At 66.3% G+C, this 55,177-nt stretch carries 55 protein-coding genes, 1 tRNA gene and 2 riboswitches (2 of these 58 cut by a window edge); of the genes, 33 read left to right on the top strand and 23 right to left on the bottom strand.

Translation table 11 applies throughout. From position 1 onward, the window contains the following. Nucleotides 1-736, top strand: partial view of a 16S rRNA (cytidine(1402)-2'-O)-methyltransferase gene (gene rsmI / locus F7Q96_RS14990; RefSeq protein WP_053822792.1) — the 3' portion only. Its footprint begins 164 nt before the window's first position; only the last 736 of its 900 coding nucleotides appear in the window; its start codon lies off the left edge, out of view; it ends in the stop codon at nucleotides 734-736. Nucleotides 737-962: 226 nt separating this feature from the next. Here rsmI and F7Q96_RS14985 read toward each other — a convergent pair whose 3' ends face one another. After that, entirely contained in the window at nucleotides 963-1,805 is an 843-nt protein-coding gene (locus tag F7Q96_RS14985; protein ID WP_390885719.1) for a septal ring lytic transglycosylase RlpA family protein, read from the bottom strand. A gap of 300 nt (nucleotides 1,806-2,105) precedes the next feature. Here F7Q96_RS14985 and F7Q96_RS14980 point away from each other — a divergent pair, with 300 nt between their 5' ends. The 3 genes from F7Q96_RS14980 (at nucleotide 2,106) to F7Q96_RS14970 (ending at nucleotide 3,849) form a co-directional block, all read left to right on the top strand. Then, a complete protein-coding gene (locus tag F7Q96_RS14980; protein WP_053822794.1) occupies nucleotides 2,106-2,756 on the top strand; it encodes an MBL fold metallo-hydrolase in 651 nt (216 codons plus the stop codon). A gap of 15 nt (nucleotides 2,757-2,771) precedes the next feature. Continuing rightward, nucleotides 2,772-3,449, top strand: a complete 678-nt coding sequence (locus F7Q96_RS14975; protein WP_053822795.1) for an exonuclease — start codon at nucleotides 2,772-2,774, stop codon at nucleotides 3,447-3,449. Nucleotides 3,450-3,567: 118 nt separating this feature from the next. Beyond that, nucleotides 3,568-3,849: a hypothetical protein gene (locus F7Q96_RS14970; protein ID WP_226994792.1), complete on the top strand. Its 282-nt coding sequence runs from the start codon at nucleotides 3,568-3,570 to the stop codon at nucleotides 3,847-3,849. A 72-nt stretch (nucleotides 3,850-3,921) separates the two neighbouring features. Here the strand turns inward: F7Q96_RS14970 and arsC are convergent, their stop codons facing one another. Next, nucleotides 3,922-4,281, bottom strand: a complete 360-nt coding sequence (arsC, locus tag F7Q96_RS14965; protein ID WP_053822796.1) for an arsenate reductase (glutaredoxin) — start codon at nucleotides 4,279-4,281, stop codon at nucleotides 3,922-3,924. Nucleotides 4,282-4,391: 110 nt separating this feature from the next. On the opposite strand from arsC, the gene F7Q96_RS14960 reads away from it, so the two are divergent. Together F7Q96_RS14960 and F7Q96_RS14955 are read left to right on the top strand one after the other, a co-directional pair. Beyond that, on the top strand, nucleotides 4,392-4,976 hold the full coding sequence (locus F7Q96_RS14960) for a GNAT family N-acetyltransferase (RefSeq protein ID WP_151022899.1): 585 nt from the start codon (nucleotides 4,392-4,394) through the stop codon (nucleotides 4,974-4,976). A 166-nt stretch (nucleotides 4,977-5,142) separates the two neighbouring features. After that, nucleotides 5,143-5,787, top strand: coding sequence for a hypothetical protein (locus tag F7Q96_RS14955; RefSeq protein WP_144425854.1), 645 nt, complete (start codon nucleotides 5,143-5,145; stop codon nucleotides 5,785-5,787). 255 nt (nucleotides 5,788-6,042) lie between these two features. Here the strand turns inward: F7Q96_RS14955 and F7Q96_RS14950 are convergent, their stop codons facing one another. Further along, nucleotides 6,043-7,311, bottom strand: coding sequence for a M20/M25/M40 family metallo-hydrolase (locus F7Q96_RS14950; protein WP_053822798.1), 1,269 nt, complete (start codon nucleotides 7,309-7,311; stop codon nucleotides 6,043-6,045). A gap of 77 nt (nucleotides 7,312-7,388) precedes the next feature. Further along, on the bottom strand, nucleotides 7,389-8,654 hold the full coding sequence (locus F7Q96_RS14945; protein WP_053822799.1) for an allantoate amidohydrolase: 1,266 nt from the start codon (nucleotides 8,652-8,654) through the stop codon (nucleotides 7,389-7,391). A gap of 470 nt (nucleotides 8,655-9,124) precedes the next feature. Here F7Q96_RS14945 and F7Q96_RS14940 point away from each other — a divergent pair, with 470 nt between their 5' ends. Then, nucleotides 9,125-10,573, top strand: coding sequence for a C4-dicarboxylate transporter DctA (locus F7Q96_RS14940; RefSeq protein WP_053822800.1), 1,449 nt, complete (start codon nucleotides 9,125-9,127; stop codon nucleotides 10,571-10,573). Between the two features lie 42 nt (nucleotides 10,574-10,615). Continuing rightward, nucleotides 10,616-11,305 carry a GntR family transcriptional regulator gene (locus F7Q96_RS14935; RefSeq protein ID WP_053822801.1) on the top strand — a complete coding sequence of 230 codons (690 nt, stop codon included), beginning with the start codon at nucleotides 10,616-10,618 and terminating at the stop codon, nucleotides 11,303-11,305. Nucleotides 11,306-11,329: 24 nt separating this feature from the next. Here the strand turns inward: F7Q96_RS14935 and F7Q96_RS14930 are convergent, their stop codons facing one another. Next, the gene (locus tag F7Q96_RS14930) at nucleotides 11,330-11,695 is read right to left on the bottom strand and encodes a DUF2784 domain-containing protein (RefSeq protein ID WP_053822802.1); all 366 of its coding nucleotides are present in this window, start codon (nucleotides 11,693-11,695) and stop codon (nucleotides 11,330-11,332) included. 33 nt (nucleotides 11,696-11,728) lie between these two features. After that, complete coding sequence (locus F7Q96_RS14925) at nucleotides 11,729-12,649, bottom strand: LysR family transcriptional regulator (protein WP_053822803.1); 921 nt, start codon at nucleotides 12,647-12,649, stop codon at nucleotides 11,729-11,731. A 256-nt stretch (nucleotides 12,650-12,905) separates the two neighbouring features. Here F7Q96_RS14925 and gcl point away from each other — a divergent pair, with 256 nt between their 5' ends. From gcl to ypfJ, 6 genes are all read left to right on the top strand, one after another. Continuing rightward, complete coding sequence (gene gcl / locus F7Q96_RS14920) at nucleotides 12,906-14,696, top strand: glyoxylate carboligase (protein WP_151022897.1); 1,791 nt, start codon at nucleotides 12,906-12,908, stop codon at nucleotides 14,694-14,696. Nucleotides 14,697-14,789: 93 nt separating this feature from the next. Beyond that, nucleotides 14,790-15,572 (top strand): hydroxypyruvate isomerase, encoded by a 783-nt coding sequence (gene hyi / locus F7Q96_RS14915; protein ID WP_053822804.1) that lies wholly within the window; start codon nucleotides 14,790-14,792, stop codon nucleotides 15,570-15,572. An 81-nt stretch (nucleotides 15,573-15,653) separates the two neighbouring features. Then, nucleotides 15,654-16,568: a 2-hydroxy-3-oxopropionate reductase gene (gene glxR, locus F7Q96_RS14910; RefSeq protein WP_053822805.1), complete on the top strand. Its 915-nt coding sequence runs from the start codon at nucleotides 15,654-15,656 to the stop codon at nucleotides 16,566-16,568. 155 nt (nucleotides 16,569-16,723) lie between these two features. Next, nucleotides 16,724-18,034, top strand: a complete 1,311-nt coding sequence (locus tag F7Q96_RS14905; protein ID WP_053822806.1) for a glycerate kinase type-2 family protein — start codon at nucleotides 16,724-16,726, stop codon at nucleotides 18,032-18,034. A 164-nt stretch (nucleotides 18,035-18,198) separates the two neighbouring features. Continuing rightward, nucleotides 18,199-19,668, top strand: a complete 1,470-nt coding sequence (gene pyk, locus F7Q96_RS14900; protein ID WP_151022895.1) for a pyruvate kinase — start codon at nucleotides 18,199-18,201, stop codon at nucleotides 19,666-19,668. A gap of 119 nt (nucleotides 19,669-19,787) precedes the next feature. Continuing rightward, entirely contained in the window at nucleotides 19,788-20,657 is an 870-nt protein-coding gene (gene ypfJ, locus F7Q96_RS14895; RefSeq protein WP_053822807.1) for a KPN_02809 family neutral zinc metallopeptidase, read from the top strand. 192 nt (nucleotides 20,658-20,849) lie between these two features. Here the strand turns inward: ypfJ and F7Q96_RS14890 are convergent, their stop codons facing one another. The 4 genes from F7Q96_RS14890 to F7Q96_RS14875 all read right to left on the bottom strand — a co-directional run bounded on the left by F7Q96_RS14890 (nucleotide 20,850) and on the right by F7Q96_RS14875 (nucleotide 22,899). Continuing rightward, the gene (locus tag F7Q96_RS14890) at nucleotides 20,850-21,203 is read right to left on the bottom strand and encodes a hypothetical protein (protein ID WP_053822808.1); all 354 of its coding nucleotides are present in this window, start codon (nucleotides 21,201-21,203) and stop codon (nucleotides 20,850-20,852) included. A gap of 246 nt (nucleotides 21,204-21,449) precedes the next feature. Then, nucleotides 21,450-21,869 (bottom strand): nucleoside diphosphate kinase regulator, encoded by a 420-nt coding sequence (gene rnk, locus F7Q96_RS14885; protein WP_053822809.1) that lies wholly within the window; start codon nucleotides 21,867-21,869, stop codon nucleotides 21,450-21,452. A 201-nt stretch (nucleotides 21,870-22,070) separates the two neighbouring features. Further along, nucleotides 22,071-22,289: a hypothetical protein gene (locus F7Q96_RS14880; RefSeq protein WP_053822810.1), complete on the bottom strand. Its 219-nt coding sequence runs from the start codon at nucleotides 22,287-22,289 to the stop codon at nucleotides 22,071-22,073. Between the two features lie 166 nt (nucleotides 22,290-22,455). Then, complete coding sequence (locus F7Q96_RS14875) at nucleotides 22,456-22,899, bottom strand: Cd(II)/Pb(II)-responsive transcriptional regulator (RefSeq protein ID WP_053822811.1); 444 nt, start codon at nucleotides 22,897-22,899, stop codon at nucleotides 22,456-22,458. Nucleotides 22,900-23,139: 240 nt separating this feature from the next. Between F7Q96_RS14875 and F7Q96_RS14870 the strand changes: the two genes are divergently transcribed. Then, nucleotides 23,140-23,583, top strand: coding sequence for a hypothetical protein (locus tag F7Q96_RS14870; RefSeq protein ID WP_053822812.1), 444 nt, complete (start codon nucleotides 23,140-23,142; stop codon nucleotides 23,581-23,583). A gap of 101 nt (nucleotides 23,584-23,684) precedes the next feature. Further along, nucleotides 23,685-24,563: a protease HtpX gene (gene htpX, locus F7Q96_RS14865; RefSeq protein ID WP_053822813.1), complete on the top strand. Its 879-nt coding sequence runs from the start codon at nucleotides 23,685-23,687 to the stop codon at nucleotides 24,561-24,563. Nucleotides 24,564-24,593: 30 nt separating this feature from the next. Here htpX and F7Q96_RS14860 read toward each other — a convergent pair whose 3' ends face one another. The 7 genes from F7Q96_RS14860 to F7Q96_RS14830 all read right to left on the bottom strand — a co-directional run bounded on the left by F7Q96_RS14860 (nucleotide 24,594) and on the right by F7Q96_RS14830 (nucleotide 30,715). Beyond that, nucleotides 24,594-25,667 carry a GlxA family transcriptional regulator gene (locus tag F7Q96_RS14860; RefSeq protein ID WP_053822814.1) on the bottom strand — a complete coding sequence of 358 codons (1,074 nt, stop codon included), beginning with the start codon at nucleotides 25,665-25,667 and terminating at the stop codon, nucleotides 24,594-24,596. A 74-nt stretch (nucleotides 25,668-25,741) separates the two neighbouring features. Continuing rightward, complete coding sequence (locus F7Q96_RS14855; RefSeq protein WP_170265873.1) at nucleotides 25,742-26,944, bottom strand: MFS transporter; 1,203 nt, start codon at nucleotides 26,942-26,944, stop codon at nucleotides 25,742-25,744. A 274-nt stretch (nucleotides 26,945-27,218) separates the two neighbouring features. Then, nucleotides 27,219-27,617, bottom strand: coding sequence for an alternative ribosome rescue aminoacyl-tRNA hydrolase ArfB (arfB, locus tag F7Q96_RS14850; protein ID WP_053822815.1), 399 nt, complete (start codon nucleotides 27,615-27,617; stop codon nucleotides 27,219-27,221). A gap of 102 nt (nucleotides 27,618-27,719) precedes the next feature. After that, nucleotides 27,720-28,415, bottom strand: a complete 696-nt coding sequence (locus F7Q96_RS14845; protein ID WP_053822816.1) for an MOSC domain-containing protein — start codon at nucleotides 28,413-28,415, stop codon at nucleotides 27,720-27,722. A 207-nt stretch (nucleotides 28,416-28,622) separates the two neighbouring features. Beyond that, nucleotides 28,623-29,312 (bottom strand): helix-turn-helix transcriptional regulator, encoded by a 690-nt coding sequence (locus F7Q96_RS14840; protein WP_053822817.1) that lies wholly within the window; start codon nucleotides 29,310-29,312, stop codon nucleotides 28,623-28,625. A gap of 41 nt (nucleotides 29,313-29,353) precedes the next feature. Then, entirely contained in the window at nucleotides 29,354-29,728 is a 375-nt protein-coding gene (locus F7Q96_RS14835; RefSeq protein ID WP_053822818.1) for a VOC family protein, read from the bottom strand. 141 nt (nucleotides 29,729-29,869) lie between these two features. Then, on the bottom strand, nucleotides 29,870-30,715 hold the full coding sequence (locus tag F7Q96_RS14830; protein WP_151022893.1) for a shikimate dehydrogenase family protein: 846 nt from the start codon (nucleotides 30,713-30,715) through the stop codon (nucleotides 29,870-29,872). A gap of 198 nt (nucleotides 30,716-30,913) precedes the next feature. On the opposite strand from F7Q96_RS14830, the gene F7Q96_RS14825 reads away from it, so the two are divergent. From F7Q96_RS14825 to F7Q96_RS14815, 3 genes are all read left to right on the top strand, one after another. Further along, nucleotides 30,914-31,519 (top strand): nuclear transport factor 2 family protein, encoded by a 606-nt coding sequence (locus F7Q96_RS14825; protein WP_053822819.1) that lies wholly within the window; start codon nucleotides 30,914-30,916, stop codon nucleotides 31,517-31,519. Nucleotides 31,520-31,598: 79 nt separating this feature from the next. Next, nucleotides 31,599-32,435, top strand: a complete 837-nt coding sequence (locus F7Q96_RS14820; protein WP_053822820.1) for an intradiol ring-cleavage dioxygenase — start codon at nucleotides 31,599-31,601, stop codon at nucleotides 32,433-32,435. Beyond that, nucleotides 32,432-33,508, top strand: a complete 1,077-nt coding sequence (locus F7Q96_RS14815; protein WP_053822821.1) for a maleylacetate reductase — start codon at nucleotides 32,432-32,434, stop codon at nucleotides 33,506-33,508. The genes F7Q96_RS14820 and F7Q96_RS14815 overlap by 4 nt, the downstream gene beginning before the upstream one ends. Nucleotides 33,509-33,511: 3 nt before the next feature. Here F7Q96_RS14815 and F7Q96_RS14810 read toward each other — a convergent pair whose 3' ends face one another. Beyond that, complete coding sequence (locus tag F7Q96_RS14810; RefSeq protein ID WP_053822822.1) at nucleotides 33,512-34,297, bottom strand: IclR family transcriptional regulator; 786 nt, start codon at nucleotides 34,295-34,297, stop codon at nucleotides 33,512-33,514. 242 nt (nucleotides 34,298-34,539) lie between these two features. Here F7Q96_RS14810 and F7Q96_RS14805 point away from each other — a divergent pair, with 242 nt between their 5' ends. The 4 genes from F7Q96_RS14805 to F7Q96_RS14790 are packed head-to-tail and all read left to right on the top strand — an operon-like array spanning nucleotide 34,540 to nucleotide 38,525. After that, nucleotides 34,540-35,370, top strand: a complete 831-nt coding sequence (locus tag F7Q96_RS14805; RefSeq protein ID WP_053822823.1) for a sugar phosphate isomerase/epimerase family protein — start codon at nucleotides 34,540-34,542, stop codon at nucleotides 35,368-35,370. 13 nt (nucleotides 35,371-35,383) lie between these two features. Further along, nucleotides 35,384-36,247: an alpha/beta fold hydrolase gene (locus F7Q96_RS14800; RefSeq protein ID WP_082371574.1), complete on the top strand. Its 864-nt coding sequence runs from the start codon at nucleotides 35,384-35,386 to the stop codon at nucleotides 36,245-36,247. Nucleotides 36,248-36,285: 38 nt separating this feature from the next. After that, nucleotides 36,286-37,653 carry an MFS transporter gene (locus tag F7Q96_RS14795; protein WP_053822825.1) on the top strand — a complete coding sequence of 456 codons (1,368 nt, stop codon included), beginning with the start codon at nucleotides 36,286-36,288 and terminating at the stop codon, nucleotides 37,651-37,653. A 2-nt stretch (nucleotides 37,654-37,655) separates the two neighbouring features. Then, complete coding sequence (locus F7Q96_RS14790; RefSeq protein ID WP_053823241.1) at nucleotides 37,656-38,525, top strand: alpha/beta fold hydrolase; 870 nt, start codon at nucleotides 37,656-37,658, stop codon at nucleotides 38,523-38,525. Between the two features lie 235 nt (nucleotides 38,526-38,760). Here the strand turns inward: F7Q96_RS14790 and F7Q96_RS14785 are convergent, their stop codons facing one another. Then, nucleotides 38,761-39,468, bottom strand: coding sequence for an alpha/beta fold hydrolase (locus F7Q96_RS14785; RefSeq protein WP_053822826.1), 708 nt, complete (start codon nucleotides 39,466-39,468; stop codon nucleotides 38,761-38,763). After that, entirely contained in the window at nucleotides 39,468-40,376 is a 909-nt protein-coding gene (locus F7Q96_RS14780; protein ID WP_151022891.1) for a DMT family transporter, read from the bottom strand. Before F7Q96_RS14780 ends, F7Q96_RS14785 begins: the two co-directional genes overlap by 1 nt. Nucleotides 40,377-40,532: 156 nt before the next feature. Here F7Q96_RS14780 and F7Q96_RS14775 point away from each other — a divergent pair, with 156 nt between their 5' ends. Both F7Q96_RS14775 and F7Q96_RS14770 read left to right on the top strand, forming a co-directional pair. After that, nucleotides 40,533-40,790 carry a chorismate mutase family protein gene (locus F7Q96_RS14775; protein ID WP_144425855.1) on the top strand — a complete coding sequence of 86 codons (258 nt, stop codon included), beginning with the start codon at nucleotides 40,533-40,535 and terminating at the stop codon, nucleotides 40,788-40,790. A 99-nt stretch (nucleotides 40,791-40,889) separates the two neighbouring features. Then, nucleotides 40,890-41,516 carry a TetR/AcrR family transcriptional regulator gene (locus F7Q96_RS14770; RefSeq protein WP_053823242.1) on the top strand — a complete coding sequence of 209 codons (627 nt, stop codon included), beginning with the start codon at nucleotides 40,890-40,892 and terminating at the stop codon, nucleotides 41,514-41,516. 119 nt (nucleotides 41,517-41,635) lie between these two features. Here F7Q96_RS14770 and F7Q96_RS14765 read toward each other — a convergent pair. Then, nucleotides 41,636-41,711, bottom strand: a tRNA-Arg gene (locus F7Q96_RS14765). 363 nt (nucleotides 41,712-42,074) lie between these two features. On the opposite strand from F7Q96_RS14765, the gene F7Q96_RS14760 reads away from it, so the two are divergent. Continuing rightward, entirely contained in the window at nucleotides 42,075-42,986 is a 912-nt protein-coding gene (locus F7Q96_RS14760) for a c-type cytochrome (RefSeq protein WP_053822827.1), read from the top strand. 91 nt (nucleotides 42,987-43,077) lie between these two features. On the opposite strand, the gene hemN is transcribed toward F7Q96_RS14760, so the two are convergent. Next, nucleotides 43,078-44,721 carry an oxygen-independent coproporphyrinogen III oxidase gene (hemN, locus tag F7Q96_RS14755; RefSeq protein ID WP_151022890.1) on the bottom strand — a complete coding sequence of 548 codons (1,644 nt, stop codon included), beginning with the start codon at nucleotides 44,719-44,721 and terminating at the stop codon, nucleotides 43,078-43,080. Between the two features lie 113 nt (nucleotides 44,722-44,834). Continuing rightward, nucleotides 44,835-46,919: a UvrD-helicase domain-containing protein gene (locus F7Q96_RS14750; protein WP_151022888.1), complete on the bottom strand. Its 2,085-nt coding sequence runs from the start codon at nucleotides 46,917-46,919 to the stop codon at nucleotides 44,835-44,837. A gap of 237 nt (nucleotides 46,920-47,156) precedes the next feature. Next, nucleotides 47,157-47,267: riboswitch (glycine riboswitch) on the top strand. 21 nt (nucleotides 47,268-47,288) lie between these two features. Next, a riboswitch (glycine riboswitch) is annotated at nucleotides 47,289-47,433 on the top strand. Between the two features lie 98 nt (nucleotides 47,434-47,531). On the opposite strand from F7Q96_RS14750, the gene gcvT reads away from it, so the two are divergent. From gcvT to F7Q96_RS14715, 7 genes are all read left to right on the top strand, one after another. Beyond that, a complete protein-coding gene (gcvT, locus tag F7Q96_RS14745; protein WP_151022886.1) occupies nucleotides 47,532-48,659 on the top strand; it encodes a glycine cleavage system aminomethyltransferase GcvT in 1,128 nt (375 codons plus the stop codon). A gap of 107 nt (nucleotides 48,660-48,766) precedes the next feature. Then, a complete protein-coding gene (gene gcvH, locus F7Q96_RS14740) occupies nucleotides 48,767-49,147 on the top strand; it encodes a glycine cleavage system protein GcvH (RefSeq protein WP_006576219.1) in 381 nt (126 codons plus the stop codon). Between the two features lie 73 nt (nucleotides 49,148-49,220). Continuing rightward, complete coding sequence (gene gcvP, locus F7Q96_RS14735; protein WP_053822828.1) at nucleotides 49,221-52,139, top strand: aminomethyl-transferring glycine dehydrogenase; 2,919 nt, start codon at nucleotides 49,221-49,223, stop codon at nucleotides 52,137-52,139. 125 nt (nucleotides 52,140-52,264) lie between these two features. Beyond that, nucleotides 52,265-52,798, top strand: coding sequence for a DUF421 domain-containing protein (locus F7Q96_RS14730; protein ID WP_053822829.1), 534 nt, complete (start codon nucleotides 52,265-52,267; stop codon nucleotides 52,796-52,798). A gap of 78 nt (nucleotides 52,799-52,876) precedes the next feature. Beyond that, on the top strand, nucleotides 52,877-54,253 hold the full coding sequence (locus F7Q96_RS14725) for an L-serine ammonia-lyase (RefSeq protein WP_053822830.1): 1,377 nt from the start codon (nucleotides 52,877-52,879) through the stop codon (nucleotides 54,251-54,253). A 92-nt stretch (nucleotides 54,254-54,345) separates the two neighbouring features. After that, complete coding sequence (locus tag F7Q96_RS14720; RefSeq protein WP_053822831.1) at nucleotides 54,346-54,837, top strand: DUF4351 domain-containing protein; 492 nt, start codon at nucleotides 54,346-54,348, stop codon at nucleotides 54,835-54,837. Between the two features lie 32 nt (nucleotides 54,838-54,869). Then, nucleotides 54,870-55,177, top strand: the beginning of a protein-coding gene (locus F7Q96_RS14715) for an MBL fold metallo-hydrolase (protein ID WP_053822832.1). 433 nt of this gene lie beyond the right edge of the window; only the first 308 of its 741 coding nucleotides appear in the window; its start codon is at nucleotides 54,870-54,872; its stop codon lies beyond the right edge, outside the window.

Genomic DNA, 55,177 nt, shown 5'->3' with positions numbered 1-55,177 from the left:
GCTGCTGTCGCGGCTGGGTCTGCAGCGGCCGTTGCTGGCGGTGCACGAGCACAACGAGCGCGAGGCCGGCGCGCGCGTGGCCGAGCGGCTCGCGGCGGGCGAGCGCATCGCCTATGTCTCGGATGCCGGCACGCCCGGGATTTCCGACCCCGGCGCGCGGCTGGTCGAAGCGGTGCGCGCCGCCGGCCATCGCGTGGTGCCGCTGCCCGGACCGAGCGCCGCCATCGCCGCGCTGTCGGTTGCCGGCGAGATGCTCGACACCGGCGCCGGCCGCTTCACCTTTGCCGGCTTCCTGCCGAGCAAGGCCAAGGCGCGCACCGACGCGATCGCCGCGCTGGCGACGCTGGAGCATGCCTGGGTCATCTACGAAGCGCCGCACCGCATTGCCGACACGCTGGCCGCGCTCGCGCAGCAGCTGCCGCCGGCGCGCCGGCTGCTGATCGGCCGGGAACTGACCAAGCTGTTCGAGCAGGCCGAGACGATGACGGTCGCCGACGCACCGGCCTGGCTGGCCGCCGATGCGGGCAGGGGCAAGGGCGAGTTCGTGCTGGTGATCGAGGGAGCCGGCGCACCGGCCAAGGGCGAGGCCGCGCTGGACGCGAACGCGCAGCGGGTACTGGGGCTGCTGCTGGAGGAGTTGCCGGCCAAGCGCGCCGCCAAGCTGGCCGCGGCGATCACCGGGGCCGATACCCAGGCGCTCTATCGGATGGCGCTGGCGCGCCGCGAGCAGGAATAAGGTCGGAAGGATGCAGACCGGAAAGATGCGAGGCGGAGCCATGCGCGCCGGCATCGTGGTCCGCGCCGCTCAGGCGCTCCGGTGAAGGTGCCGGGTGGAACCGGCGAAGAGACCAACGTGGTGACCGAGGCAAACACCGATGCCGCGGGTCGCCGGGTCGGCGGCGACGACGCAGCCGGAGCCGCGCCGGTGCGCGAGGAAGGAGGCGAGAAAAGGGAATCCGGCCTCAGCGAGCATTCGCCTTGCTGGCCGTCTTGCGGGTCTTCAGCACCACGCGCTTGGGCTTGACCGGCCTGGCCGCGGTGTCGTCGTCCACGCCGTCGCCGCCGCCATCGGTGGCGCCATCGTCCATGCCCGGTTCGCGCAGCGGCCCGAGCGCGGCCAGTTCGGTGCGCGACAGCCGGCGGATTTCGACCTGGGTGTGCCCGCGGTCGACAAAGCCGAGCCGCTTGGCCGCGCGATACGACACGTCGAGCACGCGGTTGCCGTGATACGGGCCACGGTCATTGATGCGCAGCACCGCCACCTTGTCGTTGCGCAGGTTGCGCACCAGCACCCAGCTATCCAGCGGCAGCGACGGATGGGCCGCGGTCATCGCGCCCATGTCGAAGCGCTCGCCGTTGGCGGTCTTGCGGCCATGGAATTGCTTGCCGTACCACGAGGCCGTGCCGCGCTGCTCGAAGGTGCCGATATCCGCGCGCAGGCCTTCCAGCGACGAGCCGCGCGGTGTACCGCGCGACGCGGACTCGCTGTCGCTGCTGTCGTCGTCGCCCCAGCTGAACAGGCGCCACGACCCGGTCGGGGCCGGCGTTTCGGTATTGGCGGCGGTAGACGGCTCGTTGCCGGCGGCGGCGCGATTGTCCTGGTTCGGGGATCGGGACTTGCGCGCCTGCGCCTGCTTCGCAGCGGGCGTGGCAGCCGTCGGCGCCGCATTCTGGTCGGCGGCGGCGCCATCGGGATTGTCGTTCGGCGACACCGCGCAGGCGGCCAGCGTCAACGCGCAGACGGCGTGAAAGCCGTAGCGGAGCGCGCGGCGAGCATGGGTCAGGGGGTGGGTCGGCCAAAGCATCGCGCGAGTCTAACATCGGTCGTCCGCGCGATTTACAGTGATTTTGTTACGAATTGTCTGGCTACGGCGTGCAATTGCTCGCAATCCCCGAACTGACAACGGATTGCGGGGATTCTCCGGACTATCCCTGCCGTTGCCCTCGACGCAACGAAAAGGCACTACTCGCCACAAAGTTCTGACCCGGCGATGTCTATCAAAGGCCGACGCTACAATGCGACGACACAGGCCGTCCACTCGGCCATGACGCCAGATCCACCCCACCGGCCGCGGCCTCCGCGCGTTCGCACCACCTGCCCGACGATGAAAGTCCTGCTGATTCCCGTCACGCCTTTCCAACAGAATTGCTCGCTGCTGATCGACGAGCGCAGCGGGCGCGCCGCGGTCTGCGATCCCGGCGGCGATCTGGACCGGATCCAGGCCGCGCTGAAGGAGCAGGGCGTGACGCTGGAAAAGATCCTGCTGACGCACGGCCATCTGGACCATTGCGCCGGTGCCGCCGCGCTCTCGCGCGAGTTCGGCGTGCCGATCGAAGGACCGCATCGCGACGAGCAGTTCTGGATCGACCAGCTGCCCGAGCAGACCAAGCGCTTCGGCTTTGGCCACGCCGAGGCGTTCGAACCCGATCGCTGGCTGGATCAGGGCGATACCGTGCAGTTCGGCGAAGAAACGCTGGAGGTCTACCATTGCCCCGGCCATACGCCCGGCCATGTGGTGTTCTTCTCCCGGCCGCATCGCCTGGCCATCGTCGGCGACGTGCTGTTCGCCGGTTCGATCGGCCGCACCGACTTCCCGCGTGGCAACCACGCCGACCTGATCCGCTCGATCCGTACCAGGCTCTGGCCGCTGGGCGACGACGTGACCTTCGTGCCCGGCCATGGACCGGTCTCGACCTTCGGCGACGAACGGCGCGACAACCCCTTCGTCGCCGATCATCTGATCGACGTCGGCTAACCGCGGCATCCGACCATGGCGAAGCAACAGGCCCCCGACACCCGCCCCGAAATCTACGTCAGCACCGACGTCGAGGCCGACGGTCCGATCCCCGGCCCGCACTCGATGCTGTCGTTCGCCTCGGTGGCGATGCTGGCCGACAAGACCGTGCTCGGCACCTTCTCGGCGAATCTGGAAACGCTGCCGGGTGCCGTCGGCCACCCGGTGCAGATGAAGTGGTGGGAGTCCGAGCCCGAGGCCTGGGCCGCGTGCCGGCGCGATCTGCAACCGCCGGAGCAGGCGATGGTGCGCTATGTCGAATGGGTCGAAAGCCTGCCGGGCAAGCCGGTGTTCGTGGCCTTCCCCGCCGGCTTCGATTTCACCTGGATGTTCTGGTACATGATGCGGTTCGCCGGCCGTTCGCCATTCGGCTGGGCCGCGCTCGACATCAAGACGCTGGGTTTCTCGCTGACGGGACTGCGCTACCGCCGCACCGTCAAGGCCGCGCTGCCGGACGCCTGGAAGGACCCGCTGCCGCATACGCATGTCGCCCTGGACGACGCGCTCGAACAGGGCGCGCTGTTCTGCAACATGCTGGCCGCGTTGCGCGAGCGCGAAGCCGCCCTCGCCGCGATCGGCCCCGTGGTGCCGGCAGCGCCGGCCGAACCCATCGACGCGCCCGGACCGCCCGACGACCTCGCGCAGCAGGGTTGACCCTTAGGTCGCGCCGGCGCCACGCTGCGGCGCCCGCCATGCCGCCATCGCCTATAGTAAAAGCGTGCATGGCCGTTCCGACGCCGCGCCGTGCGCAACTGCGGCGGCCTTGCCATGCATGGCGGTCCGCCGCTTTGGTCAAGACCGCCTGACGCGCGTTCCTGTCGAGGAGGTGTCGATCATGCGTTTCCATCCCGATCTTCACTGGCGGCATCTGGCCGAACGGCTGCACCGGCCACCGCACGCGCACAGTGTCGCCCACTCCCACCCCGCCGACGATGAAGCCGACATCGCCAAGGCCACGGTCTATGTCAGCACCGTGGCGCTGGTATTGCTGCTGATCGTGCTGGCGGCCATCGCTTTCGGTCAGGAGGCCATGCACTGGCTGGGTGTCCAATAACGACCCGCCTGAAGCTACCGCGCCTCCAGCACCGGGCCGGCCTCCACACGGAGGCCGGTTTCTATTTGGAGGTCAGGAAAGCAGCGCGGCGACGTTCTCCGGCGGCCGGCCGATCGCCGCGCGCTGGCCGCGCACCACGATGGGCCGCTGCAGCAGGATCGGATGATCGGCGACGGCCTGCAGCACCTCGGTATCGCTGAGCCCGGGATCGGCCAGGTCGAGCTCGGCGTAGATGGCTTCGTTGTCGCGCACCATCTGCCGCACCGGCACGTCGAGCAGCGCCTGCAGTTGCTTGAGCGTGGCCAGCGTCGGCGGCGTCTTCAGATACTCGACCACCTCGACCGGTTCGCCCAGGCGCTCGGCGGCCTGCTGCACCAGCGCCAGCGTGTCGCGCGACTTGGAGCAGCGCGGATTGTGGTAAATCTTGATCATCGGTTCGTCACCTCGAAACGCAAACGTTGCCATCTTCGAACACGACGGACTATACAAGCAGCGCCGGCGAACCGGTTCGCCGCGCGTCCCCATCCGTACTACAGCAGCCCATGACCACGAACCAGGCCAACCTTGCCGCGCCGACCGTGCGCGATGCCACCGACGACGATCTCCCGGCAATCCACGCGATCTACACCTACCACGTGCTGCACGGCCGCGCCTCGTTCGAGGAAGTACCGCCGACGCTCGAGGAAATGCGGGAACGCCGCGCCGCCGTGCTGGCCAAGGGCCTGCCCTATCTGGTGGCCGAACTGCAGAGCGACGGCCGCCCGGTCGTCGCGGGCTACGCCTACGCGTCAGCCTATCGGACCCGCAGCGCCTACCGTCACACCATCGAGGACTCGATCTACCTGGACGAGCGCCACCGCGGCCGCGGCATCGGCGCGGTCTTGCTCGCCGCGCTGCTGGCCCGTTGCGAGAGCGGCCCCTGGCGCCAGATGGTCGCCGTGATCGCCTGCCCCGCCGGCGGCGAGGGCAATGGCTCGATCGCGCTGCACGAACGCATGGGCTTTCGCATGGCCGGCCGGCTGGAGGCGGTCGGCTTCAAGCATGGACAGTGGATCGATACGGCGCTGATGCAGAGGGCGTTGGGGGCGGGGGCGACGGCGTTGCCTCAAGAGATTCTGGCGCGGTGATCGGAGTGGGTCAAAACGGTTGGCAATGCCGCTCTAACGCCGGCCCTGTCCAGCCGTAGTGTTTTGCTCGCCAGCGTCAGTTCTCGGCAAACTGCGACAGTAATAGGCGGGGCGGTTCGGTAGGCTGGCTGCCGGCCCACCGGTCCAGCGGTCGGTGCCGCCCCTTATGCCGACCTACATCAAGATTGCAGGCACTGATTTCGACATCTCTCATCTGGCACCATATCGCACCGTTGTCGACGTCCCGCTACGGGGCGGACAAGTTAAGCGAATGCGCGTCGAGATCGCCTACACGAACCACTGCTACAGTCGTCGCCCTATCGACGCGCTGCGCGAGGAGATACCAGCCGGATATCTGATTCGTGATGGCGCCAAAGTCCGCATGTTTTGCCCGCGCCGTTACCGGCTGTCCCTGAATCTGCCGCGAATCATGAGCGCGCTGATCCGAAGCGAGACCCGTGTCTGGAGCGTAGCCGGCAACAATTTTGTGCAAGTGGAGTTGGTGGATGACGAGGCGGACGCAATACACACGACGATCAACTACTACGTCATGATGCGGATCCAGAAGCACGCCCCGCCGGAAGAGCCGAAACTCATCCGGGTGCGGGTCGAGACCGCATTTCCCGAGGACGTGCTGTACTACGACAAGCCGGTGCTGAAAAAACCCTTCAGCTTTCGCAAGCTGCTCGCATGCGTCTGGGAAGAGCGCGACCCTAACGACCTGGCCCCCAGATCGCATAGAAACGCCGGGGGCAAGAAGAGCGTCTCCAAAAGCAAACGCCCCCTTGATAAAGGGGGCGTCCGGAAATAGTTGCGGGGTCTCTCTTGGATATCCCACTCCAGGTGGGACCTCGGCAGGGCCGAGGCGGCGCTTAGCTTTTGATGCAAACACCCCGCTAGTTGCTAAGCCTTTCCAACCCAAGCTCGGGCTGGACCTTCCGCTGGCCTTTGGCTTTCACCGAAGCGGCAGAAGGCTTTTAAGACCGGTCGATGATAGCACGATACGGGCCGCCGGTTGTCCGGTCGGCCCTTGGTATGCAGCCAGTAAGCCGACACGCCGGAAAAGTTACGACATCAAATCCGACAACGCCAGCGCCACCACCTTGGTGGCCCGGTTCAGGTCGTTCAGCCGCAGGTTTTCGTCCGAGTTGTGGCCGCGGGCTTCCATCAGCGTGCGCGGGCCGGCGCCGTACAGCACGGTCGGGATGCCGCGGCTGGTGTAGTGGCGGGCGTCGGTGTACAGCGGCACGCCGTGCACCGGGATATCGACGCCGAACACTTCCTCGGCGCGGCTCTTCAGCGCGCCGATCAGCTTCTCCACGCCCGGCAGTTCGGACAGCGGCTCGGCCAGGATGATGCGCTCGACCTTGACCTCGATGCCCGGGCGGTCCTTGGCGGCCTTCTCGACCACCGCGCGGATCTCGCCTTCCGCGTCGAAGCCGATCTCTTCCGGGATCATCCGGCGGTCGATACGGAACGTCACCAGGTCGGGCACCACGTTGGTGTTGATGCCGCCCTTGATCAGGCCGACGTTCAGCGTTGCGGTGTCGATGCCCGGCACCTTGGACTTGCGCGTCGCCAGCTCGGCGCGCAGGCCGTAGACGGCCTGCAGGATATGGGTCGCGGCCTCGATTGCGTCGACGCCGGTATGCGGCATCGCGGCATGGCCCTGCTTGCCCTTGACCGTGACCTCGACGTGCAGGCAGCCGTTATGGGCCGACGTGATGCCGTACGAGAAGCCGGCCGAGATCGCGTAGTCGGGCTTGGTCAGGCCCTGGTCCAGCAGGAACTTCGGGCCGATGTCGCCGCCGGTTTCCTCGTCGTAGGTGAATTGCAGCTCGACGGTGCCGTTCAGCTTCGCGCCCTGCTTTTCCGCTTCCATCAACGCCAGCACCGCGTAGGTGTAGGTGGCGAAATCCGACTTCGACACCGCCACGCCGCGGCCGTACATCACCGGGCCGTGTTCGCTGTCGGCAATCTCGCCGCCGTACGGGTCCTTGGTCCAGCCCAGTCCCGGCGGCACCACGTCGCCGTGCGCGTTCATCGCGATGGTCGGGCCGCCATTGCCGAAGGTCTTGCGCACGATCAGGTTGGTGGCGCTGATCATGCCGGCGGCCTTGACCAGTTCGTCGGACACCTTGTGCGCCTCGACCTGGAAGCCCAGGCCTTCGAGCAGCTGCCGCGCGCGCGCGCCGTGGGCGTCGCAGTCGCCCGGCGGATTGTCCGAGGGCACCTTGACCAGCTCGGCAAGGAAGGCCTCCTGCGCGGGACGATGCGCGTCGATGAAGTTGGTCAGCGTGGTTTGCGTGGGATTCATGTTGTCTCGTGCGGTCATGGCTCTTCGCTTGTCGTTTGTGGGCGCGCTCGGCGCGGGAATGTGTTCGGAATCAGGGCGGCCGGCAAGGGCCGAAGTCAAGGACGGGCGCTGAAGTGCTCGACGAAATCGCTGAACACGCGCGCGGCGAGCGCGGCGTCCTCGACCGTCATGGTCTCGGTCGGATGGTGGCTGATGCCGCCATTGCCGCAGCGCACGAACAGCATCGCCACGTCGGCGATCGCGGCGATGGCCATCGCGTCGTGGCCGGCGCCCGACGGCAGCAGGCGGACCGGCGCGCCCTGGCGCTCGATCGCCGCCGCCCACTGCTGCTGCAGCCACGGCGCGCACGGCACGCTGGCGGCCTCGTGGGTCTTGCGGACCTGCGCGCGGACCTTGCGGCGCGCGCAGATGCGTTCGATCTCGGCCAGCACGTCCGCGACGGCGGCCTGGCGCACCGCGTCCTCGCCGGCGCGGATATCGATCGAGAACACCGCACGGCCCGGCACGACGTTGGCGGCGCCGTTGGGCACGTTGAACTGGCCGACGGTGCCGACCAGCCCGGGCGAGCCGCTGCAGCGGCGCTCGATGAACAGGCCGATCTCGGCGCCGGCCATCGCCGCGTCGCGCCGCATGTCCATCGGCACGGTGCCGGCGTGGCCGGCCAGGCCGTCGAGCTCGACGATGAAGCGGGTCGCGCCGGAAATGGCGGTCACCACGCCCACCGGCAGGTTCTCGTTCAGCAGCACCGGCCCCTGCTCGATATGCACTTCGACGAAAGCCAGCACCTTGTCAGGCGAATGGGCCGCGGCCGGCAGGCCCGCCGGATCGAAGCCGGCCGCGCGCATCACCTCGCGCATGGTCTTGCCGCTGTCGTCGACGTTCTCGAGCACGTTCTGGTCGAAGGTGCCGGCGATCGCGCGGCTGCCGAGCAGCGTGGCCTTGAAGCGCACGCCCTCTTCCTCCGCAAAGCCCACCACTTCGATCGCGAACGGAAAGCGCTTGCCCTGGCGATGCCATTCGGCGACGCAGGCGATCGGCAGGATCACGCCCAGATTGCCGTCGTAGCGGCCGGCATCGCGCACCGTGTCGAAATGCGAACCCGTCAGCAGCGCCGGCGCGTCCGGCTCGGTGCCTTCGTAGCGGCCGATCACGTTGCCGGCGGCGTCGCGCCGCACCGTCATGCCGGCCGCTTCCATCCACGCCGCGAGCTGAGCGGCGGCGCCGTGGTGCGCTTCGGTCAGATAAGTGCGAGTCAGCATGCCGGGCTGCTCGGTGTGGACGGCGAGGGCGTCGGCCCAGGCCATGATGCGCGCGCCGACTTCGGTGCCGGACACCGAGGAGGGCGTTGTGGATGCTGCCATGCGTGTCTCCTGCTGAACGGATCGTGCCGGCTGTCGGCCGGCACCCGGGCCCCCGGACGGGGATGCGATGACTGTAGCGCGCTCGCCTGCGGCTTGGCGAGCCTGTTGGGCCGGCCGCCTGGCGCGGTTGCTGTTGTGCTTGTGGGTTGCGCTGTTTCCCGGCGCAGACGCGCGCCCGGGGGCATCGATGCGAACCATGTTAGCACAGTGAATTCAAAAATTGCATACAAAAACGATATGCACTATATTCCGGTCCAGGTTCCGACAAAGCGCTGCGGACAATCCGGTCCAGACAGTCGTCGGCGTGAATTCCGCCCCAACAGGGGGGCCTTCCACGCGAGCTCACACCCCGTATCGGGAGGTGTGCCGGACCCGAGACACCGTTGCCGACAAGCGGCGCCGGTGGCAGTCCTGAATCGAACAGGGCGAGCCGTCACACCGACACGGACCCGCCCGTCTGGAGACAAGTCATGCAGCAACCCGCCCTGCCCGGCGCCGGCCGGCCGCACACGCCTACCCCCAATCCCGTCCCCCGCCATCCGGTCCACCGCTTCACGCGCTCGCTGTTCGGCCAGGTGCTGATCGCGCTGGTGCTGGGCACGGTGCTCGGCCTGGCCTTCCCCGAGTTCGCCGCCAAGCTCAAGCCGCTCGGCGACGCGTTCATCAAGCTGATCAAGATGCTGATCGCGCCGATCGTGTTCTGCGTGGTCGTCGCCGGCATCTGCGGCGCCGGCGAGCTGAAGAAGGTCGGCCGCGTCGGCGTCAAGGCGGTGGTCTACTTCGAGATCGTCACCACCATCGCGCTGGCGCTCGGCATCCTGCTGGCCTACGTGTTCCAGCCCGGCGCCGGCATGAACGTCAACCCGGCTTCGCTGGACGCCTCGGCGATGAGCGCCTATGTCGACAACGCGGCCAAGGTGGCCAGCGGCGGCACCGTCGACTTCCTGCTCAAGCTGATTCCATCGACCGTGATCGGCGCCTTCTCGTCCGGCGACGTGCTGCAGGTGCTGCTGGTCTCGGTGCTGTTCGGCTGCGCGCTGTCGCTGATCGGGGAGCCGGGCCGGCCGCTGGTCAGGCTGATCGACACCTTCTCGCAGACGCTGTTCAAGATGATGGGCTTCATCATCAAGCTGGCGCCGCTCGGCGTGCTGGGCGCGGTGGCTTTCACCGTCGGCAAGTACGGCATCGGCTCGCTCAAGCAGCTCGGCTTCCTGGTGGTGCTGTTCTACGGCGCGGTCGTCGTGTTCGTGGCTGTGGTGCTGGGCACCGTGATGCGGATGTCGGGCTTCTCGGTGTTCAAGCTGATCAAGTACCTGCGCGCCGAACTGCTGGTGGTGCTGGGTACCGCCTCGTCGGACAGCGTGCTGCCGCAGGTCATGCGCAAGCTCGAGTTCATGGGCATCCGCAAGTCGGTGGTCGGCCTGGTCATTCCGACCGGCTACTCGTTCAACCTCGACGCCTTCTCGATCTACCTGACGCTCGCCGCGGTGTTCATCGCGCAGGCGACCAATACGGCGCTGTCGATGGCCGATCTGCTCGGCATCCTGGCCGTCGCGCTGGTGACCTCCAAGGGCGCGCACGGCATCCCCGGCTCCGCCATCGTGATCCTGGCCGCGACGCTGTCCGCACATCCCGCGATCCCGGCGATCGGCCTGGTGCTGGTGCTGTCGGTCGACTGGTTCATCGGCATCGCCCGTGCGCTGGGCAACCTGATCGGCAACTGCGTCGCGACCGTGGTGGTCGCGTCCTGGGAAAAGGACATCGACCGCGAACGCGCGCATGCCGTGCTGAACGGCCAGATCCCGGCGGCCGAACTGGACGAAGGGCTCAGCGCGCCGGTGCTCGACGGCCTGGACGGCGTGGAAGGCGGCCATCCCCCCGGGTATGCGCCGGTGCCGGGTAAAGCCACGGGACGATAGAATTCGGCATTTCCCCCAAGCGCGCCGCCCGCGCTGCGCCCCATGCCCGAGCATATCGACCCTGCCATGACCGCCGAGGCGATCGCCGACGACATCGTCGCGGCGATCGTCTCGCACCGCCTGCCGCCCGGCACCAAGCTGCGCGAGGAGGCTCTGGCCGCGGTCTACCGGGTCAGCCGCACCAAGGTGCGCGCGGCGCTGCTGATGCTGTCCAAGGACAAGGTGATCCAGATCGTGCCCGACAAGGGCGCCTTCGTCGCCAAGCCCAGCGCAGAGGAGGCGCGCGAGGTCTTTGCCGTGCGGCGCATCCTCGAGGCCGCGCTGGCCCGCGAATTCGTCGCGCGCGCCACCGCCGCCGACTACAAACGGATCGACAAGCATCTGGCCGCCGAAAGGAAGGCCCTGGCCGGCAACGACGCGCAGACCCGTACCCGGCTGCTCAGCGACTTCCATATCCTGCTGGCGGAGGTGGTCGGCAACAAGGTGCTGACCGAGATGCTGCACGAGCTCTCGATGCGCAGCGCGGTGATCACGATGCTGTACCAATCGCGCCGGGATGCGGCGTGCTCGTCGGACGAACATCGCGAATTCATCGAGGCGGCCCGCGCCGGCGACGCCGAACGCGCGGTCGAACTGATGGTCGGCCACCTGAGCCATGTCGAAGGCGCGCTGCACTTCGACGAGGTACCGGCGCCGGCCGGCAAGGACCTGGTGACGGCGCTGCTGGCGTGACGGCCGCGTCGGCCGCGCGCCGCGTCAATGCCGGCGCCGCCGCGACCACCACCACAGCGCGTACATCGCGACATTGATGCCCACCACCAGCGCGCCCAGCCACAGCTGCATCTCGCGCGTCAGGGCCTGCGGGTACAGCAGCGGCAGCAGATACTGCTCGACGAAGCCGCCGGCATAGGCGTGTTCGCCCGCGGCCAGCCGAAGGCGGTTCTCCAGCGGCGTCAGCGGACAGATCCAGCCGGTCCATTCGACGGTGGCGCCCCATAGCGCGGCGGGCAGATGCAGCCACGCGACCCGGGGCCAGCGCCACAGCAGCGCGCCGCCGGCGACGACGAAGGCGACGAACAGCAGGTGCAGCACCACCACGGCGTCGGCCAGCCAGGCAGCCATCGGCCCTCCCCTTCGAAGCCGGCACTCGGATGCTTACGCGCCGCCGGCGCGCGCGGTCCAGTAGCCCGGGCGGTTGAACTCGGTCTTCAGGTGCTCGATGAAGAAGCGGATCTTCGCGGGTACGGGTCGCTGTTGCGGGTACACCGCCAGGATGTCGTAGTCGGGCAGCGCGTATTCGTCCAGCACCGTGATCAGCTCTCCGCTCTCCAGCTGCGGCAGGATCTCCCACGTCGAGCGCCAGCCCAGCCCCAGGCCTTCGCAAGTCCAGCGGTGCAGCAGCTCGCCATCGTTGCAGTCGAGATTGCCGGTCACGCGCACGCTGACGGCCTTGCCGTTGTGGCGGAAGTACCAGCCGCGCTGCTGTCCGCCCTGCAGGTTGAACGCCAGGCAGTTGTGCTGCGCCAGGTCATCCAGCGTACGCGGCACGCCGTGCTTCGCGAAGTAGGCCGGCGTGCCGCACACCACGCGCTTGTTGGTCGCCAGCTTGATCGCGACGAAGTTCGGGTCGATCGCGCCGCCGATGCGGATGCCGACATCGTAGCCCTCGCGCACCAGATCAACGACACGGTCGGTCAGGTTGAACGAGATCTGCACCTCGGGATTGCTGGCGAGGAAGGCCGGCGCGTGCGGGGCCACGTGCTTGCGGCCGAACGCCGCCGGGGCCGAGACAATCAAATGGCCGGTGGCCTTGTGGCGGCCCTCGGCGATCAGCATCTCGGCGCGGTCCAGGTCCGCCAGCGCCTTCTTGCACTGCTCCATGAAGGCGGCGCCCTGCTCGGTCACGACGATGCGGCGCGTGGAGCGGTGCAGCAATTTGACCCCGATGCGCGCCTCGAGCACGTTGATGCGCCGGCCGATCATCACCGGCGTGACGCCCTGGGTCAGCGCGGCGGCCGCCATGCTGCCCTGCTCCACCACCGAGATGAAGGCTTCGATCTGTTTGAGTTTGTCCACTCTTTGTCTCCTCCCGCGCCCGATTGTGCGCCGCGCCGCGATGCGCCGGCATCCGCCGCGCGCTATGCCGGCAATGCGCCGGAACGCATGTCCCCGGTGAATGCCAATCAACGCGGACGGTGCGCCTGCGCACGCGCCAGACGACATCATTCCAAACCTCAGGTATGGAATCAACTGATCTCTCTTCCCTTTATCGCAGCGCCAAGGCGGTAATAGGATCGACTCCAACGGAAATTCATCACCATTGGAGACAGACATGCCGAAGATGAGAGCAGTGGACGCGGCGGTGGCCGTGCTGGAAAAGGAAGGCATCACCGTGGCGTTCGGCGTACCGGGCGCCGCCATCAACCCGTTCTATTCGGCGATGCGCAAGACCGGCTCGATCGACCACTACCTGGCGCGCCACGTCGAGGGCGCCTCCCACATGGCCGAGGGCTATACGCGCGCCGAGGCCGGCAATATCGGCGTCTGCATCGGCACCTCGGGCCCGGCCGGCACCGACATGATCACCGGGCTGTATTCGGCCTGGGCCGACTCGATTCCCATCCTCTGCATCACCGGCCAGGCCCCGCGCGCCCGCCTGTACAAGGAGGACTTCCAGGCCGTCGATATCGAATCGATCGCCAAGCCGGTGACCAAGTGGGCCGTGACCGTGCGCGAGCCGGCGCTGGTGCCGCAGGTCTTCCAGCAGGCCTTCCACCTGATGCGCTCGGGCCGTCCGGGTCCGGTGCTGATCGATCTGCCGTTCGACGTGCAGGTCGCCGAGATCGAGTTCGATCCGGAAACCTACCAGCCGCTGCAACCGTACAAGCCGGCCGCGTCGCGCGCGCAGATCGAGAAGGCGATCGCGATGCTGAACGCCTCGGCCAAGCCGCTGATCGTCTGCGGCGGCGGCGTGATCAACGCCGATGCGGCGGACCTGCTGGTCGAGTTCGCCGAGCTGGTCAACGTGCCGGTGGTGCCGACGCTGATGGGCTGGGGCGTGCTGGCCGACGACCATCCGCTGCAGGCCGGCATGGTCGGGCTGCAGACCTCGCACCGCTACGGCAACGCCAACCTGCTCGCGTCGGACTTCGTGATGGGCATCGGCAACCGCTGGGCCAACCGCCATACCGGCAGCGTCGACGTCTACACCAAGGGCCGCAAGTTCGTGCACGTCGATATCGAGCCGACGCAGATCGGCCGCGTGTTCGGTCCGGACCTGGGCATCGTCTCCGATGCGAAGCTGGCGCTGCAGCAGTTCGTCGAGGTCGCCCGTGAAATGAAGCAGGCCGGCCGGCTGCCGTGCCGCAAGGCCTGGGTCGCCGAGGTGCAGAAGCGCCGCCGCACGATGCATCGCAAGAGCGATTTCGACAACGTTCCGGTCAAGCCGCAGCGCGTCTATCGCGAGATGAACCAGTACTTCCCGCGCGACGTGCGCTACGTCAGCACGATCGGCCTGTCGCAGATCGCCGCGGCGCAGTTCCTGTCGGTCAACCAGCCGCGCCACTGGATCAACTGCGGCCAGGCGGGCCCGCTGGGCTGGACCATTCCTGCCGCGATCGGCGTCAAGGTGGCCTCGCCCGAATCGGACGTGGTGGCGATCTCCGGCGACTACGACTTCCAGTTCATGATCGAGGAGCTGGCGGTGGCGGCGCAGTTCAAGGTGCCGTACATCCACGTGCTGGTCAACAACTCCTATCTCGGCCTGATCCGCCAGGCGCAGCGCAACTTCGACATGGATTACTGCGTGCAGCTGGCCTTCGACAACATCAACGCGCCGGAGCTCGAGGGCTATGGCGTCGACCACGTCAAGGTGGTCGAGGGCCTGGGCTGCAAGGCGATCCGCGTGTTCAAGCCCGAGGACATCGCGCCGGCTTTCGCCGAGGCGCGCGACCTGATGGCCGAGTTCTCGGTGCCGGTGGTGGTCGAGGTGATCCTCGAGCGCGTGACCAATATCGCGATGGGCACCGAGATCGACAACATCAACGAGTTCGAGCCGATCGACGATCGCGTCGACGAGGAAGCCGACGCAGCGATCCTGAAGGAAGAAGCGGAAACGGCCTGACGCGCGCGCCGGCGGAGGCAGGCCCTTCAGGGCCATCGCCCCCGCCGCCCCGATGGCCCCACCGACAAACCCACCCAGACTCTGGAGACATCCATGCCGAAACTGGCTGCCAACCTGACCATGCTGTTCAACGAGGTCGGTTTCCTCGACCGCTTCGAAGCCGCCGCGCGCGCGGGCTTTCGCGGCGTCGAGTTCCTGTTCCCCTATGCCTTCCACGCCGATCAGATCGCCGATCGGCTCAACCGCTTCCAGCTCGACCTGGTGCTGCACAACCTGCCGGCAGGCAAGTGGGAAGCGGGCGAGCGCGGCATCGCCTGCCATCCGGACCGCGTCGGCGAGTTCCAGGACGGCGTCGGCGACGCGATCCAGTACGCCAGGGTGCTGGGCGTGCAGCAGCTGAACTGCCTGGTCGGCATCCTGCCGCAGACCGTCAGGCGCGAGCAGGCGCAGGAGACGCTGGTCGAGAACCTGCGCTTTGCGGCCCGCAAGCTGGCCGCCGAGAAGATCGACCTGCTGATCGAGCCGATCAACACCTTCGACATTCCGGGCTTCTTCCTGTCGCGCACGCAGCAGGCGCTCGATCTGATCGAACAGGTCGGCGAGCCCAATCTGTACGTGCAGTACGACATCTATCACATGCAGCGGATGGAAGGCGAAATCGCCGCGACGCTGAAGGCCAACCTGCCGCGCATCAAGCATGTGCAGCTGGCCGACAACCCAGGCCGCAACGAGCCGGGCACCGGCGAGCTGAACTACGCCTTCCTGTTCGGCTGGCTCGATCAGATCGGCTACACCGGCTGGGTCGGCTGCGAATACAAGCCGCGCACGACCACCGAGGCCGGCCTGGGCTGGCGCGCGCAGTTCGGCGTGCAGTGATCCGGCCGGACCGCTGCAGCGGGGCACAGCACACAGAAGACAGAACCGATTTCATTGATCACCATTCCAAGGAGACTCACCATGGCAAACCAACGCAACGTCGGCTTCATCGGCCTGGGCATCATGGGCGCGCCGATGGCCGGCCACCTGCGCGCGGCCGGCCACACGCTGTTCGTCCATGACGTCAACCCCGCGCCGCAGGCCCTGGTCGACGCCGGCGTCACGGTCTGCACCAGCGCCGAGGAGGTCGCCAAGCGCGCCGACATCGTGATCATCATGGTGCCGGACACCCCGCACGTGGAAAGCGTGCTGTTCAGCGACAAGGGCGTGGCCGCCGCGCTGAAGGCCGCCGGCAAGGAAGCCTCGCACAGCAAGATCGTGGTCGACATGAGCTCGATCTCGCCGATCGCGACCAAGGACTTCGCGGCGCGCATCAACAAGCTGGGCGCGGCCTATCTCGACGCGCCGGTGTCCGGCGGCGAGGTGGGGGCGAAGGCGGCCACGCTGACCATCATGGTCGGTGGCCCGGCCGAGGCCTTCGAGGAGGTCAAGCCGCTGTTCGAGCTGATGGGCAAGAACATCACGCTGGTCGGCGGCAACGGCGATGGCCAGACCACCAAGGTCGCCAACCAGATCATCGTCGCGCTGAACATCCAGGCCGTCGCCGAGGCGCTGCTGTTCGCCTCGAAGGCCGGCGCCGATCCGGCCAAGGTGCGCCAGGCGCTGATGGGCGGCTTCGCGTCGTCGCGCGTCCTGGAAGTGCACGGCGAGCGCATGGTCAAGCGCACCTTCGACCCGGGCTTCCGCATCGAGCTGCACCAGAAGGACCTGAACCTCGCGCTGCAGGGCGCCAAGGCGCTGGGCGTGGCGCTGCCCAACACCGCGACCGCGCAGGAACTGTTCAACACTTGCGCCGCCAATGGCTTCGGCAAGCAGGATCACTCGGCGCTGTGCCGCGCGATCGAGCTGATGTCGAACCATACGATCGCGAAGTAAGCGGCCGGCGGGGGCGCGCCACCAGCGCCCTCGTCATGGCCGACCATGGCGTCGTCCCCGCGAATGCGCCGGACCCAGTGACTTCGAAAGCCGTTGGGTTCCCGCCTTCGCCGGAATGACGTGTCGATATCCGCCCAAGCTCATCCCGCACCGCCATGTATTCCGATTCCCACGCCGCCCTGCTGACGCCGCAGCGTCGCGACAGTCTTGCCGATCCGCGTGCACTGCTGCGCGAGCTGTTCGACACCGCGGTCGCCGCGGTCAGTCCGGGCCAGTGCCTGCCGCCGCAACTGCCGCCACCGCCGCAGGGCCGCACCGTGGTGATCGGCGCGGGCAAGGCCGCCGCGTCGATGGCGCAGGCGGTCGAGGCCAACTGGCAGGGCGAACTGTCGGGACTGGTGGTGACGCGCTACGGCCACGGCGCGCCGTGCTCGCGCATCGAGGTCGTCGAGGCCGCGCATCCGGTGCCCGACGCCGCTGGACAGCAGGCCGCGCAGCGCATGGTCGAGCTGGTCAAGGGACTGAGCGCCGACGACCTGGTGCTGTGCCTGATCTCGGGCGGCGGCTCGGCGCTGCTGGCGGCGCCCGCGCCGGGACTGACGCTGGCCGACAAGCAGGCCGTCAACAAGGCGCTGCTGCGCAGCGGCGCCAATATCGGCGAGATGAACTGCGTGCGCAAGCATCTGTCCGCGCTCAAGGGCGGCAGGCTCGCGCTGCAGTGCGCGCCGGCGCGCGTCGAGACACTGCTGATCTCGGACATTCCGGGCGACGATCCGACGCTGATCGCCAGCGGGCCGACGTTGCCCGACGCCACCACCTGCGCCGATGCGCTGGCGGTGATCGACAAATACGGCATCGAGGTGCCGGCGGCCGTGCGCGCGCATCTGGAGAGCGGCGCCGGCGAAACGCCCAAACCCGGCGACGCGCGCTTCGAAGGCCATCGCAGCGTGACGCTGGCCACCGCGCAGCAGGCGCTGGAAGCCGCCGCCGCGCGCGCCCGCGCGCTCGGCATCGAGGCCCACATCCTGTCCGATTGCATCGAGGGCGAGGCGCGCGAGGTCGCGCTGGTGCACGCGGCGCTGGCGCGCCAGGTCGCGCAGCGCGGCCAGCCGTGGCGCAAGCCGTGCGTGCTGCTGTCCGGCGGGGAGACCACCGTGACGGTGCGCGGCAAGGGCCGCGGCGGACGCAACGCGGAATTCCTGCTGTCGCTGGCGGTGGCGCTCGACGGCCTGCCCGGCGTGCATGCGATCGCGGCCGACACCGACGGCATCGACGGCTCCGAGGACAACGCCGGTGCGCTGCTGTCGCCGGACACGCTGGCGCGCGCCGCCGCGCGCGGCGTGTCTGCCCGTGCGCGCCTGGCCGACAACGATGGCTACGGCTTCTTCGCCGCGCTCGACGATCTGATCGTCACCGGGCCGACGCGCACCAACGTCAACGACTTCCGCGCGATGCTGATCCTCTGACGATGGCCCTGCGACGCCGCCGCGCCTGCCGGGAACGACAACCACAACAGCAACGGTATCGAATCGCCACCGGCACGCCAGCGTGCCGCCCTCCACCGCAACAACGCGAACAACGCGATCGCTGCAAACACCGCACCACTGCAATCACCGCAACAGGAGACACCATGAGACGCCAGCGCAAAGCCAAGATCGTTGCCACGCTGGGACCGGCAAGCACCGATATCGCGGTGATCCGGCAGCTGTTCGAGGCCGGCGCCGACGTGTTCCGGCTCAACTTCAGCCACGGCACGCACGAGGACCATCGCCAGCGCTATGACGCCGTGCGCCAGGTCGAGGCAGAGACCGGCCGTCCGATCGCGGTGCTGGCCGATCTGCAGGGGCCGAAGCTGCGCATCGGCACCTTCGCGGTCGGCAAGGTCGCGGTCAAGGCAGGCGATCCCTTCGTGCTCGACAGCGATCCGACCCCGGGCGATGCGACGCGCGTGCATCTGCCGCATCCGGAGCTGTTCCGCGTCGCCGCGCCGGGCCAGTCGCTGCTGATCGACGACGGCAAGGTGCAGTTGCGGATCGAGTCGGTGTCCGCCGGCAGCATCGCCACGCGCGTGGTCAATCACGGCACGCTGTCGGACCGCAAGGGCGTCAACGTGCCCGACGCGGTGATCCCGATTCCCGCGCTGACCGACAAGGACCGCCGCGATCTCGAGTTCGCGCTGTCGCTCGGCGCCGACTGGATCGCGCTGTCGTTCGTGCAGCGTCCGTCGGACATCGTCGAGGCGCGCGAGCTGATCGGCACGCGCGCCGGCGTGCTGTCGAAGATCGAGAAGCCGGCCGCGCTGCAGCAGCTCGACGAGATCGTGCGCGTGTCGGACGCGGTGATGGTCGCGCGCGGCGACCTCGGCGTGGAACTGCCGCCGGAGCGCGTGCCCGGCGTGCAGAAGCGCATCCTGCGGGTCTGCCGGCAGCTCGGCAAGCCGATCGTGATCGCCACGCAGATGCTCGAATCGATGATCGACTCGCCGGTGCCGACGCGCGCGGAGGCGTCCGATGTCGCCAGCGCGATCTACGACGGCGCCGACGCGGTGATGCTGTCGGCCGAATCGGCCAACGGCCGCCACCCGGTGCCCGCGGTCGCCATGATGAACCGCATCATCACCGAGGTCGAACGCGATCCGCTCTATCGCAATCTGCTCGATGCACAGCACGAGGCGCCGCTGTCGACCCGCCAGGACGCGATCTGCGCCGCGCTGCGCGAGGTCACGCAGATCATCGGCGCGGCGGCGACGGTGACCTACACGTCGTCGGGCGCCACCGCGCTGCGCGCCGCGCGCGAGCGGCCGTGCGCGCCGATCGTCAGCATCACGCCGCACGTCGAGATCGCAAGGCGGCTCGCGCTGGCCTGGGGCGTGCATTCGACGGTCAGCCCGGATGTGCAGAGCGTCGACGAGATGGTCGATGCCGCAGCACGCGCGGCGCTGGCCGAAGGCTATGCGCAGCCCGGCGATCAGATCACCATCGCCGCCGGCATGCCGTTCGGCCAGGGCGGCACCACCAATCTGCTGCGCGTGGCGGAGGTCGGCGGTACCAGGGTGCCGGCCAGCGTCGCGGTCGAGGCCGCCAGCGCCGTGCCCGCATAAGCCGGGGCGCTCTCCGGCAATCCCGCGCGGTGCCGCCATTGCTATACTTGGCGGCACTTCGCGGCCGGGCGCCGTTGCCCGTTCCCCCGTGGCCGCGTACATGAACCAGCGGAGCCACCATGCGCCTTGACGACGAAGCCGAAAGCCAACATGTGGAAGACCGGCGAGGCAGCAGAGGCTTCGGCGCCGGCGGCAAGACGATCGGCATCGGCACGATCCTGGTTGCCCTCGCCGCCTCCTACTTCTTCGGCATCGATCCGACCGTGATCATGCAGGGCGCCTCGGTGCTGCAGCAGTCCGATGCGCCGCAGCAGCAGGCCACCCAGGGCCCGCCCGCCACCGACCCGATGTCCGTGTTCGTCCGCAAGGTGCTCGGCAGCACCGAGCGCACCTGGTCGCGGCTGTTCGAAACCGAGCTGAACCGGCGCTACGAGCCGCCGACGCTGGTGCTGTTCACCGGCGCCACGCAGACCGCCTGCGGCATGGGCCAGTCCGCGATGGGCCCGTTCTATTGCCCGGCCGACCAGAAGGTCTATATCGACCTGGCCTTCTACGACGAACTGCGCAAGCGCTTCGGCGCGGCCGGCGACTTCGCCCAGGCCTATGTGATCGCGCACGAGGTCGGCCACCATGTGCAGCACCTGCTCGGCGTGGCCGACAAGGTCGACAGCGCGCGCCGCCGCATGGGCGAGGCGCAGGCCAACCAGTTGTCGGTGCGGATGGAGCTGCAGGCCGATTGCCTGGCCGGAGTCTGGGCCGCGGCCGCGCAGCGCGCCAATCAGCAGCTGCTCGAACCCGGAGATATCGAAGAGGGACTGCAGGCCGCCGCCGCGATCGGCGACGACCGCCTGCAGCGCCAGTCGCAAGGCTATGTCGTGCCGGAAGCCTTCACGCACGGCACCAGCGAGCAGCGCGTCCGCTGGCTGCGGCGCGGACTCGAATCGGCCGATATCGGGCGCTGCGACGCCTTCGCGGCGCGCCAGCTGTAACGGCCAGCGCGCTCGGCAGGCAACGGACTGCGGAATAAAAAACACCCACCCGGAGAGAGAGAGAAGGAGGAAAGGAGGTCAACCGGGCAGGTGGGAGATAAACCGGTGCGGCCGGCGCGCGTGCGTGGCGGTGGCGTGAGGGGTAATCCGTGGCCACCCGGCACGCGGCGCCGGTCCGGCGTCAGACGCGGGTCAGACGCGATAGCCGTACAGCGAGCCGTCGCCGCTGCGGGCGTTGTCCAGCGAGCTCGCGGCAATCTCGCCGCTCGGCGCACGGGCGCCTTCGCTGAAGCTGTCGAACTGGCCCTGCCGGGTCCCTTCGCTATAGGGATCGAACTTGCCCTGGCGGGCGCCTTCGCTGAAGGTATCGAACTTGCCCTGACGGGCGCCGTCGGTGAAGGTGTTGAACTTGCCGGCGCGCAGCGCATCGGCATAGACGTCGAACTTGCCGACCTTGCTCGAGGTGGCGGGCGCGGCCACGGCGACCGCCGAGGTCGCAGCCACGATGGCGGCCAATGCGCCGCCGATGATACGGCTGGTGATCATTTGGGACTCCTTCAACTGAGCTTTATTTGTGTGTCAGCTGCCTGCTGCCCCTGAGCGATCTATGTCGCCATGTGAGCACGGGTTGAAGGTTAGTCCCTGGTCCTGCGGCCACAAATGGGCCTGCGACGAACGGTGAGTTGTGCGCCGTGAAACGACAACGTGGCGGAATCAGCGGCGCCCCGCGCGGCGCCGCGGCACGGGCCGCCGGCCCTTTCGGCTGAACTGCAGCCCAGGCTGCAGCCCGGACTACAGCGTGAACTGGCCGTTGGCCTCGGGCTGGTAGGACAGCTCCAGCACCGTCACGCGCTGCTCGCGGCCATCGGGCAGACGGTAGCTGACCGTCTCGCCGGCACGGGCGCCCAGCAGCGCCTGGCCCACCGGCGAGAACACCGAAATCCGGCCCGCCTCGAAATCGGCGTTGTCCGGGTACACCAGCGTCCACTGGCGCGGCACGGGGTCGCCTTCCAGCGCGCAGCGCACCGACGAGTTCATCGTCACCACGTCCTGCGGGATCGCCTCGGGCGGCACGATCGCCGCGCGGGCCAGGATGTCGTCCAGCATCTCGGCGATGCCGTTGGCCGGGGCCCGGCTGGCGATGCGCTCCAGTCGGGTCACGTCGAGTTCGGTCAGGTACAGCGTGGGCTGCAGCGAAGCGGATACGGTCATGGCGGCTCCTGTATGGCTGGCGCGCCGCTCGGCGCGCTGGTCTTGCTTGTCTGTTGGATTCGGCCGGATCGGCGTCCGTGCGGCGATGGTGCCGGTGGGCGCCCGGCGTGCGGCTACTGCGAGCGGCGCGCGTGGCGGGAAAACGATCCGGAAAAGGAGGCTCGGGCCCGGTTCGGCTGGCCCGGCGCGACTGCGGTGCGGCTAGGCTGGGAACCGGGCGGGATCAAGCGGGGCGGAGATTCGGCGCGTGATCCGGCGGGAAGGGACGGCGGCCAGACCGGCCGCCATGCGCGGTGCGCGCATCAGCGGTGCGCGCATCCGGGCCGCGTTCGCGATCTGCCGCGCCACGCGCACGCCGGCCAGCCGGGCAAGGCGGCGGGCCTGGGCGAACGAGACGAAGCGGCGAGCGAACATCGGCATTGGGTTCGGTTTGGGGATGCGGCTCCGTGGCCGCGGCCCCGAAGGTCGTAGTTCGGAAACTAAAACCGGCTGCACAAAAAAAAAGCGGACGCGACGAATCGCGTGACCGGTTATCGGGATGCTAGCACAGCACCGGCAAAGCGGCGCGCCCCCGGACCGCCGCGGCTCAGTGCGGGTGGCCGGCTTCGGTGCGGTGGCACTCGCAGGGTCCACCGCCTGCCGCCTGCTGCAGGTTCTGCAGGATGCCGCATTCGCTGGCGCGGTGACCTTCCTCGCAGGTATGCCGCAGCGCCCGCAGCTGGCTCTCCAGCGCCTCCAGCGCGAGCCGCTGGGCGTGGATCTGCTCGATCTGCCGGTCCAGCAGCGAATTGATGCCGTCGCAGGCCGCGCTCGGATCGCGCGCGAAATCGCGCAGCCGGCGCACGTCGGACAGGCTCATGCCCAGCGAGCGGCAGTGCCGCACGAAGTTCAACTGCACCAGATGCGCGTCGCCGTAACGGCGATAGCCGTTGTCCTCCCGCTGGGGCGCATCGAGCAGCCCTTCGCGCTCGTAGTAGCGGATCGTCTCCACGTCGCAGCCCGACTGGCGGGCGAGTTCTCCGATTCTCATGCACCTTACCTTGTAGCAGTTACAGGGTTTTCAAGGGCCAGTGTAGTTCAGCGCGGTGCGCCTTGCGGCGAGCGGATCGGGCCGAGTCGCACGAGCCGCCGGGTCGCCGGCTTCGCGGGGTCGACACGGGATGCCGTTGGCAGGACCACGAATGACGCGTTCGCATCTCGGGTAGAATCGCTCAACCGGGTCGGCCCGAGAAGCTGGCCCGGATTGCTTTCGATACCCCACGGGAACCTCGTGCTGCGCTCCGCCACCTTCGTGCGATCGCTGCAGCGGCTGCTCCGGCTGTCGCTGTTGCCGCTGCTGCTTGCCCTGCTGCCGCTGCATGGCTGGGCAGGCGCCGGCATGCCCGCGGGCGGCGCGGCCGTGCATGCGATCGAATCGGTCGAGGCCGCCAGAGCGATCGATGTCGCCGCAACCATCGACACGGTGCTGGCCGGCGCTTCCGATTGGTCGAGCACCAGCGCCGACCCCGCATCGGACTGTGGCGCCCCCGCGCCGTCCCCGTTCGCCGATGCCGGCGAAGCCGCGCCGTCCGGCGCCGATCTGGCCGAACAACTGCTGCTTCCCTCGGCGCCCGCGATGACGGACGCCGGCGGCCGCACCGGCCCGCCCGCCTACGCCGCGCTGCGGCTGCCCGAACCCGACCTGCCACTGCTGCCGCGCCCGCCGCGCGGCTGACCCCGGCCATCCGCCGATCCCGAACCCGAAGCCCCGCGATGGCTCGCGGGCCTTCGCCATGCGGCCCTGTCCGCGCTTTTTTCCCTGTTGACTGAACCAAGATGAAACGCGTCCTGCTTTTCCTGGCGACCAACCTCGCCGTCATGATCGTGCTCAGCATCACCGCGAGCCTGCTCGGGGTGAACCGCTTCCTGACCGCCAATGGCCTGAACCTGGGCACGCTGCTCGCCTTCGCCGCGCTGATGGGCTTCGGCGGCGCCTTCATTTCGCTGCTGATGTCCAAGACCATTGCCAAATGGTCGACCGGCGCGCAGGTGATCACCCATCCGAGCACCAGCACCGAGCTGTGGCTGGTGCAGACCGTCGAGAAGCTGGCGCAGCGCGCCGGCCTGCCGATGCCCGAGGTCGCCATCTATGAGGGCGAGCCCAATGCCTTCGCCACCGGTGCGACCAAGAACAGCTCGCTGGTGGCGGTGTCGACCGGCCTGCTGCAGAGCATGTCGCGCGAAGAGGCCGAAGCCGTGCTGGCGCACGAAGTCGCGCACGTGGCCAACGGCGACATGGTGACGCTGACGCTGATCCAGGGCGTGGTGAACACCTTCGTGATCTTCCTCGCCCGCGTGGTCGGCTACTTCGTCGACTCGATGCTGCGCCGTAACGACGAGGAGTCGAGCGGCCCCGGCATCGGCTACATGGTCACGGTGATCGTCTGCGAAATCGTGTTCGGCATCCTCGCCAGCATCATCGTCGCCGCGTTCTCGCGTTATCGCGAATTCCGCGCCGACGCCGGCGCCGCGCGCCTGATGGGCACGCCGTCGCCGATGGTCGCGGCGCTGCGCCGCCTGGGCGGCATGGAAGCCGACGGCCTGCCGCAGAACATGCAGGCGATGGGCATCTCGGGCGGCAAGTCGGGGATGGCGCTGTTCTCCAGCCATCCGCCGATCGAGGCCCGCATCGCGGCGCTGCAAGGCACCCGCTAAAGCCGGTCCACGGGACCGGCCGCGGCCACATCACGCGGCCGCGTTCACCGGTTCCCGCGGCGCCCCGGTCTGCGTCTGCATCTGCAATTGCGTGGACTGCGCACGGAACGCGGCGCGATAGCGTTCCGGCGTGGTGCGCAGATGGCGCAGAAAGGCCTGCCGCATGCCGTCGGCACTGCCGAATCCCGCGATGCGCGCCACCGTTTCCAGCCGGCGGTCGCTCTGTTCGAGCATCCGCCGCGCCGCCTCGACCCGCTGCGTCTCGACGTAGCGGGCCGGCGTCTGCCCCACCTGCCGCGCGAACACCCGCGCGAAATTGCGCGGGCTCATCGACACACGCTCGGCCAGCGCGCCGACCGACAGGTCCGCGTCCAGATGGTCGGCAATCCATCCCTGCAACTCCCTCAGTTCCGGACTCTGCGCCGCCTGCGCCTGCAGCGCGCTGGAGAACTGCGCCTGGCTGCCCGGCCGCCGCAGGAACAGCACCAGTTCGCGCGCCACCGCCAGCGAGACCGCGTGCCCCAGATCGTCCTCGACCAGCGCCAGCGACAGGTCCATGCCCGCGGTGACGCCGGCCGAGGTGTACAGGCGCCCGGCCTGGATCCAGATCGGATCGGCATCGACCATCACGCGCGGATGCCGCCGCGCCAGTTTCTCGGCATGGCGCCAGTGCGTGGTGGCGCGCTGCGTATCGAGCAGCCCGGTGCGCGCCAGCACGAAGGCGCCGGTACAGACCGCGCCGAGCCGGCGCACCTTTGGCGCCATCTCGCGCAGCCAGTGGATCAGCGCGGCATTGTCGGCCGCCGCCGCATGGCCGGCGCCGCCCGCCAGCAGCAGCGTGTCCACCGGGCCCGGCAGCGTCTCGGCGATGCGGTGGAACGGCGCGTCGGCCAGCAGCCGGATGCCGCTCTCGGTGCGGATCACCGCGTCGTCGCTGACGCTGGCGATGCGGATCAGATAGGGCGCATTGGGCCGCCCGGACAGCCGGTTGGCCTGCCCGAACACCGCCGTGGGGCCGGTGACGTCGAGCTCCTGCGCCGGGTCCGGGGCGACGATCAACACCACGCGTGGCGTGTCCGAGACGGAATGCAGATGGCTGGGCATGGGCTTGGTGGGCTTGGTTGGCGAACGGGGCAAGGTTCTCGCCAAGGCGAGCGTAAAGGCCGGTATGCGGCCGATCATACCGGTGCGAGCGCCCGGCTGCGCCGCTGCCAGCCCAGCGTGATCAGCAGCGCCACGGCCAGCGCCGGCAAGGCCGCCAGGTTCACCGCATCCCAGCCGTAGTGGTGCAGGATCTGGCCCGCCGCCAGCGTCGCGGCGGCGGTCAGCACCGCGGTCGAGAACTCGGCCACCGCCTGCGTCCGCGCCCGCTCCGCATCGCGATAGCTGCTGGTCAGCAGGGTCGTGCCGCCGACGAACATGAAATTCCAGCCCACGCCCAGGCAAAGCAGCGCGGCATAGAACGCGGGCAGAGAGGTCGAGGCCAGCGCGATCACGCTGGACAGCGCCGACAGCCCGATGCCGGCCATCAGCATCGCCGGATTGCCAAAGCGCTGCAGCAGCCAGCCCGACACGAAGGATGGCGCGTACATGCCGACCAGATGCCATTCGATGATCTGCGCGCCCTGCGCGATCGTGTGGTTGCAGGCGACCGCGGCGATCGGCGTGGCCGTCATCACGAACATCATCACCGCGTTGCCGATGCCGTTGTTGGCGAAGGCCGCCAGGAACACCGGCTGGCGCACGATCTGGCCGAGCGGACGCGCGGGCAACTGCGAATCCGGATTGCTGCCGGCCGGCGGCGGAGGCGGCTCGCGATAGGCAAACGCCAGCAGCAGCACCGTCGCCACGCCGAAGGCCGCCACCACGGCATAGGAACCGGCGAACGGCAGCGGGCTCATCAGGTCGGTCGACCAGGCGGCAATGGCCGGTCCGCAGACCGCGGCCACCACGCCGCCCGTCAGCACGGCCGAGATCGCACGCGGCTTGTCGGCGGCCGGCGCGGCATCGGCGGCGGCCAGCCGATAGAAGCGCGCAAAGGCCTGGAACACGCCGACCAGCGCGGTGCCGGCGCAGAAGGCCAGGAAATCGTGATGGGCGATGGCCCAGACCGAGATCAGGCCGCCCGCGGTGCAGGCGATCCCGCCGAGGCAGAAGGCCAGCCGCCGCCCGAGCCGCTCGATCAGAAAGGCCGCCGCGATCGCGGTGACCGCCGATGCGACCGTGATCAGTGCGAACGGCACGGTGGCCAGCGCCTTGTCGGGCGCCAGCGTGTAGCCGACCAGTCCGGTCAGCGTCAGGTCGACCGACAGGGCGGACGTGAACAGCGCCTGGCAGATCGCCAGCACGCGGGCATGAGACATCGGGGACATCGGCTTCATCGGGACTTTCCTCGGCATTTCCTGTCGTTCGCGGGGATGCCACCGAGCTTAAGAGTCCCGTTGCCTGGCCTTCGGACAACGATCCGTGGATTTCTGCCAAGCGGCCGGACCAGGGGTGCGAGGGGACGAGAGGACGAGAGGACGAGAGGACGAGAGGACGAGAGGACGAGAGGACGAGGGGTGCGAGGGATGCGAGGGATGCGAGGGCGCCGCGGTGCGAGCGGCGCAGGTCCCGGGACGAGAAGACGAGAGGGCGAAGGGGCGCGCCGCCACCCTACTCCGCCACCCGGCCGCGCAAGGCCTTGATCTGGCTGCGCTGCGTCTTGCCTTCCAGCCGCCGCAGCTTCGACGCGAACGTCGGCCGCGTCGGTCGACGCACCGGCGGCGGCACCGCCACGCTGTCGACCAGCTCGTGCAGCCGCCGGACCGCTTCGTCGCGGTTCAGTTCGAGACTGCGGTGCTGCTGCGCCTTGATCACGACGACGCCATCGCGCGTGATGCGATGGTCGTGCAGCTGCAGCAGGCGCTGCTTGTGGTCGTCGGCCAGCGAGGACGCGCGGACATCGAAGCGCAGATGCACCGCGTTCGACACCTTGTTGATGTTCTGCCCGCCCGCCCCCTGGGCGCGGATCGCGGTGATCTGGTATTCGTGGTGGGGGATGGCGACGGGCATGGTCGGTCAACTGGGGGCGTGACGGCGCGCTTCAAGGTCAGTCCGCCGCGCGTTGGGCAAAGTTCCGGCGGCCGGAGCGGCCGGACTCCGCGATGCGCTCGGCTATCCCCGCAGTCTTGGGGTCCAGTCCTCGATTGCCCCGCTCTGTCGGCGGCGCTCGAACAGGCGCCGCCACGAATCGACCAGCGGCAACGCCAGCACCGCATCCAGCAGTTCCGGATCGGTCTCGCGGTCGCGCACCAGGCCGGCCAGCCGCGCCACCGACCAGTCGGCATGCGGCCGCTCCAGCAGCACCGCGGCATCGCCGGCCTGCAGCTTGCCCGGCTCCAGCACGCGGAAATACCAGCCGATACGCAGGCTCTGCTGCACCAGCGCCGACATGTCGTCGCGGCCGAACCGCACGTTCAGCTTCCAGCACGGCTGCCGCGGCTGCGACAGCTCCAGGGTCACCGAGCCGATCCGCCACACGTCGCCGAGGCAGACGTCTTGCTCGTCGCCGCCGGCCCAGCTCAGGTTCTCGCCGAACGCGCCGGCGCGTTCCAGCACCGGCAACGGGCCGATGTCCTGCCGCCATGTGGCGTAGTGCTGCCACGGGTAGCAATGGACCGCCTTCTCCGGCCCGCCATGGATGCGGCGGTCACCCTGTTCGTCGCCTTGCAGCCCCAGCGTACCCACCGCGACGGGAGCGCCGACGGGATGCTTGTCGATCGCGCTCTGCTTGCCGGGCTTGCCGGGCCCGCCATAAGGCTTGGCGGTGCCGGTCAATACCTCGCGGATCGTGACCTGGGACGGGCTCACGGCTATCTCTCCTGAACGGGATGGATATGGGTCGACGCCGGCGGGACGCCGGCGTGCATCGAGCCGGCAAGTGTAGCGCCGAACACAGGAAGGCTGCCGGGGTACGGCACGCTCCTCAGCAAGCGGTGGCCTTCGCCGCCTTCAGCAAGCCGTCCAGCGAGCGGTCGGGCGTCTGGTGGAGAACGCTGCCGGGGCTCCGCATGCCCCTCAGTAACCGGTCGCCTTGACGGCTTTCAGGAAGCCGTTCAGCGAACGGTCGGGCGTCTCGTGGAAACGGTCGTCGAGCATGCGGATCGCCCGGCAGCGATCCAGGCGAAAGCTGCGATAGTCCTCGCGCGCGGTGCACCAGGCGGCCAGCAGCCAGACATTGCCCCAGAAGAACAGGCCCAGCGGCTGCACCACGCGTTCCGTGAGCCGCTGCTGCGCGTCGCAGTAATCGAGCCGCAGCAGCCGCTGCTCGCCCATGGCGCCGTGGACGACGTCGAAGGCCTCGCGAACCTTGCTGTCGTGCATATAGGCCGGCGCGAAGACCCGGCTCTGCTGCGCCGACAACCGGCGCGTCGGTGGCAGCGCCGCCACCAGCTTCTCCAGCGCCGGATCGGCCGCGGCGGCGAGCGCGCCGCCGCCCCAGGCCTTCAGCATCCGGAGGCCAGCCACCAGCGCCTCGACCTCGATGCCGGAGAACATCAACGGCGGCACATCGAAGTCCGCCCGCAGCCGATAGCCGATCCCGGCCTCGCCTTCGATCGGCACGCCGGAGATCGACAGCGCCTGGATATCGCGATAGACCGTCCGCTCCGACACGCCCAGCCGCTGCGCCAGCAGCGCCGCGGTGGTCAGGCGGCGGCCGCGCAGGACCTGGACGATCTGGAACAGGCGGTCGGCGCGGCGGCTCATCGGCGTGAGTGAGGGGGTCAGTCAGGCCAGTCTGGCCAGGATCAGCGGTTGGCCGGCACGGGCTCGTGCAGGCCGATCTTGTTGCCTTCGCTGTCGATGATATGGGCGATCCGGCCGATCTCGTCCGGCAGCTCCATCGGACCAAAGACGGTCTTGCCCCCGGCCGCGGCAACTCGGCCCAGCAAGTCGTTGAGCGCTGGCGTATGCAGATAAGGCAAGCTTCCCTCGGTACTCGGCTTGAAGCCCTCGCCGGCCACCAGCGCGCCACCGGAATGGGAATGCGGAAAGATTGCCATGTCGATCTCGCTCATCGTTTCCCGCCGCAGCTTCGTCTCGAATACCCGCTCGTAAAACTGCACAGCCCGACCCATGTCGACGACGGGAATTTCCAGCCAGTTGATCAGAACGTTTTGCATGATGCCACCTCGGTGGTCGTTGAAGGGAGACCGCAGTTTGCGAGGGGGCTGCTGACAGCGTGGTGTCAGGAGGATGGCGGAGGGCTGGTTACGGAAGTTGCCGGTGCAGCCCCCCGTGTCGACCATCCCTCGGCGCTTGCCCTACAGCGCCTCGCCATTCCAGTCGAACGACGACGGCAAGCCGAAAAACTCGGCGGCAATGGGCATGGCGTGATTCATCATGTTGCGCCCGTGATGAACGTGGAGTCCACGGCGCTGCGCAGACGCGAGCAACGCGGTAAGGAAGGGCTCCATGATCACGTCGCAAACGACTGCATGCGACGGCAGTTCCTCAACGGAGAACGGCAACGGGTCGCTGTGCTGCAGTCCGATGGGAGAGGCATTGATCGCAATATCGACTCCAGCCAACGAGGTCAAACCGGTAGTCACCCGCGCCGCGGATACGGCGGCGATCGAATCTGCCAGCTCCCGCGCGCGTGATCGATCGATGTCGTGAATATTGAGGCTCGCAATGTTCTCCATCGCGAGCGTCCATGCAATGCACCGGCCAACGCCGCCACAACCGTTCAGGTGCACGTTGGCCCCATCGATGTTGACGCCATCTGCCTGCAAGCCCGCGAGAAAACCCGCGCCGTCGACGTTGTCCCCTTCCCAGCGACCGTCCGCACGTCTTCGCATGAGATTCAGGGCTCCGATACGCTGCGCGCGTTCCGTCACAACGTCCACGTGGTTCATCGCGACGACCTTGTGCGGCATTGTGAAGATCGCGCCGTCAAAGTTCTCGGTGAGCTTGATGCCGGTCAACGCGGCATCGAAATTCGACGGCGAAACGTCTGCCGGCAGCATCAGCGCGTTCACACCGTATCGCCGCATCAGCGTGCTCCATACCTCGGGCGCCTTAACGTGCCCGATGGGCGAACCCAGGATGAAAAACAGACGCGTCAGCGCGTTCACTGGAGTGTCGGGCACTCGTTTCTCTTGGGTCATGTCAATCCTGCTGTGATATGAATGGGAACATGTTCCTGCATAGGACATCCCAGCCATTGTAAAAACCCCAGCTTCGTCCGTCAATGCGTTTTCATCGCGCAGTTTCCATCTGTGAACGACGGACGAAAATTAGCTTGACTCGTTCCCGCCTAGGAATCACTATGTAAACGTGTTCCCCCTCATAAACTGGAAATCTCGATGAACGATCCGATGATTGAGCGCCTGGCCATCCGCGAGGTAATTGAGAACTGGGCTGTCTGGCGCGATGCCGGCGACTGGGAGCGTTTCGCGAGCGTCTGGCATCCGGATGGCGTGATGATGGCTACGTGGTTCCAAGGTTCGTTCTCGGAATTTATTCGCGTGACGAAGGAAGGTTGGGCGAAGGGCGTTTCGATCCTGCATTTCCTGGGCGGCTCGTCTATCGATGTCAACGGTGACCGCGCTATTGCACAAACCAAGATGACGATCTCCCAGCGCGGCATGGTCGAAGGCGTTTCGTGCGATGTGCTGTGCACGGGCCGTTTCTACGACTTCATGGTCAAGCACCAAGGTGCGTGGAAGATGCTGCACCGCCAGCCGATCTACGAAAAGGATCGCGTCGATCCGATCAACCCCAACGAAGCGCCTGTGTTTGACCCCGAACGCCTCGCCCGGATGCCGGAAGGCTACCGCCATCTGGCCTATATCCAGTGCGGCCTTGGCTACGACGTAAAGATGGACATGCCCATGTTGAACGGTGACGGCGTGCAAGACCTGTATCGCCGCGGCGCTGACTGGCTCGCAGGCGGCGAGCTGGCGCGCTAAGGCACTGTGCGGCACCGGCGCACCGCTATCGGACGGCTTCCGCGCAGCCGTTCACGATTCGAAATATTGGAAGGCAAACATGCGCAACCTCAACGCCGAAACGATCACTGACGCCGTCTTGGAGCGGCAGAAGAACACGCCGAGTCCGCGTCTGAAAGTCATCATGACGAGTCTCGTGCAGCACCTGCACGATTTCGCCCGTGAAGTGAAGCTGACCGAAGCCGAATGGACGCAAGGCATCGAGTTCCTGACCCGCGTCGGTCACATCACCGACGACAAGCGTCAGGAGTTCATCCTGCTGTCCGACGTGCTCGGCCTGTCCATGCTCACCGTTGCCATGAACAACGACAAGCCCGCGCAATGCACGGAAGCCACTGTATTCGGCCCGTTTCACGTCGATGGTGCCCCGCATTTCGAGCTCGGCGCGGACATCTCGTGCGGTGCGCGTGGTATTCCGTGCGTGGTTCGTGGCACGGTTCGCGGTCTGCACGGCGAACCGATTGCAGGGGCGAGCCTCGACGTGTGGCAGTCCGACGAGGATGGACTGTACGACGTGCAACACCCAGACGGTGAAGCTCGCGCGCGCGGCATTCTGCATTCGGACGCCGAGGGCCGTTACGACTTCAAGTCGATTCTGGCCGTGCCTTATGCGATTCCGCACGATGGCCCCGTCGGCGATTTGCTGAAGGCAATGGGCCGTCATCCGTGGCGGCCTGCGCATCTGCATTTCATGGTCCAAGCGCCAGGCTATCAAACGTTGGTCACGCACGTCTTCCGCAGCGACGATCCGTACCTGGACTCCGATGCCGTATTCGGCGTGCGCCAGTCGTTGATCGCCGACTGGAAACGGCAGGACGACGGCTCCTATGTCGTCGAATATGACTTTGTGCTCAACCCGGCCCCGGATTCACAATGAAGGATTTCGTCTACACGGGCCAGCCAGGCCGAGTCGTCTTTCGCCGCCGGGGCGTAGCGTCGCTGGGTGAAGAAGTCGCTGCGCTGCACATCCGCAGGGCCATCGTCCTATCGACGCCGCAGCAAGCCTCATGGGCATTGAATGTGGCTGAAACTCTGGGCAGGGATCGCGCGGCAGGCGTATTCACCGAAGCAGTGATGCACGTGCCGGTCGAGGTTGTCAGGAAGGCAGTGGAGCTCGCGCAGGCGCTCAACGCTGACGGCCTGATCGCGATTGGCGGCGGATCGACCATCGGCCTTGCGAAGGCGATGGCGCTCCAGACGGCGCTCCCCATCATTGCGGTGCCCACGACGTACGCTGGCAGCGAAATGACGCCGATCTGGGGCATGACCGAAAACAACCTCAAGCGTACCGGCAAGGATCTGCGCGTCTTGCCGAAGACGGTCATCTACGATCCGGATCTGACGGTCGGCCTGCCGGTCGATCTGAGCATGGCGAGCGCTGTCAACGCGATTGCGCACGCAGCAGAAGGCCTATACGCGCGTGATGGAAATCCGGTGATCAGTCTCATGGCTGAAGAGGGTATCCGTGCGCTGGCGTCGTCGATGCCGCTCATTCGTGCCAATCCGCACAACGAGGACGCACGTGGTGATGCGCTGTACGGGACGTGGCTGTGCGGCTCGGTATTGGGCAACGTCGGGATGGCGCTGCACCACAAGCTGTGCCACACGCTTGGCGGTACGTTCAATCTTCCGCATGCCGAAGTGCACGCGCTGATCCTGCCGCACGCCATTGCGTTCAATACACCGGCCATCGGGGAAGCGTGTCAACGTATTCGGCGCGCATTGGGCACCAGCGAGAGTGCGGCGGCAGGACTGTTCGACCTTGCCAAGGCCAATGGCATCAAGATGGCTTTGAAAGACATCAGTGCCATGACCGGCGCCGATATCAGCAACGCTGTCGACCTTGTGTTGAACGCGCCGTATTGGAATCCACGCACGATCGACGAGAGCGTGCGCGGAGATATTGAAAAGCTGCTGTGGAACGCTTACGAAGGTAATCGGCCTGAATGACGTTCAACCGCCGAAATACTGACGCTGGATTCTTGCTGCTGCGGCCTTGAGGATGGCAACCGCGCGTTCACAGACTTCGGTCGAATAACGTACTGTCGGCATCGCGATATTCAATGATCCCAGTGGAAATCCGTTTGCCGACAGGATAGGTACGCCAATACCAAAGACGCCCGGCGTGAACTCTTCGCTGGAAGTCGCGAATCCTTGCTTGCGTACATCTTCCAGCGTCGCGAGCAACGCTTTCTTGGTGGACATGGTGTTCTTGGTGAAGCGTTCGAACGTCAGTGAGCGCAGGTATTCATCGCGCATCTGGTCCGGAAGGTAGGCAAGTATGGCCTTGCCGCCTGACACCGCATAAAGCGGCGCAAGATCGCCAAGACGCATATGAGATTGGAGACGCTGTTGACTGATGACCGTGGCGACGACTTCTATCTGGTCGCCCTTGAGCTGGTTAAGAGCGCACGACTCGGAAGTCTGCTGCGTGATGTCGGCCAGGACAGGTTCCGCACACGCGATCAAGCTGCGCGTCTGGTTCGATTGCTGCGCGAGCTTGAGGATTGCGTCTCCGAGCCGGTAGCCGCGCGTCTCGGGAACCAAACGAAGATAGCCGCGCTGCGTGAGATTGCGGATGAGCTTGGTCAGGCTGCTTTTTGGAATGTCGAGCGCTTCGGCTATCTCGGCATGGGACATCTCCCGGCCCCATTGAGCAAGAAGTTCCAGGAGGTCGAGAGTACGGTCGGCTGACTTTACGGTACTTGCCGCCGTACCGGACGTTGTGTTTGCAGGCATAGTCTGATGTTTTCTGCTGTTTCCATATGGGAACAATACTATCGGATGTGTTCAAAATGTCAAGACAGCCTGCTTTAAGCGCTGCGTTGAAAGCAGCGACAAAAGGTGCAGTCCGGATGAATGACCCGATGGGACGATGAGTTCCGCATAGGAAACCCGAGCGCGATAGGATGACAAACCTTACGGTTGAGGCAGCGTGTGCGCGCGCGTCTCGACCGTCTCAACACAATCACGAGGATCAGATGGAACCACTCACACGAGGATTTGGTGGCAGCACTTTTTCATTCATGTGGCAAGACACTGCACTGGCTGCCATGCGGAAAATGCAGGCGTGTGACCTCAATGATTTCGACGTTCTCGTCGTCCCTGGCCATCTTTGGCCCGATGCGCTCTCGAGCGGCGAAAGAAGGATTCTGGCCAATAGCCTTCGCACCGAAGGTCTTCGCATCGAATCGCTGAACCTTCCGGCGCTCGATCTGAACCTGGTGAGTTGTGTCGATGAATTCCGGCGCTACTCGATCGAGGTCTACACGCGCACGATGCAGCTCGGGTCCGACCTCGGTGCGAAGGCCACGGTTGTGGTCCCTGGCCGGGTGTCCTCGCTTTTCCCTCCGTCGAGCACCGATACGGCGCTTCGCCTTCGCGACAGCCTGGAGCAGCTTCTCCGTGTCGCAGAGGACCTGGACCAGAAGATCTTCGTTGAGCTTCACCCGCAAACGCCGATCCCCACGACCGAGACAATGCTGTCGTTCCTGGATCAACTGCCTGACGAAAGACTCCTGATTGCCTACGACGTGTCGAACGCCGAATTCGTTGGGGAAAATCAGGCCGAGGCGATCAAGCGGGCAGGCAATCGCATCGGGCAATTCCACCTTTCTGACGGCACGCGCACCCGGTGGCGTCATGACCGCATCGGCCTTGGCACCGTGCCCTTCCAGGAAATCATGGACGTTGTAAGAAATGCGGGAATCTCGGCAAGCCCTGTTCTCGAAATCATTTCGTCGACGCCGATCGACGATTTGAACGCGTCTGCCGAAGCGCTCAAACACATCGCCGCCAATTATCCGAAGTAAAGGAGATATCGCCATGACCACTGTTCAACTACCAGCGTCGTTCGAGCATCAAGCCGCCATCGTGAATGGGGTGAATCTGCACTACGTGCTTGGTGGCCGCGAACCGCGTACCGCACCGTTGATGCTGCTGATCCACGGGTTCCCGCAAAACTGGTGGTGCTGGCACCGTGTCCTCGCCGGACTGGGCGAGCGGTACACGGTCATTGCGCCGGACCTCAGGGGCGTTGGTCTGTCGGACAAGCCTGCAGGCGGCTATACGAAACGCGAACTCGCTGCTGACCTTCATGCGCTCGTCGAGAGCCTGCAGGCGGGCCCGGCGCATCTGGTGGGTCACGATATCGGCGGGATGGTTGCCTATGCTTATGCCACTCAGCATCCGGCGCGATCGCTGACCGTCATGGACGTGACCATTCCAGGCATCGGGGACTGGGATCAGGTCGTGTCCGACCCGCATGTCTGGCACTTCGCGTTTCATCAAAAGCGTGATCTGCCCGAAGCGCTGATCGTCGGTGGCCGCGAACACGCGTACATCAGTTCGTTTATCAATCACCAGGCATTCCGTCGCGGTGCTATCGCGCCTCAGGATATGACCGAGTATGTCGATGCATACCGGCACCCGGGGGCATTCCGATGTGCGATGGAAATGTACCGTCAGTTCCCGCAGGACGTCGTCGACAACCGCAACGCCGGACCGCTGCCTGCAGATCTTCCAGTGCTCGGAATGGGTGGGGAAAAGCGCTGGGCCGAACGCGTCGGTCAACGACTTGCAGCGGTTTCGGCGAACGTGAAAACCGTATCCGTACCGGGATCAGGACACTTCATTGCAGAAGAACAGCCTGAATACTTCATCGATGCAATGTTCCAATTTTGCGGCTGACGGGCACAAAGTTAAAAAAGAACGAAGGAGACATTTCAATGAAATCCGAATCAGAAATCGACATCAAGACGGTCCTCGACAGCAGGCCGCTAAGCCGCTTTCAAATCCGCGTGGTTCTATTGGGCTTGCTGGTGCTGATGCTGGACGGACTGGACACCACGTCTGTGGGTTTCATCGCGCCCGCGCTGGTGGAGGATTGGAAGATAGCGCCCGGTGAACTGTCGCCGGTTTTCATGAGCGGTCTTTTCGGTCTTGCCATTGGTGCCCTCACAGCAGGTCCGATTGGCGACCGGGTCGGCAGAAAGACAGTCGTCGTGTCCTCAGTGTTCTTGTTCGGCTTCTTCAGTCTCGCTTCGGCTTTCTCGACCGATCTGTGGACGCTCGCGCTGCTGAGGTTTCTGACCGGTCTTGGTCTGGGAGCTTCCATGCCGAACACCGCTACGCTGGTAGCGGAATTTGCACCGGCGAAGCACCGGAATCTTCTGATCACGTTTGTGTATTCAGGCTTTGCTATCGGTGGCGGCATCGGTGGCGTGGTCAGCAACTACCTTATCGAAGTATCGGGTTGGCGCGCCGTGCTCGTTGCCGGTGGCGTACTGCCCATTGCATTCGGCATCGTGATGCTTTTTGCTCTTCCGGAATCGATCCGGTTCCTGGCCACACGTCCCGACAAGAAATCGATGGTCAAGAACATCATGCGCAAGATCGCACCGGATGTCGTGCGTGAAGGTGTGACCTTCGTTTCGGATGACATTCGGAATAGCGATAAAGGCAAGGTGGCGATCATCGTCGGGCGCCAGTATGTTGTCGGAACCCTGTGCCTCTGGTCAGGAGTGTTCGCAACGCTCTTTACGCTCTACCTGATCAACAGTTGGCTGCCGCTGATGATCAAGGACTCAGGTATGAGCCTGCGTGACGCATCGCTGGTCGCGACGTTCGGCCAGGTAGGCGGCGCATTGGGTTCACTGGCTGTCGGTTGGTTCATGGACCGCAATTCACCGCACAAGGTGCTCGCTGCAACGCACCTGGCCGCGGGGCTATGTGCGCTGGCCATCTGCGCTACGGAGCGCACGTTCGTGACTACCAGCGTGCTGGTCGCGCTGATGGGTTATTGCATGAACAGCCTGAACGTCGGCTATGTCGCTCTGGCCGCGCGTTTTTATCCGACCTCGGTGCGTGCCACGGGTACCAGCTGGGAGCAGGGCATCGGTCGATTTGGGGCCATCACTGGCGCGGCTATCGGCGGCGTCCTGCTTTCGACTGGCTGGAGTTTCAACGCAGTGTTCGCTGCGCTTTGTGTGCCGATGGCGCTCGGCATGATCGCCATTTCCATCAAAAGTCTTTTCGCAGCCGGGCACGCCCACTTGCCGATCGACAATGCTGCTGCCGGTTTCGTAGGAGAATGAAGATGTCCCCAGAAAACATTCAGGTTCGCTCTCATCGTCTGCACGATGTACGCCTGGCCTATCGTCGCAGCACCGCGGCGAACGCGAAGCAAACCGTGCTACTGCTGCATGGTTGGCCACAAACTTCCTGGGCGTGGCGGCGAGTCGTGCCGCTGCTCAGTCAGCAGTTCGATGTCATCGCACCGGACCTTCCTGGTTTTGGCGATTCCTCGAAACCAAGTTCCGGTTTTGACAAAAAGACTGTTGCTCGACGCATCCACGACTTGATCGAGGCACTGGGCATCAAGAAGGTCGCGCTCGTCGGTCACGATGTGGGTGGACACGTCGGGTATGCCTACGCTGCGCAGTGGCCGGAAGAGGTCAGCCACTTCGTCTTCTGCGAAAGCAGTCTTCCTTGTTTTGGCCAGGAAGAGGCGATGGACGTCGCGCGTGGCGGCAGCTGGCACTTCGGCTTCAATATGGCAGGCGATATTTCGGAAGCGCTCGTGCAAGGTCGAGAATACCTGTTCGTGAACCACTTCATGCGCCGTGAAACCGTTGGCGTATTCGATCCCGAGTCGGTCAGCGAGGATGACGTCAAGGTCTACGCTCAGGCGCTGGCTCGGCCCGGAGCCTTGCGCTGCTCCTTCGACTATTACCGGACGATTCCGCTCGACCGGCGAGACAGCGCCATCTGGAGCACTACACCGCTTCCGATGCCTGCGCTGGCCATCGGCGCACAGTGGGGTTATGGCGAATCTTCGATGCAGACGCTCAAGCGTGCGGCGACCGACGTGTCGGGTGTCATCATTAACGACTGTGGTCATTACGTTCCCGAGGAGCAGCCCGTCGGATTCGCCACAGCAGTTAGCGAATTCGTGACGCGAACCTGAAACCAGTCCGCCGACATGCCTGGCGCGGCGGCGTTCAACAAAAGGGCTTCCTGATTTCTCGGGAAGCCCTTTCGTGACATCGGCCCGTCAGGCGATGGGATCGGGATTCCCGGTATGGCCGCTGGCCTTCGCCAATCCGGGAGATCAAGGTCGCCCTGAGAGCCAGAAGCGGTGCGAATTTCTATTGGCCGACCGACTTGCGACCTCGACCGCCCGCACCACCACTGTATTGGTTTTACGCGGGAACCTGGGCCAGCAACATGGGCACCAGTTCTTCCGGCTTGTCCAGCATCACGTTGTGGCCGCATTCCACTGTATGCACGTTCCACCGTGGATCGTCGCGCAGACGCGCGTACGTTGATGCAAACCAGTCGCCGCCGTTGGCCGTCGCGTAAACGAATGTACGGTTGGCAACCGGAACGGAGTCCGCACCGAAGCGAACCGGCTGGACGAACGTTTCCAGCGGTTGGGCAACGGACTTCGAATCGACCCAGGACGCGTCCGCGGCATTCACATTGAATGCAGCAGCCGGGATCGGCGCGATCATTCCGTTATTCGAGCTGGCCTGGGCAATGACGGCCTCCGTCATTGCTGCCCCGTTGATCGACAACAGTGACTCGCCTTCCGACGGCGCATACGCATCGAGGTAGAAGAGCGTGCGAATGCGGTGGCCAATTTCCCCTGCCACGCCGGTGATGACCAGGCCGCCATACGAATGGCCGCACAGGATCACGTCGTTCAGCTCTTCGTATTCGATCACATTGACGATATCGCGAATATGCGTGTCGAGATCGATTGCCCGATTTGCCAGGTGTGCTCGCTCGCCGAGCCCGGTGAGGGTCGGCGTGTAAGCATCGTGACCCGCGAGCCGGAGTTTCTGTGCCACTCGCGCCCAGACCCAGCCACCTTGAAATGCGCCGTGAACCAGAACGAATGTTGCCATCAATGGACCTTCTGTTGTTGAGTTGAGTTTTGGTGCGACCGAGTTGCCTGTTCGGCGTAGGGCGGCGCGGTCGTGCGTTGAGAGACAGCCACGCCGATGAGGGTGAGAACTGCACCGATGATCAACATCATGCTTAACTGCTCACCAAGAAACAGCACGCTCGATAGGACTCCGAACACCGGCATCAGGAGACTGAACGGCGCAACGCGGCTCATCGTGCATTGCGAAATCAGCCAGAACCACATGCCGAATCCGGCAATGCCGCCGATCAGAACGGTGTAAGCGAGCGACATCCACCCCTGGAGATCGGCCGCGCGAAAGGCCTCCAGTTGACCGTGCTCCAACATCAATGAACCGAGCAGCGTTGTCGGGATGGTGAATAGTGACATCCACGCTAGCAGCATCAGCGGGTCGTTTAGCCCATACCGCTTGGTCATCACGTTTCCCAACGCATAGGCGAACGCGGCCAGGGCAATAAACAGAATGGCAATCGAATCTCCCGATATTCGACCGCCGCTCGCAAGAACGACGCCGACAAAGGCCGTCAGTATGCCCAGTACCGTGCGCAACGAAGGCCGCTCACCCAGCATCGGCCACGATAGAAGAATGATGAAGGGGGTCGAGAGCTGGTACACAACCGCCGCATGAGTCGCCGTCCCCAGTCCAAGGCCGGTATACATCAGGCCGAAATTCAGGGTGCTGACAAAGATCGATACCTTCACGATTGAAACCAACTGTTGTCGCGTCGGCCGGGCAACAAACGGAACCAACAATAGGGCCATCGCAATAAAACGGAGGCCGAGAAAAAAGAGCGGTGGGAATTCGGAAAGTCCGATCTTGATCGGCACGTATTGATAGCCCCAGAGCAGAGGAACCAGTATTGCGCAAGCGACTTGCATCAAGGACATGGAGGACGCACCTTCAAGACTGTTCAGTCCAAAAATTCGCGTGTGACGCCGTGCGCATGCTGGTGGAGGCGATCGGAAATACGGTTCTGGCCATGCGCGTGATGTACAGACGCGTGCATTCTAGACTATTCGGTCTAGAATGCACGCTGCGACCACATGACCACCATGGTCAAGCGCGCACGTGGTGAAACCAATAAGCTCGGGCAGTACGGGTTGCTTGTCCAATGGCATGGCGCAGAACAAGCACCCGACGACGTTCGTTCCGACCTGAGCAGAGACATCCGCCCGGGGCTCGACCGGTTACAGAAAGGCTCGATTCAAGCGCTTGCCGATGCGAAGACACTACGTGCCGAGCCCGACTGCAGAGCAAGATTCGCGCGCAAGGCAGGACTACATGACGCGTCACGCGCGTGAGCCGTTGCATGCGGTGGCGATGGATCGAACGCTGGCACGCGTGTGCGACCGGGAATGACATCGCATTAATTCAAAACCATTTGGTCTACAATGACCCGCATGGAACGACACACCTCACGACCCATCTCCCTCGCGGTGCCGCGAGGCCGGCCGCGGAGCTTCGATATCGACGCCGCTGTCGAGCGCGCGATGAACGTCTTCTGGTCCAGCGGCTATCATGGCACCTCGCTTCCTGACCTGCTGGAGGCGACAAGCCTTTCGCGCGGCAGCCTCTATGCGGCATTTGGGGACAAGCACGGCCTCTTCCTGCTCGCATTGGACCGCTATATCGAAGACGCGCTGGCTCGACTCGATGCCGAACTCGATGCGTCCAAGGGTGCAATGGCGGGCGTCCGCAAGTGTCTCGCCGGATATGTGGATCGCACGAGCGCCGCCAACGGCAAACGTGGTTGTCTGGTCGTCGCGACGGCGATGGAGCTTTCTGCCCACGATCCCGAAGTCAATGCTCGAATTGGCAAATTCTTCCGAAAGTTCGAGGCACGACTTGTCGCGACGTTGAAACGCGCGGAGAAAGCGGGCGAATTGGCAGACGGCGTCGAACCGGCGAGTGCCGCGCGCTTGCTGGTCTGTCTGGTCGAGGGGATGCGGGTGGTCGGCAAGACCGCGCCGGCTCGCGCAACGACGCAGGCTATGGTTGAAACGCTTCTTGACCGGCTAACAAGCTAACGGGCTAACGCGCCAAGACGTCGAACGGCTTCGAGCGGTGTTAACTTGCTTAATAACGAATTGCCGGCAGGGACATTCCTACGAGCCGTCATGCAGGGCGGCTGACTTTCTTGTTTTTTTGGCGCGCCCGGCTGGGATCGAACCAGCAACCCCTGCCTTCGGAGGGCAGTACTCTATCCATTGAGCTACGGGCGCACGAGATGCGGCGGGAGCCGCGCGGTCGACTGCGGCGAATGCCGTCGTCGGAAAGTCGCATAGGATACCGCGTTTGTCGTGGCGCGTCCATGCCGGCGCATCTTTTCCCGGGCCCTACGGGTTTCGTCCGAGGCGCTTTTCGCGCCATCGGGAGGGGCTTTGCGGCTATAATCGCCCGTTATTTGCGCAAAAGCGGGGCTGCGTCTCGTCCACTCGGACGGCGCGCCAGGCGGCATGGGGTGTGGCTGTCAGGCTCGGCAGACTCGAAAGCGCGGAGGGGGCGGCAGTCAGGCCCAGACACGGACCAACGAAAGGCCGCCAAGCGGAGCGGTCACGGGTTTCCTGCAAAATCGAGAGTTCAGCATGAGCGACGTCCATAACGAACACGAGTCTCCCATCAAGACCCCGAAGCAGCTGATCGCTGTGGTGATTGCCGCCTTCGTGGTGCCGATCACCGTGATCATCCTGCTGGTCAGCTTCGTCGGCTACGGTGGCCCGGAAGGCGCCGGCTCCACCGATACGGCGGAAGCGGTGGTTGACCGGATCAAGCCGGTTGCCTCGCTCGAACTGCGCGATCCCAATGCCCCCCGCGTCTACAAGACCGGCGAACAGGTCTATACCGCCGTCTGCGCGGCCTGCCACGCCACCGGCGCGGCCGGTGCGCCGAAGTTTGGCGCCGCCGGCGACTGGAGCGCCCGCCTCGGCCAGGGCCACGACGGCCTGCTGAAATCGGTAATGGCCGGCAAGGGCGCGATGCCCCCGCGCGCGGGCACCTCGCCGGACGATTTCTCCGATTACGAACTGGACCGTGCGATGGTGCATCTGGTCAACTCGGCCGGCGGCAAGCTGCAGGAGCCTGCCGCGCCCGCGCCGGCAGCGACCACCGCTGCTGCTTCCGAACCTGCCGCACCGGCGGCTGACGCTGCGGCGGCCGCTCCGGCTCCTGCCGCCGCTGCCCCGGCGGCACCGCCCGCTCCCGCTCCGGCCGCAGCGGCTCCGGCGCAAACCACGGCTGCAGCTCCCGCCGCAGCCTCGGCCGAGGTCGGCAAGCGCGTCTACGATCAGGTCTGCGCGGCCTGCCACGCCGCCGGCGTTGCCGGTGCGCCGAAGGTCGGCGACAAGGCCGCCTGGGCGCCGCGTATCAAGGAAGGCATGGACGCGGTCCACAACTTCGCGCTGAAGGGCAAGGGCGTGATGCCGCCGAAGGGTGGCTACGCCGGCCCCGACGCCGACGTGATCGCCGCGGCGGACTACATGGTCAACGCCTCGAAGTAAAACCGGGGACACCGGCGCGGCGCTCGCCTCGCCAGGACAAAAAAGCCAGCGGCATGCCGCTGGCTTTTTTTACGTCCGGCGTTTGGCCGCGCTAGACCACGCGCGAGTACCGGACCGTCGGCGCCGCCCCGGAGCGGGATATCGGCGGCATCCGCCGCAGTGGGTGCGCCGCGGGCCTTTGCGAAGCGGGGTCCGAAACGGGATTCAAAGCGGGACCTGAAACGGGATCCGAAGCAGGCTCCGATTTGGAATCCGGCACGCGATCCGAACCCGGCTGCGCCGCGGCCGCCCGCTCGTCACGAAGATAGCGATCGAACACCATGGCCACGCGTCGCACCAGCAGCCGTCCCAGCGGCGTCACGTCGATCCGCTCATCGGATATCCGCACCAGCCCCTGCTCCGCGAGCGACGCCAGCTCGGCGCGCTCGGCGGCAAACCTGGCGTCGAAGTCGATACCGTGCCGCCACGCGACCTCGGCGGTATCGAGTTCGCCGTGGCACATCAGCGCGCCGATGACGTCCTTGCGCAGCCGGTCGTCGGCGTCGCTGACATGGCCGCGCAGCACCGGCAGCCTACCGGCATCGAGCGCGCCGTAGTACTCGTCCAGCGTGCGCGCGTTCTGCACGTAGCGGCCGGCCACCGCGCCGATCGCCGAGATGCCGAAACCGAGCTGGTCGTCCCCGGCGTGGGTCGCATAGCCCTGGAAGTTGCGCTGCAGCCGTCCTTCGCGCTGGGCGCGGGCCAGCGCGTCGTCCGGCAGCGCGAAGTGGTCCATGCCGATATACACATAGCCGGCCGCGGTCAGCCGCTCGATGGCCGAGACCAGGATGTCCAGCTTTTCGCCGGCCGACGGCATCGCGGCCTCGTCGATCCGACGCTGCGGCTTGAAGACGTGCGGCAGATGCGCGTAGCTGTACAGCGACAGCCGGTCGGGCCGCATCTCCAGCACACGGTCGATCGTGGCGCCGAAGCGGGCGGCGGTCTGGTGTGGCAGGCCGTAGATCAGGTCCATGCTGATCGACAGGAAGCCGAGCCGCCGGGAAGCGGCGACCACGCGGCGGGTGTCTTCCACCGGCTGCACGCGATGGATCGCGGCCTGGACCTCGGGATCGAAGTCCTGCACGCCGAGGCTGACACGATTGAAGCCGAGCTCGGCGAGCAGCGCCATCCGTTCGTCGTCGACGCGGCGCGGATCAATCTCGATCGAATGCTCGCCGTCCGCGCGCAGATCGAAGTGCCGATGCAGTGCGGCCATGACCTGCCGCATTTCGGCGGGATCGAGAAAGGTCGGCGTACCGCCGCCCCAGTGCGATTGCACCACGGGCCGGGGCTCGCCCAGGCGGGCCGCCACCAGCGCCATCTCGCGCGCGAGATAGCGGACATAGCGCGCACTGCGGCCGTGATCGCGCGTGATGATCTTGTTGCAGCCGCAGTAGTAGCAGATGTTCTCGCAGAACGGGATATGCAGGTAGAGCGACAGCGGCGCGCCGGCGCCCGCTGCGCGGCAGTCGTCCAGCGCGGCCAGGTACGCGTCTTCGCCGAAGCCCGCGTGGAAGCGATCGGCGGTCGGATAGGACGTGTAGCGCGGTCCGTTGACGTCGATGCGCTCGGCGAGCCCGCGGAAATCGGCGAGGTCGGCGCGGCGGATGACGGAATGCGCAGCGGCTGGGGGAGCGGTGTCGCGGGCGACTTCGGCAGCGGCTTCGCGAGCGAAATGGGGGACGGTCGTTACCATCGGGCGGCCTTCTGAGGAATCCGCTTCGATGCTAGCCAGACAGGCGCGCGCCGGACTTGACCGACATCAAGGGCCGGCGATTCGGCGTTCGCCCGGCGGCCCCCCGCTGCGCTTCAGCCGGCCGCGGCCTTGTTGCCGAGCAGCGCCTTCAGTCCCGCCAGCCGGTCCTTCGGGCTCATCGCCGGCGTCTCGTCCTTCGGCGCCGGCGCTTCCTCCAGCTTCATCTCGCCGATGAAGCGCGACGGCTGGCACGAGTAGGTGTCGCGCGCGCGCTTGCGCTTCTTGCACCAGCTGATATGCAGGCTGCGCTGCGCGCGCGTGATGCCGACATACATCAGGCGGCGCTCCTCCTCGATCTTCTCGTCGCTCAGGTCCTCGTCCTCGCGGCAATGCGGCAGGATGCCCTCCTCCACGCCGACCAGGAACACGTGCGGATATTCGAGGCCCTTGGACGCGTGCAGCGTCGACAGCCGCACTGCATCCGGATCTTCCTCGCGGCCCTCGAGCATGCTCATCAGCGCGACCGTCTGCGTCAGCTCCAGCAGGTTCTTGCCTTCGTCGCCGAAGCCGTCGGCGGTGTCGAAGCCCGTCGCCTCGCCGTCCGCGGCCTCCGGCTTGGTGCCCTTGCGCTTGAGCCAGTCGAGGAATTCCAGCGTATTGGTCCATTTGGCCTGGGCCTGGCGCTCGTCGAAGGTGTCGTACAGATAGGCTTCGTAGTGGATGCCTTCCATCAGGTCGTCGAGCACCTCGGTGGCCGGATCGCGCGCGGCACGGTCCGCCAGCCGCACCATCGCCTCGCAGAAGGTGCGCAGCGGCTCCAGCTGGCGGGGCTGCAGCTTGCCTTCGATGCCGCCCATCATCGCCGCCTCGAACAACGAGACCTTGGCCTGGCCGGCGAAGGTGCCCAGCACCTCCAGCGTGGTATTGCCAACCCCGCGCCGCGGCGTGGTGACCGCGCGGATAAAGGCGGGATCGTCGTCGGGATTGGCGATCAGCCGCAGATAGGCGCAGATGTCCTTGATCTCGGCCTTGTCGAAGAAGCTCTGCCCGCCTGACAGCACATACGGAATGCGCTCGCGGCGCAGGATCTGCTCGAACAGCCGCGCTTGGTGGTTGCCGCGATAGAGGATCGCGTAGTCGCGGAACTGCGCGCGCCGCTCGAACTTGTGCGCCGACAGCTTGAACACCACCGACTCGGCCTCGTGCTCCTCGTCGTTCATCGGCGTCACGGTAATCGGGTCCCCCATGCCGTGCTCGCTCCACAGCGTCTTGTCGAACAGCTTGGGGTTGTTGGCGATCACCGCATTAGCGGCCTGCAGGATGCGCACCGTGGAGCGATAGTTCTGCTCGAGCTTGATGACCTTCAGGTTCGGGAAGTCGGTCTGCAGCAGGCGCAGATTGTCCAGCGTGGCGCCGCGCCAGCCGTAGATCGCCTGGTCGTCGTCGCCGACCGCGGTGAAGGCGGGCGCACGCAGATGCGAGCCGCCGGCCAGCAGCTTCAGCAGCTGATACTGGCAGGCGTTGGTGTCCTGGTATTCGTCGACGAGGAAGTAGCGCAGCCGGTTCTGCCACTTGAGCCGCACGGTTTCGTCGCGTGCGAACAGCTCGGCGGGCAGCCGGATCAGGTCGTCGAAGTCGACCGCCTGGTACGCCGCCAGCGTGGCGACGTAGTTGCGGTAGATCAGCGCGGCCTGGTGCTGGTCGGCGTCGGCGGCCTCGGCGATCGCGGTCTCGGGATCGACCATGCCGTTCTTCCACAGCGAGATCGTGCTCTGCACGCTGCGGATCAGCTTCTTGTCGGTGGTCGCCAACTGCTCCTGGATCAGGCCGAAGCAGTCATCGGCGTCCATGATCGAGAACTGCGGCTTCAGGCCCAGGTGCTCGGCCTCGGCGCGCAGGATCTGCACGCCCAGCGAGTGGAAGGTGCAGACGGTCAGCTGGCGCAGCGGGATGCGCTTGCCGTCCCGGGTCTTGCCCTCCATCAGCTTGGCGATCCGCTCCTGCATTTCCTTGGCGGCCTTGTTGGTGAAGGTCACCGCGGCGATGTGGCGGGGCTCGAAGCCCTTGTCCTCGATCAGATGCGCGATCTTCTGCGTGATCACCCGGGTCTTGCCCGAGCCCGCGCCGGCGAGCACCAGGCAGGGCCCGTCCAGATAGCGGACGGCTTCGGATTGGGCGGCGTTCAGTCCGTGGGTCATCGGTCGGGGATCGGAAATCGGGTACAGCGGGAGGCGGCGCCGGCATAGCGAGGGATGCGGGCCGAGGGTGCGATCCGTGCGGGCCAACCGCCGAACTGTAGAAGCGCCGCGGAAGGGCCGAACGGGTCGAAGCGGGCGATGTTAACACGGCGGCCGGCGCTCGCCGCCGCCCCTGGACGGTCTCCTCGGCGGCGCCGCTCTCGCGTTGACAGCCGCCAAGCCTGCGGTTAGAGTCGCGCCATCCGTCCGGGAGAGCGCGCGACCTGCTTAGTGCAACGTGCTTTTCACTCGCGCCGCCGAAGGGGAATCACCCGAAAACTCTCAGGCACCATGGACCGGGCGGATCGGCATGCAGCATGCACACGATGTATGCCGAACTCTGGAGAGCGACACCCGCCATTCACCAATTGAATGATGAGCGTGTCCACCGAAGGGGCGCACAGCGTGGCCAGCCTGTCGCAAGGACAGCAAGGCCCGCCGTAATCTCTCAGGTATCGAGGACAGAGGGGGTCATCCGTCGCGACGGTTCAACCGAGCCGCGCGACGGATGACCCTTTTTTGTTTGGCGCGCCGCGCGCGCCGGACCGAACGATGCCACGCTCCGAGGAATCCATGACGCTCCAGGCCACCCCGCTCAACGCCATCCACCGCGCCCTCGGCGCCCGCATGGTCGATTTCGGCGGTTGGGACATGCCGGTCAACTACGGCTCCCAGATCGAGGAACACCATGCGGTGCGCAGCGATGCGGGCATGTTCGACGTTTCGCACATGTGCGTCGTCGACCTCGCCGGCCCCAATACCCGCGCCTTCCTGCGCGGGCTGCTCGCCAACAACGTCGACAAGCTGCAAACCCCCGGCAAGGCGCTGTACTCCTGCATGCTCGACCCGAACGGCGGCGTGATCGACGACCTGATCGTCTATTTCTTCGCCGAGGACCGCTTCCGCCTGGTCGTCAACGCCAGCACCGCGACCGGCGATATCGACTGGATCCGCCAGCGCAATGCCGACACCGGCGCCGGCGTGACCATTACTCCCCGTCGCACCGACAACGCCTCCGATCACGCCGCGCCGCTGGCCATCGTCGCCGTGCAGGGCCCGAACGCGCGCGCCAAGGTGTGGGCCGCGTTCCCGTCGACCCAGCCCAGCGAAGCGCTCAAGCCGTTCAACGCGATGGTCGTCGAAGACGCCGCGATCGGCGAAATCATGGTGGCCCGCACCGGCTACACCGGCGAGGACGGCTTCGAGCTGGTGGTGCCCGCCGACAACGTCGCCGCGGTCTGGGAAAAGCTGCATGCCGCCGGCGTGCGTCCCGCCGGGCTCGGCGCGCGCGACACGCTGCGGCTCGAAGCCGGCATGAACCTGTACGGCCAGGACATGGACATCCATACCTCGCCGCTCGACGCCGGCCTGGCCTGGACCGTCGATCTGCAGAGCGAGCGCGATTTCGTCGGCAAGGCCGCGCTGCTGGCCAACGGCCAGCGCCAGCAGTTCGCCGGCCTGATCCTGCGCGACAAGGGCGGTGTGCTGCGCGCGCACCAGACCGTGCTGACCGCCGCCGGCGAGGGCGAGATCACCTCTGGCACCTTCAGCCCCACCCTGTCCCAATCGATCGCCTTCGCGCGCCTGCCCAAGGATGTGGCGCTCGGCAGCGAAGTCCAGGTGCTGATCCGCGACCGCAAACTGACTGCGACTGTGGTTAAACTGCCGTTTGTGCGCAATGGCAAGGCACTCGTGAGCTGACGGCTCACTGCGGACATCGTCCACCCGGTCACGCTGCGCCCCGCGGCCCCTTTCATTCCGACGGCACGCGGCGGCGCGACACAAGAATCTGAAATTGGAGAATCTCGATGAATTTCCCCGCTGACCTGAAGTACACCGAGTCGCACGAATGGGTGCGCGTCGAAACCGACGGCACACTGACGATCGGCATCACCGATCACGCACAGGATGCGCTCGGCGACATCGTCTTCCTCGAGCTGCCCGAGGTCGGCAAGACGGTCGGCGCCGGTGACGCGCTGGCGGTCGTCGAATCGGTCAAGGCCGCGTCGGACATCTACGCGCCGGTGGCCGGCGAAGTGGTCGCCGTCAACGACGCCGTCAAGGATGCGCCCGAGAGCGTCAACGCCAACGCCTTCGATGCCTGGCTGTTCAAGATCAAGCCGGCCAACGGCGACGACGTCAACGGCCTGATGACGGCCGACGCCTACAAGGCCAGCGTCGGCGCCTGAGCCGGCGCCCCGCCCGCGGCGCCAGGGCATGGCTGACCACCATGTCCCGGCCCGCCTCTCCGAGTCACTTGCCATGAACGCTCCCCTGCCCATGAACGCCGCTCAATCCGCTCGCCCTTCGCTGGCCGAACTCGAAGCTCGCGACGCCTTCTCCCACCGCCATATCGGTCCCGACGCCGCCGAACAGCAGCACATGCTGAAGGTGCTGGGCTACGACAGCCGCGCCGCGCTGATGGACGCCATCATCCCGGCCGCGATCCGCCGCCGCGACGGCATGCCGCTGGGCGAATTCACCGAGCCGCTGAGCGAGGAAGCCGCGCTGGCCAAGCTGCGCGGCATCGCCGGCAAGAACAAGGTGTTCAAGAGCTTCATCGGCCAGGGCTACTACAACACGCTGACGCCGGGCGTGATCCTGCGCAATATCTTCGAGAACCCGGCCTGGTACACCGCCTACACGCCGTACCAGCCCGAGATCTCGCAGGGCCGCCTGGAGGCGATGCTGAACTTCCAGCAGATGATCACCGACCTGACCGGCCTCGATATCGCCAACGCGTCGATGCTCGACGAAGGCACCGCCGCGGCCGAGGCGATGACGCTGCTGCAGCGCGTGAACAAGCACGCGTCCAATACGTTCTACGTGGCCGACGACGTGCTGCCGCAGACCATCGAAGTGGTGCGTACGCGCGCGCTGCCGCTTGGTATCGAGGTCAAGGTCGGCCCCGCCGCCGACGCGGCGCAGGCGCACGCGTTCGGCGTGCTGCTGCAATACCCGGGCGTCAACGGCGACGTGGCGGACTACCGCGCGATCGCCGATGCGGTGCACGCGGCCGGCGGCCTGGTGGTCGCCGCCGCCGACCTGCTGGCGCTGACGCTCTTGAGCGCGCCGGGCGAATGGGGCGCCGACGTGGCGGTCGGCAATTCGCAGCGCTTCGGTGTGCCGCTGGGCTTCGGCGGCCCGCATGCCGGCTATATGGCCGTCAAGGACGCCTACAAGCGTTCGATGCCGGGCCGCCTGGTCGGCGTCACCGTCGACGCGCAGGGCAACAAGGCCTACCGGCTCGCGCTGCAGACGCGCGAGCAGCATATCCGCCGCGAAAAGGCGACCTCGAACATCTGTACCGCGCAGGTGCTGCTGGCGGTCATGGCGTCGATGTACGCGGTCTACCACGGGCCGCAGGGCCTGAAGCGGATCGCGCAGCGCGTGCATCGGCTGACCGCGACGCTGGCCGGCGGCCTGCAGGCGCTGGGCTACGCCCGCACCAACCAGACCTTCTTCGACACGCTGACGATCGAGACCGGTGCCGCCACCGAGGCGATCCACGCCGCGGCCGCCGCGCGCCAGATCAATCTGCGCCGCGCCGGCGCCACGCACGTCGGCATCTCGCTGGACGAGACCACGACCCGCGACGATGTGGTCGCGCTGTGGGAGATCTTCGCGCAGGGCAAGCCGGTGCCGGCCTTCGACGCACTGGAAGCCGCGGCCGATGATGGCTATCCGGCGGCGCTGTCGCGCCAGAGCGCCTATCTGACCCATCCGGTCTTCAACACGCACCACGCCGAGCACGAGATGCTGCGCTATCTGCGCATGCTGGCCGACAAGGATCTGGCGCTCGACCGCACGATGATCCCGCTGGGCTCCTGCACGATGAAGCTCAACGCGACCAGCGAGATGATTCCGGTCACCTGGCCGGAGTTCTCGAGCATCCATCCGTTTGCGCCGGACGACCAGACCGTCGGCTACCGCGAGATGATCGCCCAGCTCGAGGCGATGCTGTGCGCGGCCACCGGCTATGCCGCCGTCAGCCTGCAGCCGAACGCCGGCTCGCAGGGCGAATACGCGGGCCTGCAGATCATCCACGCCTACCATGCGAGCCGCGGCGAGAGCCACCGCAATATCTGCCTGATCCCGTCGTCGGCGCACGGCACCAATCCGGCCTCCGCGCAGATGGCCGGCATGCAGGTGGTGGTCGTGGCCTGCGACGAGGACGGCAACGTCGACCTGGCCGATCTGGAGAAGAAGGCCGCGCAGCACAGCAAGAACCTGGCCGCGATCATGATCACCTACCCGTCCACGCACGGCGTGTTCGAGGAAGGCGTGCAGCGCATCTGCGAGATCGTCCACAGCCATGGCGGCCAGGTCTACGTCGACGGCGCGAACATGAACGCGATGGTCGGCACCGCGGCGCCGGGGCAGTTCGGCGGCGACGTGTCGCACCTGAACCTGCACAAGACCTTCTGCATTCCGCACGGCGGCGGCGGCCCGGGCGTCGGTCCGGTCGCGGTCGGCGCGCATCTGGCGCCGTTCCTGCCCAACCACGCCAGCAGCGGTTATCGCCGCGCGGAAGACGGCATCGGCGCGATCTCGGCCGCGCCCTACGGCTCGGCCAGCATCCTGCCGATCTCGTGGATGTATATCGCGATGATGGGCGCGCGCGGACTGACCGCCGCCACCGAGAACGCGATCCTGGCGGCCAACTATGTCGCCAAGCGGCTGTCGGACTACTACCCGGTGCTGTACACCGGCGGCAACGGCCATATCGCGCACGAGTGCATTCTCGACCTGCGCCCGATCCAGAAGGCGACCGGCATCAGCAACGAGGATGTCGCCAAGCGGCTGATGGACTATGGCTTCCATGCGCCGACGATGAGCTTCCCGGTCCCGGGCACGCTGATGATCGAGCCGACCGAGAGCGAGGCGCTGCACGAGCTGGACCGCTTCATCGACGCGATGATCGCAATCCGCAAGGAAATCGCGCGCGTCGAGGACGGCAGCTTCGACCGCGAGGACAACCCGCTGAAGAACGCGCCTCACACCGCGGCGGTCATCACCGCCAACGAGTGGAACCACAAGTACACGCGTGAGGAAGCCGCCTATCCGGTCGCCTCGCTGCGGACGCAGAAGTACTGGCCGCCGGTCGGCCGGGCCGACAACGTCTACGGCGATCGCAACCTGTTCTGCTCCTGCGTGCCGATGAGCGCGTACGAGGAGTAAGCGGGCACGCTTCCTGCAGCAGCAGGCACGGCGATGCCATCGCCGCCCGGACGCAGTCCGGCGTCCAGGAGGATTCAGGCCCCCGGCGCTTGCGCCGGGGCCGTCATCGTCAAGGAGGACTGTCGATGTGGGAACTGAACGCGCCGTGGTGGGAATTCGTTGTCCGGGGTCTGATCATCTATTTCGCCCTGCTGGTGCTGATGCGGCTGGGCGGCAAGCGCCAGATCGGCCAGATGACACCGTTCGATCTGGTACTGCTGCTGATCCTGTCCGAAGGCGTGCAGAACGCCATGGTCGGCGACGACAAATCGGTATCGGGCGGGCTGATCCTGGCCGTCACGCTGATCGGCGGCAACTTGCTGGTCAGCTGGCTCAGCTGGCGCAGTCGCGGCATCGAATATGCGGTCGAGGGCAAGCCGCAATTGCTGATCCGGGACGGCAAGGTGTTCCAGGACGTCATGAAAGGGGCGCGCATCACCAGCGACGACCTGATGAAGGTTTTGCGACGCGAAAACTGCAATAGCATCGACGACGTGCATGTGGCCATCCTCGAGAACGACGGTGCCATCAGCGTACTAAAGCACAAGGACCGGCCGGAAAAGCCGCCCGGCCCCGGCGTGTCGCTGTGGCAGCGGCCGGAGGACGACAAGCCGGTGTAGGGGCCCGGGACAGGCCTGCGGGACCGCCGCCGGTCGGTTGATCGGTCGGTCCCCAACCGGTGGTGAAAGGAGAGTCAATTGGCTGTCAGCGTTTTCGACCTGTTCAAGGTCGGCATCGGACCATCGAGCTCGCATACGGTGGGACCGATGCGTGCGGCCGGCATGTTTGCGCATGCGCTGGAGCGCGACGGCCTGCTGCCGCGAGTAGCCAGCGTGCGGGTCGAACTGTACGGCTCGCTCGGCGCAACCGGCAAGGGGCACGGCACCGACAAGGGCGTGATCCTCGGCCTGCTCGGCGAGGCGCCGGACACCATCGATCCCGACACCATCGAGGCCAGGCTGGCTGCGCTGCGCGCTTCGCGCACGCTGGACCTGCTCGGCAAGCATCCGATCCCCTTCGTCGAGAAGGAACACATCGCGTTCTACCGGCGCGAAGCACTGGCCGAGCATCCGAATGGCATGAAATTCCATGCCTTCGATGCCGCCGGCGCGACGCTGCGCGAGGGCCGCTATCTGTCGGTCGGCGGCGGCTTCGTCGTCAGCGCCGGCGCCGCCAACACGCAGGTGCTCGAAGCGGACCGGCAACTGCCGCACCCCTTCCGCAGCGGCCGCGCGATGCTCGACATGGCGAGCAGCACCGGCAAGTCGATCGCGCAGCTGATGCTGGAGAACGAATGCACGTGGCGCAGCGAAGCCGACGTGCGCGCGGGCCTGCTGCATATCTGGCAGGTGATGCAGGCCTGCGTCGCGCGCGGCTGCCGCACCGATGGCGAGCTACCCGGTCCGTTCAAGGTCAAGCGGCGTGCGCCCGAGCTGTACCGCAATCTGACCGAGCGCGCCGAACGGACGCTGTCGGACCCGCTGTCGGTGATGGACTGGGTCAATCTCTATGCAATGGCGGTCAACGAGGAAAACGCAGCCGGCGGCCGCGTGGTGACTGCGCCGACCAACGGCGCGGCGGGCATCATCCCGGCCGTACTGCATTACTACGACCGCTTCGTACCCGGTGCGAACGAGCGCGGCGTGATCGACTTCCTGCTGACGGCCGGCGCGATCGGACTGCTGTACAAGCTGAACGCGTCGATCTCCGGGGCCGAAGTCGGCTGCCAAGGCGAGGTCGGGGTGGCGTGTTCGATGGCGGCCGGCGCGCTGGCGGCGGTGCTTGGCGGCACGCCGGAACAGGTCGAGAATGCCGCGGAGATCGGCATGGAACACAACCTCGGCCTGACCTGTGATCCGGTCGGCGGGCTGGTGCAGATTCCCTGCATCGAGCGCAATGCGATGGCCTCGGTCAAGGCCGTCAATGCGGCACGCATGGCGCTGCGCGGCGACGGCAATCACTATGTCTCGCTCGATTCGGTGATCAAGACCATGCGCGAAACCGGCGCCGACATGAAGACCAAATACAAGGAAACGGCGCGCGGCGGGCTCGCGGTCAATATCGTCGAGTGCTGACGTGGGTCTGCTGTTCGAACACTAAAGTAGCACGCACTTTTGTGGAATCCCGCGTCCCCGCGGCGCGGCATTCTCCAGGCACCGCAACTGCGATGCGTGAGCCCAGACTCGACAATCTGGTCGCCGCCGTGTTCCGCTTCGAGAACGCGACCAGCGAGGAAACGTTGCTCGATACGGTCCGCTGGCTCAGGCGGCGCGTCGCCGACAACCCGGTCCTGTCGAACACTTTCGTACGCTGGCTGAAGGATGTAGGCTCACCGCATCGCCATGCCGGTCTGGATTTCACGAATGTACACAACCTGATGGAGGCTGAAATGTCGCTGTCGACGAATATCGCACGGTGGAAGGCCAACTACAGACTGGAAGGCCTGCAAGAAGGCCGACTGGAAGGCCTGCAGGAGGGCCGGCAGGAAGGTCTACAGCAAGGCCAGGCCATGATGCTGCGAAACATGCTTGCCAAACGGTTCGGCCCTCTGCCGGCCGAGCTGGAAACACGATTGAACGGCGCCTCGGCCGAACAATTGCAAGCGTGGGGAGAAAGGTTGCTCAGCGCCCAACACCTCGCCGACGTATTCGAAGCCTGAACCCTGGCGACCGATTGTCAGTATTCCCGCAGATGCAAACCTTCCATCAACTGTTCGACCCCGAGTCCTGCACCTACACGTATTTGCTGATCGACGCCGCGACGCGCGATGCCGTGCTGATCGATCCGGTCGACCGTCAGCTCGAGCGCGATCTGGCGCTGGTGCAGCAGACCGGGGTACGCCTGGCCTGGGTCATCGAAACCCACGCGCACGCGGACCACATCACCTCGGCAGGACATGTCGCACAACGTACCGGCGCGCATACCGCCGCGCCGTCGGGCTGCGAGATCCGGCCGGCGCTGAAGCAGTTGATCGACGGCGACACCATCGCGTTCGGCAC

It is taken from the genome of Cupriavidus gilardii, from assembly GCF_008801915.1.
GTDB classification, from domain to species: domain Bacteria; phylum Pseudomonadota; class Gammaproteobacteria; order Burkholderiales; family Burkholderiaceae; genus Cupriavidus; species Cupriavidus gilardii.
This window is presented reverse-complemented; position numbering and strand designations above follow the sequence as displayed.

Coding starts and splice junctions, on each gene's coding strand:
- F7Q96_RS14985 (WP_390885719.1), bottom strand. CDS start 1,805: ATGCTTTGGCCGACCCACCCCCTGACCCATGCTCGCCGCGCGCTCCGC.
- F7Q96_RS14980 (WP_053822794.1), top strand. CDS start 2,106: ATGAAAGTCCTGCTGATTCCCGTCACGCCTTTCCAACAGAATTGCTCG.
- F7Q96_RS14975 (WP_053822795.1), top strand. CDS start 2,772: ATGGCGAAGCAACAGGCCCCCGACACCCGCCCCGAAATCTACGTCAGC.
- F7Q96_RS14970 (WP_226994792.1), top strand. CDS start 3,568: ATGGCGGTCCGCCGCTTTGGTCAAGACCGCCTGACGCGCGTTCCTGTC.
- arsC (WP_053822796.1), bottom strand. CDS start 4,281: ATGATCAAGATTTACCACAATCCGCGCTGCTCCAAGTCGCGCGACACG.
- F7Q96_RS14960 (WP_151022899.1), top strand. CDS start 4,392: ATGACCACGAACCAGGCCAACCTTGCCGCGCCGACCGTGCGCGATGCC.
- F7Q96_RS14955 (WP_144425854.1), top strand. CDS start 5,143: ATGCCGACCTACATCAAGATTGCAGGCACTGATTTCGACATCTCTCAT.
- F7Q96_RS14950 (WP_053822798.1), bottom strand. CDS start 7,311: ATGACCGCACGAGACAACATGAATCCCACGCAAACCACGCTGACCAAC.
- F7Q96_RS14945 (WP_053822799.1), bottom strand. CDS start 8,654: ATGGCAGCATCCACAACGCCCTCCTCGGTGTCCGGCACCGAAGTCGGC.
- F7Q96_RS14940 (WP_053822800.1), top strand. CDS start 9,125: ATGCAGCAACCCGCCCTGCCCGGCGCCGGCCGGCCGCACACGCCTACC.
- F7Q96_RS14935 (WP_053822801.1), top strand. CDS start 10,616: ATGCCCGAGCATATCGACCCTGCCATGACCGCCGAGGCGATCGCCGAC.
- F7Q96_RS14930 (WP_053822802.1), bottom strand. CDS start 11,695: ATGGCTGCCTGGCTGGCCGACGCCGTGGTGGTGCTGCACCTGCTGTTC.
- gcl (WP_151022897.1), top strand. CDS start 12,906: ATGCCGAAGATGAGAGCAGTGGACGCGGCGGTGGCCGTGCTGGAAAAG.
- hyi (WP_053822804.1), top strand. CDS start 14,790: ATGCCGAAACTGGCTGCCAACCTGACCATGCTGTTCAACGAGGTCGGT.
- glxR (WP_053822805.1), top strand. CDS start 15,654: ATGGCAAACCAACGCAACGTCGGCTTCATCGGCCTGGGCATCATGGGC.
- F7Q96_RS14905 (WP_053822806.1), top strand. CDS start 16,724: ATGTATTCCGATTCCCACGCCGCCCTGCTGACGCCGCAGCGTCGCGAC.
- pyk (WP_151022895.1), top strand. CDS start 18,199: ATGAGACGCCAGCGCAAAGCCAAGATCGTTGCCACGCTGGGACCGGCA.
- ypfJ (WP_053822807.1), top strand. CDS start 19,788: ATGCGCCTTGACGACGAAGCCGAAAGCCAACATGTGGAAGACCGGCGA.
- F7Q96_RS14890 (WP_053822808.1), bottom strand. CDS start 21,203: ATGATCACCAGCCGTATCATCGGCGGCGCATTGGCCGCCATCGTGGCT.
- rnk (WP_053822809.1), bottom strand. CDS start 21,869: ATGACCGTATCCGCTTCGCTGCAGCCCACGCTGTACCTGACCGAACTC.
- F7Q96_RS14880 (WP_053822810.1), bottom strand. CDS start 22,289: ATGCCGATGTTCGCTCGCCGCTTCGTCTCGTTCGCCCAGGCCCGCCGC.
- F7Q96_RS14875 (WP_053822811.1), bottom strand. CDS start 22,899: ATGAGAATCGGAGAACTCGCCCGCCAGTCGGGCTGCGACGTGGAGACG.
- htpX (WP_053822813.1), top strand. CDS start 23,685: ATGAAACGCGTCCTGCTTTTCCTGGCGACCAACCTCGCCGTCATGATC.
- F7Q96_RS14860 (WP_053822814.1), bottom strand. CDS start 25,667: ATGCCCAGCCATCTGCATTCCGTCTCGGACACGCCACGCGTGGTGTTG.
- F7Q96_RS14855 (WP_170265873.1), bottom strand. CDS start 26,944: ATGAAGCCGATGTCCCCGATGTCTCATGCCCGCGTGCTGGCGATCTGC.
- arfB (WP_053822815.1), bottom strand. CDS start 27,617: ATGCCCGTCGCCATCCCCCACCACGAATACCAGATCACCGCGATCCGC.
- F7Q96_RS14840 (WP_053822817.1), bottom strand. CDS start 29,312: ATGAGCCGCCGCGCCGACCGCCTGTTCCAGATCGTCCAGGTCCTGCGC.
- F7Q96_RS14835 (WP_053822818.1), bottom strand. CDS start 29,728: ATGCAAAACGTTCTGATCAACTGGCTGGAAATTCCCGTCGTCGACATG.
- F7Q96_RS14830 (WP_151022893.1), bottom strand. CDS start 30,715: ATGACCCAAGAGAAACGAGTGCCCGACACTCCAGTGAACGCGCTGACG.
- F7Q96_RS14825 (WP_053822819.1), top strand. CDS start 30,914: ATGAACGATCCGATGATTGAGCGCCTGGCCATCCGCGAGGTAATTGAG.
- F7Q96_RS14820 (WP_053822820.1), top strand. CDS start 31,599: ATGCGCAACCTCAACGCCGAAACGATCACTGACGCCGTCTTGGAGCGG.
- F7Q96_RS14815 (WP_053822821.1), top strand. CDS start 32,432: ATGAAGGATTTCGTCTACACGGGCCAGCCAGGCCGAGTCGTCTTTCGC.
- F7Q96_RS14810 (WP_053822822.1), bottom strand. CDS start 34,297: ATGCCTGCAAACACAACGTCCGGTACGGCGGCAAGTACCGTAAAGTCA.
- F7Q96_RS14805 (WP_053822823.1), top strand. CDS start 34,540: ATGGAACCACTCACACGAGGATTTGGTGGCAGCACTTTTTCATTCATG.
- F7Q96_RS14800 (WP_082371574.1), top strand. CDS start 35,384: ATGACCACTGTTCAACTACCAGCGTCGTTCGAGCATCAAGCCGCCATC.
- F7Q96_RS14795 (WP_053822825.1), top strand. CDS start 36,286: ATGAAATCCGAATCAGAAATCGACATCAAGACGGTCCTCGACAGCAGG.
- F7Q96_RS14790 (WP_053823241.1), top strand. CDS start 37,656: ATGTCCCCAGAAAACATTCAGGTTCGCTCTCATCGTCTGCACGATGTA.
- F7Q96_RS14785 (WP_053822826.1), bottom strand. CDS start 39,468: ATGGCAACATTCGTTCTGGTTCACGGCGCATTTCAAGGTGGCTGGGTC.
- F7Q96_RS14780 (WP_151022891.1), bottom strand. CDS start 40,376: ATGTCCTTGATGCAAGTCGCTTGCGCAATACTGGTTCCTCTGCTCTGG.
- F7Q96_RS14775 (WP_144425855.1), top strand. CDS start 40,533: ATGACCACCATGGTCAAGCGCGCACGTGGTGAAACCAATAAGCTCGGG.
- F7Q96_RS14770 (WP_053823242.1), top strand. CDS start 40,890: ATGGAACGACACACCTCACGACCCATCTCCCTCGCGGTGCCGCGAGGC.
- F7Q96_RS14760 (WP_053822827.1), top strand. CDS start 42,075: ATGAGCGACGTCCATAACGAACACGAGTCTCCCATCAAGACCCCGAAG.
- hemN (WP_151022890.1), bottom strand. CDS start 44,721: ATGGTAACGACCGTCCCCCATTTCGCTCGCGAAGCCGCTGCCGAAGTC.
- F7Q96_RS14750 (WP_151022888.1), bottom strand. CDS start 46,919: ATGACCCACGGACTGAACGCCGCCCAATCCGAAGCCGTCCGCTATCTG.
- gcvT (WP_151022886.1), top strand. CDS start 47,532: ATGACGCTCCAGGCCACCCCGCTCAACGCCATCCACCGCGCCCTCGGC.
- gcvH (WP_006576219.1), top strand. CDS start 48,767: ATGAATTTCCCCGCTGACCTGAAGTACACCGAGTCGCACGAATGGGTG.
- gcvP (WP_053822828.1), top strand. CDS start 49,221: ATGAACGCTCCCCTGCCCATGAACGCCGCTCAATCCGCTCGCCCTTCG.
- F7Q96_RS14730 (WP_053822829.1), top strand. CDS start 52,265: ATGTGGGAACTGAACGCGCCGTGGTGGGAATTCGTTGTCCGGGGTCTG.
- F7Q96_RS14720 (WP_053822831.1), top strand. CDS start 54,346: ATGCGTGAGCCCAGACTCGACAATCTGGTCGCCGCCGTGTTCCGCTTC.